The sequence below is a fragment of the Luteimonas sp. Soil_C_16 genome, assembly GCF_057657295.1.
On record NZ_JBDGIS010000002.1, the window covers coordinates 1 to 54676 of the forward strand.

Below are 54676 nucleotides of genomic sequence, written 5' to 3' on the forward strand. Positions count from 1 at the left end.
TCTTCCGGCGCCGCGTCGATCGCGTCGTAGGCCTTGAATTCGCCGCCGAAACGCTCCGCACCGATCTTCGTCAGCGCCGCCGTCAGCGTCGTCTTGCCGTGGTCAACGTGACCAATCGTGCCCACGTTCACGTGGGGCTTGGTGCGCTCGAACTTACCCTTTGCCATGGCTGCCTAATCTCGAATCTGGTGAGGTGGTGACTGCGTGCCGCGTCGGATCCGCACTGGAAGCGGAGCCGCGGAGGATGGTGCTCACGAAAGGAATCGAACCTTCGACCTCCTCCTTACCAAGGAGGTGCTCTACCGACTGAGCTACGTGAGCAACGATGTGGAACTGAGGGTACCGCCTGAAACGTTCAATGGAGCGGGAGAAGGGAATCGAACCCTCGTAATCAGTTTGGAAAACTGAGGTTCTACCATTGAACTACTCCCGCACCGGGACCCGCATACCGCATTACAACCTGTCGCACTGCACTTGTTTCCACCGCACTCGAAAGATGGTGGAGGGAGGTGGATTCGAACCACCGAAGGCGTAAGCCAGCAGATTTACAGTCTGCCCCCGTTGGCCGCTTGGGTATCCCTCCGGCGCTTTCGTGTTGCCGGTGAAAACAGCCCGCGATTTTGGGGCCAGTTCCCGGTTCTGTCAACGCTGGAAGGCGCTGGATTTCACCGGACCCGTCGCCTGGCCGATGACCTTGCAGACGGGCGCGCATCTTAACCGTCCCGGCGCCGCGGCGCCATGGCCGCGTGCGAATTTCCGTGCATCCATCGCGCCCCGACGCACGAAAGGCGCCCGCAGGCGCCTTTCGCGAAGCCCGACGACAGGGGCCGGTCAGACGTTGAAGCGGAAATGCATCACGTCGCCATCCTTGACGATGTATTCCTTGCCTTCCAGACGCCACTTGCCCGCGTCCTTCGCGGCGGACTCGCCGTTGTAGCGGATGAAGTCGTCGTAGCCGACCACTTCGGCGCGGATGAAGCCCTTCTCGAAATCGGTGTGGATGACCGCAGCCGCCTGCGGCGCGGTCGCGCCGATCTTGACCGTCCACGCGCGCACTTCCTTGACGCCCGCGGTGAAGTAGGTCTGCAGGGTCAGCAGGCCGTAGGCGGCGCGGATCACGCGGTTCAGGCCGGGCTCGTCGAGACCCAGATCAGCCAGGAATGCGTCGCGGTCGGCATCGTCGAGCTGCGAGAGTTCTTCCTCGATCGCGGCCGACACCGGCACCACCTCGGCGCCCTCGCCCGCTGCGCGTGCACGCACGGCGTCGAGATGCGGATTGTTCTCGAAACCGTCCTCGAGCACGTTGGCGATGTACAGCACGGGCTTGGCGGTCAGCAGGAACAGGTCGCGGATCGCCGCGTTGTCGTCGTCGGAGAGCTTCAGCGCGCGCACCGGCTGACCGTCGGCCAGGCCCTTGTGCACGCGACCCAGCACCTCGGCGCGGATCTTCGCGTCCTTGTCGCCGGTCTTGGCCGACCGCTCGGCGCGCTGCAGCGCGCGCTCGACGGAATCCAGATCGGCCAGCGCGAGCTCGGTATCGATGGTCTCGATATCGGCAATCGGGTCGACCTTGTTGTTGACGTGGATGACGTCGGGGTTCTCGAAGCAGCGCACGACGTGGGTGATCGCGTCGACCTCGCGGATGTGCGACAGGAACTTGTTGCCCAGGCCCTCACCACTGGCCGCGCCGGCGACGAGGCCGGCGATGTCGACGAATTCCACCGCCGTCGGCAGTACCTTCTGCGGCTTGACGATCGCCGCCAGCGCATTGAGGCGCAGGTCCGGCACCGGCACGATGCCGACGTTCGGCTCGATGGTGCAGAACGGGAAATTTGCCGCGGCGATGCCCGCCTTGGTCAGCGCATTGAAGAGGGTCGACTTGCCGACGTTCGGCAGGCCGACGATGCCGCATTTGATGCCCATGTGGAGTCCGTCAGATGGCGGCTGCGCCGCTGGTGAGGGGAGTCAGTCGGCGGCTGCGCCGCCTGCGTCAGTGGAAGCTGCGGAGCAGCCGAACAGAGAACACTGCGAATAGACGCCCGGAAGAGGCAGGAATTCTATCGCCAGGCGGACCATGGCGCCGAAGTTACTGACCGACCGACCGCACCGAAGGTGCGCTGACAGCGCGCCACGCGCGCCCTGACGGCTTCACCGCTGCGTGTGCAGCCGCGTCATCGCATCCATGAAATTGCCGTCCATCGCCAGCGGCAGCACGTCGATCGCATCGTCGATCGCGCGTCCGATCAGGATGTCGTCGTCGGCGTTCGCACGCCCGAGCACCCACGGCGTGACCTTGTCCTTGCTGCCCGGATGGCCGATGCCGATGCGCAGCCGATGGAAACGACCGTGACCGAGCAGTTGCATCGTGTCGCGCAGCCCGTTCTGGCCGCCATGGCCGCCGTCGAACTTCAACCGCGCGGTCCCCGGCGGCAGATCCAGTTCGTCGTGCGCCAGCAGCGCCTGTTCGGGTTCGAATTTCCAGAACCGCAGCGCGGCGGTGACCGACTTGCCGCTGAGATTCATGAAGGTGGCCGGCTTCAGCAGCCAGACCGGCTGGCCGGCGATGTCGACCTTCGCGGTCTCGCCGAACAGCTTGCTGTCGAGCCGGAACGACGCGCCCGCCCTGGCGGCGAGTTCGTCGACAAAACGGAACCCGGCGTTGTGCCGGGTCCGTGCATGCTCGGGTCCGGGATTGCCCAGCCCGACGATCAGTCGCAGTCCTGCCATCGTGACGGCAACGCGGGCGCGCCCGAAGGCGCACCCGCGCGACGATTACTCGTCGTCCTTCGCGGCCTTGGTGGCCGGCACGTCCGCCGACGCGTCGTCGGCCTCGTCTTCCGGCTCCGCTTCCACGCGGCCGTGCTTGGCGACGACGACGGCGACGTCGTGGTCCGCGCCCAGCGCCAGCTCGGGGATCTCGACGCCCTTCGGCAGCTTGACCTGCGAGAGGTGGACGATGTCGCCGACGACCATCGCACCGAGATCGATCTCGATGAACTCCGGCAGATCGCCCGGCAGGCAGGTCACGGTGACTTCGTTGAGCTCGTGCGTGATCACGACGTCGGCCGCCTTGCCGGCCGGCGAGGTGTCTTCGTTGAGGAAGTGCAGCGGCACGGCGGTGCGGATCGTCTCGTTCGCGTTCACGCGCTGGAAGTCCAGGTGCATGATCTGCTGCTTGAAGGGATGACGCTGCATGTCACGCAGCAGCACTTTCTGGACGTCGCCGTTGAGGCTCAGGTCGAGGATCGACGCGTAGAACCACTCGTGCTGGCTGGCGAGCCAGACATCGTTGTGGCTCAGCTCGATGCTGACGGGCTTGAGGTCGCCGCCGTAGACGACGGCAGGCACGTTGCCGGCAAGACGGAGGCGGCGGCTCGCACCCTTCCCCTCGTCTTCGCGGCGCTGCACCTTGATTTCATGCGTGGTAGCCATGTTCTGTATTCACTTTTCAGGATTGAAACCGCCTCGCGGCGGTGAAGCATCTCGTCCGCGACCAGACGAGACGTTGCAGCAGGTCAGTCGACGTAGAGCGAACTGACCGATTCTCCGAACGCGATCCGGCGGATCGTCTCGGCCAGCAGCTCGGCGACGCTGAGCTGGCGGATGCGCGTGCAGTTGCGCGCGGCCTCCGACAGCGGAATGGTGTCGGTGACGACCATTTCGTCGAGCTGCGATTTGTTGAGGTTGTCGATCGCCGCGCCCGAGAGCACCGCGTGGGTGCAGTAGGCGACGACCTTGGTGGCGCCCTGCGCTTTGAGCGCGGCGGCCGCGGCGCACAGCGTGCCGGCGGTGTCGACGATGTCGTCGACCAGCACGCAGGTCTTGCCGTTCACGTCGCCGATGATGTTCATCACGGTGGCGACGTTGGCGCGCGGACGGCGCTTGTCGATGATCGCCAGATCCGCGTCGTCGAGACGCTTGGCGATCGCACGGGCGCGGACCACGCCACCGACGTCGGGCGAGACCACGACCATGTTGTCGGTACCGTGCGCGCGCCAGATGTCGGCCAGCAGCAGCGGCGAGGCGTAGACGTTGTCGACCGGAATGTCGAAGAAGCCCTGGATCTGGTCGGCGTGCAGGTCGATCGTCAGCACGCGGTCGGCGCCGGCGGCGGTGACCATCTTCGCCACGACCTTCGCGGTGATCGGCACGCGTGTCGAACGCAGGCGGCGATCCTGGCGCGAATAGCCGAAGTACGGGATCACCGCGGTCACGCTGGCCACCGAGGCGCGCTTGAGCGCATCGATGAGCACCAGCAGTTCCATCAGGTTCTCGGCCGACGGCGCGCTGGTCGGTTGGATCACGAACACGTCCTGGCGGCGGACGTTCTCTTCGATCTCGACCTGGACTTCGCCGTCGGAGAACGTCGAGACCAGCGCCTTGCCCTGGCGCACGCCGAGTTCGCGGCACACGGCCTTGGCCAGCGGACGGTTCGAGTTGCCCGAGAAGATCAGGAGATTGCGCTCTTCTTTCATGTCTGCGGTTCCGCGTCGCTCTGACCGAGCGGATGGAGGAGTGGCCATGCCGGCACGTGGCGATCACCACGCAGGATCCGGCACGGGTATCAGGGGCGGCAGGATTCGAACCTGCGAATGCCGGGATCAAAACCCGGTGCCTTAACCACTTGGCGACGCCCCTAGAAAGCGGTGATTCGTGGATGTCGACTCGGCGCATGCACCGCGAATCGACACCCACCAGCCACCGCCCTCAACCTCCCGCTTCGAGCGCATCCAGCAACGGCGATCGCGCCGCGCCGCCGACCACACGGGACGACACCCGTGATGCGACCTGCGCCTGCGCGGCTTCGGCGGATTCGCGCGTGGCGAATTCGACGAAGCAGCCGCTGCCCGTCCCGGTCAAGCGTGGCGTTCCGACCTCTGCCAACACCTCGAACACCGCCTCGACGGCGGGTTCTCGGCGACGCAGGACCGGCTCGAACGCATTGCCGAGCGATGCACCTGAAACGAAGTCCGCCATTGTCGCGGGTGCAGCATTTCGCGTCAATTCAGGGGCCTGGAACAGACCCGCGGTATTCACGTGCACGCCCGGATCGGCGAGGACGTACCAGGCCGACGGCAGGTCGATCGGCAGCAGCGACTCCCCGACCCCTTCGGCCCAGGCATTGCGGCCGCGGACGAAAACCGGCACGTCGGCGCCCAGCGTGAGGCCCATCGCGGCGAGGCGGTCCTCGCCGAGATCGAGCTGCCAGAGGCGATCGAGCGCCCGCAGGACGGTGGCCGCGTCGGACGATCCACCGCCGAGACCCGCGCCCGACGGAATCCGTTTTTCGACGGCGATGTCGACACCTGACGACACGTTTGCTTCTTTTTGCAGCAGCCCCGCGGCCCGGATGACGAGATCGTCGGCCTCGGCGAGGCCCGGCACGGAGTCGCCGATCCGGCGGAGCCGGCCATCGGCGCGCGGCCGCAGGCGGATCGTGTCGCCCCAGTCGAGCATCCGGAACACGGTCTGCAACGCGTGGTAGCCGTCCTCGCGACGACCGGTGATGCGCAGGAACAGGTTCAGCTTGGCCGGCGCCGGCCAGATCGACCAGCCGCCGGCGGGATCCGCATCGCTCATGGTGTCGCGCGCGGAGCCGTGGTGTCGGCGGGCGTCCAGCTGTCGACGATCAGGCGGACCCGCGCATCGCCGCGCTGGGCGTTGATGCGGGTCGGCAGGGCCGGCGCAGCGCCCGCGGCCGGCTCGGGCTGCCATTCGAGGTAATCAATGGTCCAGCCGTCCTGCTGCACGCGCGCCAGCCGGCCGCCGGCGTCGAACGCGACCTCGGCGGGGCCCGACACCGCGACATCGGCGCGCGCGCCTGCGGCCCAGGCCGCCATCGCGGCGACGGGAATCTCGAAACCGGTGGCCTCGCGCAGCAGCAGACCGACATCGGCACCTTCGCGCGGACCGCCGTCGAGGCCGTCGATGCGCGCCCCCTGCGGACCGCCCTGCAGCTGCCAGCTCTGCCGGGTGACCGGCGCGCTCAGGGTCACCCGGTAATCGCCGCCGGTCTGCAGCCATTCGATGCGGCCACTGCCGCCGTCGCGCCCATTGGACATCGCGACGCGACCGTTGAACGCGAGCTGCGGCAGCGCACGCACCGCGGCTTCGCGCGCTTCGAGCCGCGCCTGCGCATCGGCGAGCGCGGCGGGCGCGAGATCGACGGTCTGCAGCGGCGGCCGTACCGGCACGCTGGTACAGGCGGCCAATCCGAACGCCATCAACGCGGTACATGCGATCCGGATGTTCATGCGCCGGTCTTCTCCAGCGCGCGGATCAGCGAGCGGTTCTCCGGATCGATCGCGCGGGCTTCGTCGAAATACTTGCGCGCTTCGTCGTGGCGACCGAGCACCCACAGCACCTCGCCGATATGCGCGGCGACTTCGGCGTCTTTCATCATCGAGAACGCGCGACGCAGCTCGACGAGGGCGTCCTCGTTGCGGCCCAGGCGATAGAGCACCCAGCCGTAGCTGTCGATGATCGCGGCGTTGTCGGGCTCGGCCACGCGCGCGCGGTCGATCAGTTCCAGTGCTTCGGTGTAGCGCGTGGTGCGATCGGCCAGGGTGTAGCCCAGCGCGTTGAGCGCGGCGACGTTCTCGGGATCGGCCACCAGCACGCGGCGCAGGTCGGCTTCCGCACGCGGGATGTCGTCGCGGCGCTCCCACATCAGCGCCCGCGAATAGAGCACCGCCGGATCGTCCGGCATCGCGGCCAGGCCGCGGTTGTAGACGTCGAGTTCGGCCGGGTCGTCGCCCTGTTGCCGGAGTTCCGCTTCGAGCAGGTAGGCGTTGCGGCGCATGTCCTCGTCGGACGTGCCATCGGACTGCAGCTCGCGCAGTCGTGCCCAGGCATCATCCCGGCGACCGAGCTCGTGCAGCACGCGGGCGCCACGCAGACGGGCCTGCGCGCGCTCCGGGCCGCCGGGCACGGTCTGGTACCAGTCCAGCGCCTCGTCGTACTGCTCCAGATATTCGGCCATCTGGCCGAGCAGCAGACGCTGCGCCGGGTTCGGCGTCAGCGCGACGGCCTTGACCTCTTCATAGAGCGCGGCGAGCGCGACCTTGTTCTCGGCGCGCGCCATCAACGACGCACGCAGGACGTAAGTGCGGCCGTCCTGCGGCCCCATCGCGAGGGTGCGCTCGGCATCGGCCAGATCGCCCAGCGCTTCGTACTCGCCGGCGATGCCCATGCGCAGATCCGGGCCGGTCAAGGCGGCATCGCCGAGCGCGGCGAGCGCTTGGCGCGCCTCGTCGGGGCGACCGGATTCGCGCAACTGGCTCGCGCGCAGCAGCGCGACACGGGGCTCGCCGGGGAAACGCGCGACGATGTTCTCGAGGATGCGTTCGGTCAGATCGGTGCGGTCCAGCCGCTGGGCGAGGCCGCCGAACGCCATCCAGGCCTGCAACGTATCGGGAATGGCACCGCTGTCGACGAGCTGGCCGAGCAGGCGCGCGGCCTGGGCCTGGTCGCGGGCGCCGCCACCGAGCACGGTGAAGGCATGGCGCCAGCCGGCCGGATCGCCGCTGCGCAGCAGGGCTTCGAGCTGACGGCGGGCGACGCGGTCGCGACCCGCGCGCAGGGACAACGTAGCCTCGGCGGCGCGCATCGGCAGCGAATCGGGCGCATGGCGGCGCCACAGGTCCAGCGCCTGCGCGGCGCGGCGGTCGTCGCCGGCCAGCAGGGCGATGCGGGTGGCGCGCTCGGCCAGTCCGGGATCACCGTCGGACTGGCGGGCGGCGTCGAGATACCAGTTGGCGGCCTCGTCGAGACGACCGGCCTGCACCGCGAACTCGCCGGCGAGCGTCGCGCCCAGCAGATCCTGGTGCAGGCTGTCGGTGCGGTCGAGATCGCCGCGTTGGGCATGGGCCACGCAGGCCAGTCCGAGCAGGGGCACCAGCAGGGCGGCGCGCAGCCGCGCGGTCCGGGGCGGAGAGAAAACGGGCATCTGGGGCAACCGGGCCGTAAAATGGGCGCCTTCGTCCGCAGCTTATCGCAAGCGCCTGAACGGAATCGCGTCTCCGACAGGCACGCCCGCCCATGAGCCTTTACGCACTCGGCATCAACCACCAGACCGCGCCGGTCGCCCTGCGTGAACGGGTGGCGTTCGCCGGCGACGCGCTCGATGCGGCGCTGGCGCAGCTGCGTGCGTTGCCTCCGGTGCGCGAGGTGGCGCTGCTGTCGACCTGCAACCGCACCGAGCTCTACGCCGTGTGCGACGACGATGGCAGCGCGCTGGCGCACTGGCTGGCGACGCATCCGGGCGACGACGCGGCGCTGGCCGGCGGTTCGCTGCAGGCCTATCTGTACCGGCATCGCGACGCCGACGCGGTGCGCCATCTGTTCCGCGTCGCGACCGGGCTCGATTCGCTTGTGCTCGGCGAGCCGCAGATCCTCGGCCAGGTGAAGCAGGCCTGGGCCAGCGCGCGCGCGGCCGGCACGCTCGGCAGCGAACTGGACCGCGTGTTCCAGCATGCGTTCGTCACCGCCAAGCGCGCGCGCAGCGAGACGCGCATCGGCAACAGCCCGGTGTCGGTCGCATCGCTCGCGGTGCGTCTGGCGCAGGAATCGTTCGCGCGGCCGGCCGACTCGGCGGTGCTGCTGATCGGCGCCGGCGAGACCATCGAACTGGCCGCGCGCCATCTCGCGCAGGCCAACGTCAAGCGCTTGCTGATCGCCAACCGCACCTACGCGCACGCGCAGGAGCTGGCCGCGCGCCACGGCGGCATCGCGCTGCCGCTCGACGAACTGGACCGGCATCTGTTCCTCGCCGACATCGTGCTGTCGGCCACCGCCAGCCGCACACCGATCATCGGCCGCGCGCAGGTCGCCGCTGCGCTCACCGCGCGCAAGCACCGGCCGATGCTGCTGATGGATCTGGCGGTGCCGCGCGACATCGCGCCCGACGTGGCCGAACTGCGCGACGTGTTCCTCTACACCGTCGACGATCTCGAACGCACGCTCGACGACAACCGTCGCGGCCGCCGCGAGGCCGCCGCCGATGCCGACGCGATCATCGATCTGCAGGTCACCCGCTTCGGCGAGTCGAACGCCGCGCGCGGCCGTCTGGCGCCGGTCAAGCGCCTGCGCGCGCATGGCGAAGCGGTGCGTGGCGAAGCGCTCGCCCGCGCGCGCCAGCAACTCGCCGCCGGGCAGTCGCCCGATGCGGTGCTGGAACTGCTGGCGCACACGCTGACCAACCGGCTGCTGCATCTGCCGACCACCGCGCTGCGCGACGCCGCGCTGCGCGGCGACGACACCCTGGCCGACAGCCTCGATGCGCTGCTGCCGCCCGACCCCGAGCCCCGGACACCCGATGCTGCCGACCCTGCGCCGTAAGCTCGAAGCGCTGGCCGAACGCCGCGAAGAACTCGAACGCCTGCTGTCCGACCCCTCGACCGTCGCGGACCAGTCGCGGTTCCGCGCGCTGTCGCGCGAGTTCGCCCAGCTCGAACCGGTATCGAACGCGCTGGCCGACGAGCGCCGCGCGCTGGACGACCGCGAGGCCGCGCGCGCGCTGCTCGACGATGCCGACATGCGCGAGATGGCAGAGGAAGAAATCGCCGCCGCCGATGCGCGTCTGGAAACGCTGGAAGCCGATCTGCTGGCGCTGCTGGTGCCGCGCGATGCGCGCGACGACGGCGGCTTCTATCTCGAGATCCGCGCCGGCACCGGCGGCGACGAGGCCGCGATCTTCGCCGGCGACCTGTTCCGCATGTACCAGCGCTACGCCGAGCGGCAGGGCTGGCGCGTCGAGGTGGAATCGGCGAGCACCGGCGAACACGGCGGCTTCCGCGAAGTGATCGCCGCGGTCGACGGCAGCGGCGCCTATGCACGGCTCAAGTTCGAGTCCGGCACGCATCGCGTGCAGCGCGTGCCCGAGACCGAATCGCAGGGCCGCATCCACACCTCGGCCGCGACCGTGGCGATCATTCCGATCGAGGACGCGGGCGAGCCGATCGAACTCAACCCGGCCGACCTCAAGGTCGACACCTTCCGCTCGTCCGGCGCCGGTGGCCAGCACGTCAACAAGACCGACTCGGCGATCCGCATCACCCACGTGCCGACCGGCGTCGTCGTCGAATCGCAGACCGAGCGCAGCCAGCACGCGAACCGCGACAAGGCGATGAAGCGCCTGCGCGCGATGCTGGCCGACGCCGAAACCGAACGCCGCGCCGCCGCGACCGCCGAGGTGCGCAAGCTGCAGGTCGGCAGCGGCGACCGCAGCCAGCGCATCCGCACCTACAACTATCCGCAGGGCCGGATCACCGATCACCGGATCGAGGGCCTCACCCTGTACGACCTGCCGAACGTGCTCGAAGGCCATCTCGATGGCCTGATCGCGCGGCTGTCGCAGGAACATCAGGCCGACGAACTCGCGCGCATGACCGCGCAGTGAGTCGCAACGCGGCCTGAAGTGAGCCATGTGGATGCACGACCGCGACCGCGCATCCCGATGCGGCCGTCGACACGGGTGGAGTACCCTCGCCGGATGAGCAGCCAGACCGATTTCATCCCTTTGCAGATCTGCGTGCTGACGGTGTCCGACAGTCGCACCCTCGACACCGACAGTTCGGGCGACTACCTCGTCGCGTCCCTGACCGGCGCGGGCCACGGGATCGCCGAACGCGCCCTGTTGCCCGACGACCGCTACGCGATGCGCGCGCTGGTGTCGAAGTGGATCGCCGACCCCACGGTCGACGGCATCCTCGTCACCGGCGGCACCGGTTTCACCGGCCGCGACTCCACGCCCGAAGCGCTGCTGCCGTTGCTGGACAAGGAAATGCCGGGCTTCGGCGAACTGTTCCGCGCGGTGTCGGTCGAGGAGATCGGCACGTCCTCGCTGCAGTCGCGCGCGTTCGCCGGCCTCGCCAATGCGACCTTCGTGTTCGCCCTGCCCGGCTCGACCTCGGCCTGCCGCACGGCGTGGGAGAAGATCGTCCGCCACCAGCTCGACGCGCGCACGAAACCCTGCAACCTGGCGACGATCCGTCCCCGCCTGAAAGAAGCCTGATGGCCCTCGACCAGACGCTGCGTCTGCTCGCCAAGGCCCGCGGCCTGACCGCCGCGGAGATCGCCGCCGCGATTCCGCGCGTCGGTGCCGCCACGGTGTCGGCCTGGATGCGTGGCGAGAAGACCCCCGGCAGCGCGCAGCTCGATGCACTGGCCCGCGCGTTCGGCGTTCCGGCCGGCGCGTTGCTGGCGACCCTCGCCGCCACGCTCGACCCGGCACGCACCAAGGGCGAGCATGAGTTGCTCGCCGCGTACCGCACGCTCAACACGCGCCAGCAGGGCGCGCTGCTCGAAGTCGCCCGCACGATGGCGCAGGCGCCGCCGCGCAAGTCACGCGACTAGCGTTCCACCGCACAGGAGCCCGCGATGAAACCGCTCAAGCGCAAGCCCTACGAGGCCGCTCTGGAACCGATGCAGATCGAACTCGCCGCGGTCGCCCGCTGGCTGCAGCACAGCGGCCGCCGCCTGCTGGTGCTGTTCGAAGGCCGCGACACCGCCGGCAAGGGCGGCGCGATCGAGTCGATCTCCGAGCATCTCAATCCGCGCCAGTGTCGCGTCGTCGCGTTGCCCAAGCCCAGCGATCGCGAGGCGGGCCAGTGGTATTTCCAGCGCTACGTGACGCATCTGCCGTCGGCCGGCGAGATCGCCCTGTTCGACCGCAGCTGGTACAACCGCGCCGGCGTGGAATCGGTGATGGGCTATGCGACGCCGTCGCAGGTCGACACCTTCCTCGCCCAGGCGCCCGCGTTCGAACAGCAACTCGTCGACGACGGCATTCTGCTGTTCAAGTACTGGCTGGGCTGCGACCAGGCGCAGCAGGAAGCGCGCTTCGCCGAGCGCCTGCACGATCCGCTCAAGCGCTGGAAGCTGTCGCCGGTCGATGTCGCCGCGCGCACGCGTTACGACGATTACACCCGCGCCCGCGACATCATGCTGCGTGCGACGCACACCCCGCACGCGCCGTGGACGCTTGTCGATTTCAACGACCAGCGCCGCGGCCGGCTGACGCTGCTGCGCGACCTGCTCGACCGGCTGCCGGACAGCCACGTCGACGCGCCGTCACTGCGCTTCCCCAAGCTCAAGCGCACGCCGCGGCCGGAGCGCTACGACGTGCTGCCGCCGCTCGCGCCGTTCGAAGACTGAGCGCGCCTCAGGCTTCGACAGCAGGCCCGCCCGCGCCGGCGATCAATGTTTCCAGCCGCTCGGCCGTGACCGGGCCGAGGATCTTCTCGACCACCTGGCCCGCGGGGCCGATCAGATACGTCATCGGCAGGCCGGGCGGCGTGTCGAAATCGGCCGGCGGGTCGAAGGTGTCGACGATCGCGATCGGATAGACCACCGGGTGCTTCTGCAGGAACGCGCGCATGTCGTCGGCTTCGATCTCCTCGTAGGCGAGGCCGATCACCTGCACGTGCTCGCGCATCGCGTCGAGCGCCGAGAGTTCCGGCATCTCCTTGAGACAAGGCGCGCACCAGGTCGCCCAGAAGTTCACGACCACCCACTGGCCACGATGCGCGGCGAGATCGAAGCTGCCGCCGTCGATCGTCTCGACCTTCAGCGCGGGATGTGTCTTCGCTTCGGGCCGTGGCGCGGCTTCGGCCTGCGCGCGCGCCGGCGTTGCGGCAGGCGGCGTGGTGCCATCGGCAGGCGCCTGGCCATCGGGCTTGCAGGCGGCGAGCAACAGGACGAGTGCGATGCAGGAGGCGAGGCGGTTCATGCGGAAATCTCCGGGGAGTCGTAGAGGCTGCCGACCCGCCGTTTGAGCAGGTCGCGCAGCGGAATGCGCAGTTCGTCGAGGGCGGCCGAAGCAGAGACGCCGAGCGCATCGTCGCGGCACGGCAGATGTGCTTCCACGACGGGGATGCGCAGGTCACAGGCTTCGTAGAGTTCGCCGACGGTCAGGCCGTCGAGATCGCGCGCGAGGATCCATTCACCGGATTCGGCGCGACGCAGCAGCGCGATTTCCTCCAGCTGCGCGAGCATCTGCTGCACCAGCGTGTCGGTGAGCATCGGCTCCAGCGCCTGGATCTCGTCGCTGTGCAGCCCGCGGCCCTGCACGCGCGCGGCCGAGAACCGGCCCAGCATGCGCAACAGGCCGTAGAGTTCGAAACCGCGCGGCAGGCGCATGTGCGCGGGCTGGTAGCGGAACGCTGAAATCGACGAGGCGAACGACGCGCCGAGCAGGATCGCCACCCAGCTCAGATACACCCACAGCAGGAAGATCGGCAGGAACGCGATCTGCCCGTAGATCTTCTCGTAGGCATCGAAGCTGCCGAGGTACAGGCCGATCGCCCATTTCACGACTTCCGACAGCATCACCGCCAGCGTCGCGCCGGCCAGCGCGTGTCGCCACTGCACGGTGCGGTGCGGCACCACGCGGAAGATCGTCGTGAACGCGGCGAGTTCGATCAGCATCGGCGCCGCCCACAGCATCAGCCCGCGCAGCAGACGGCCCGAATCGGTGCTGAAGATTTCCAGCGCGAAGAACCGCGCCGATACCGCCAGACTCGCCGTCGCCACCAGCGCACCCAGGGTGAGCACGGTCCAGTAGACGAGGAAGCGCCCGAACGTGGGCCGCGCCGACTTCACCCGCCAGATGCGGTTGAACGTGGTCTCCACGCTGAGCAGCGTGACCAGCACCGAGATCACCAGTGCGATCACGCCGATCGTCGTCAGCTGGCCGGTATTGGTCGACAGCTGCAGCAGCACCTGCTCCACCGCGCGCGCCGAGTCGGGCACGAAGTTGGAGAAGATGTAGTCGCTGAGCTGGTCGCGCCACTGGCCGAACGCCGGAAACACCGACAGCACGCCGAACACCACCATCGACAGCGGCACCAGCGCGAACACGGTGGTAAAGGCGAGCGCGCCCGCGGCTTCGAACAGGCGGTCGTCGATGAAGCGACGCCACAGGAAGCGGGAAAAGCTCAGCGCGCGTGCGCGGTCCGCCATCCGGTCGGTCCAGCGGTTGAAAGTGGCGAGTGGCTCCATCGGCGAAGCGTAGCAAAGCGGTCTCGGTGGAGATGCATGAAGGTTTGGTGCCGACGCGGTCTTTCCGTCAGACCGCAGCCGTCATCTGACGGAAGCCGGGTTTTCACAACCTGCATGACGGGTCGTCCAGCGCTCGCTCTATGCACAGTGCGGGCGCCCGACTGGAAGGCGCTGGATTCCGGCATTCGCCGCAATGACGGTATCCAGGGGCGTGCCGGGCGCGATCGACTCCCCACGCATCGCCCACTGCGCGAGAATGCAGAGTGCGCGACGCTTGCGAGCGTCTGCCGCTGCACACGCGAAACGCTTCAGATCCTGCACGTTCCTTTCCCGCAAACAGGCGTCCCCATGCCCGACATCCTCGTCCTCTACTACAGCCGCAACGGGTCGGTCGCCCGCCTCGCCCGGCAGATCGCACGCGGGATCGGCGAGGTCGACGGCATGCAGGCGCGGCTGCGCACGGTGCCGCCGGTGGCGGCGGTCACGCAGCAGGCGGCGCCGCCGGTGCCCGAGGACGGCGCGCCGTACGTGGACCGCGCGGATCTCGCCGAATGCGCCGGCCTGCTGCTCGGCAGCCCGACGCGCTTCGGCAACATGGCCGCGCCGCTGAAGCATTTTCTCGATGGACTGGGCGCCGAATGGGCCAGCGGCACGCTGGTCGGTAAACCCGCCGGGGTGTTCACCTCGACCGCCACCCAGCATGGCGGCCAGGAAGCGACGCTGCTGACGATGCTGGTGCCACTGCTGCACCACGGCTGCGTGATCGCAGGCATTCCGTATACCGAGCCGGCACTGACCACCACGCGCGGCGGCGGTACGCCGTACGGCGCCAGCCACGTCGCCGGACAGCAGGACGATCCCCAGCCGAGCGAGGAGGAAGCCGTGCTCGCGCGCGCGCTCGGACGCCGCATCGCCACGCTCGCCGCGAAGCTCGGCGCATGAGCGGAATGCGTCCGCCCGCCACGCGCGTGCTGGCGACGTCGCTGGTGCTGATCGCCGTGCTCTACGCCGCCTGGTATCGCAACGACGCGCATTTCGGCGCGGCCCTGCTGGTGTTCGTGCTGCCGCCGCTGGTGCTGCTCGCCGGGGTGCTGCTGCGCCGTCCGAGCGCGCCGCTGTGGTCGGGCATCGCCGCGCTGTTCTGGTTCTCGCACGGCGTGATGTACGCGTGGTCGCATCCCGAGCTGGGCCTGTGGCCGTGGGCCGGGATCGCGCTGTCGCTGGCCGTGGTGTTCTCGGCCAGCCTGCCCGGCATGCGGGCGCGTTTTTCGAAGGGGCGTCCGCCCAGGGGCTGAACGCGCTGGCGGCGGATGTCGCCCGCGCCGGTATCATGGGCGGCCCGATTCGCTGCCCTGCAGGACCGCATCACGATGGACGAACTGCTGATCGTCACCACCGGTGGCACGATCGACAAGATCTACTTCGACGACAAGTCGGATTTCCAGGTCGGCGATCCGCAGATCGGACGCATGCTCGAGGAACTCGGCGTCGCGTTCCGGTTCCGGGTGATTCCGATCATCCGCAAGGATTCGCTGCACATCACCGACGACGACCGCGAACTGATCCGCGCGACGATCGCCGCGCAGCCGGCGAAGCACGTGCTGCTGACCCACGGCACCGACTCGATGGTCGAGACCGCCAAGGTGCTGTCCTCGATCAGCGACAAGACCATCATCCTGACCGGCGCGCTGAGCCCGGCGCGGTTCCGCGGCTCGGATGCGGAGTTCAACATCGGCACCGCCGTCGGCGCCGTGCAGTCCAAGCCGCCGGGCGTCTACGTGGCGATGAACGGCCGCATCTGGGACCCGCTCAAGGTCCGCAAGAACGTCGAAGCCAACCGCTTCGAACCGCTGGGCTGACGGCTCAGTCGACCGCGGGTCCGCGCATCCGCATCTCCGGCCCCGGACCGATGGTCATGCGACCGTCGGGTTCGGCGTACTCGACATCGGCCTCGGCATTGAGCGCCTCGAGCAGCCGCTGCGTCTGCGCCGCATCGAGCTCGGGATCGATCGAGACGACATCGGCGCCGACCGCGAGCCGGCGCAGCCAGGTCACCTTGCCCGGCATCCCCTTCGCGTCGATCAGACCCGCGCCGCGGGCGCTTTCGGCGATGCGGTCGGCGACCAGCGCCGGATCGCGTTCGGGCGCACTGCCCGGCACGTAGCGGACGATGAAACGCTGTTGCATGGCGCTGACCTCACTGGAGGGGGTGGCGGGCGGATCGCCGCCCATCGCGCATCCCGACAGCAGCAGGGCCGGAACGAAGAACGCGGCGCCGAAGCGCCGCGCGAAGTGGGGATGAGGACGGTGCATGGCGGTCTCCGCGGGGGCACGCGTCTGCGTGCGACCCCGCGATGATGCCGCCACCCCGGGCGTGCCCGGGGTGAACGTCCGGACGATTACCAGGTCGCGACCAGCGATGCCCCGCTGAAGGTCGCGTAGGCGTTGACCAGCACGTGGTACGTGCCCGCCGGCGGGTTGCTGATGGTGCAGGTCTCGTTGTTACCGACCACCCAGGAGCGGCAGTCGTACGCCGTCGTGGTCGGCTGCGAGCCGGCGCGCACGTAGAGATCCGCATCGCCCGTACCGCCGCTCAGTGCGACGCGCAGGCTGCTGGTGCCCGCCGGCACCTGGATCGTCCAGAACTGCTGGCTGCCCGCCGCGCCGCTCAGACCGGTCACCGGCACGCCGTTGCGCAGCCCGCCGTCTCCGCCCTCGCTCGGCGGGTTGTGACGCGCCTGCACGCTGACGTTGGCGAACGCGGTCACGCCGACCACCTTCACGTAGTACGTGCCGGCTTCGACGTTGGCGATGCGCACCACTTCGTTGTTGCCCGGACGCTGCGAGATGAAGTCGTAGGCATCCGCCTGCGGCTCTTCATCCTGGCTGACGTACAGCGTGACGTTGCCGCTGCCGCCCGAGGTCGTGATCGACAGCGGACCGCTGACGCCCTCCGGCACGGTGATGCTGTAGAGCAGCTCGGCACCGGCCGCGCCCGACAGGCCCGATACGGGCGTGCGGTTGGTCAGTGCGGTCGCATCCGGCGTGAGGTCGCCCACTTCCACCTGCTGGGTGCGGGTGCGGGTGTTGCCCTCGTCGTCGGTGACCGTCAACGCGACCGAGTACACGCCGGCTGCGTCGTAGGTCTTGACCGGGTTGGTGTCGGTCGAGGTGGTGCCGTCGCCGAATGCCCAGGCGCGGCTGACGATTTCGCCGTCGTCGCTCGAGGTATCGGTGAAGGTGACGGTCAGCGTGTCGTTGTCGACGGTGAAATCGAAGCCGGCCACCGGCACGCCCGGGGTGCCGCCGCCATCGGCGCCGATCGTGTCGACGAACTCCTCGCCCGTGCCCGCGGCATCGAGCCAGTCGCTCAGACGCGTCGCCGCGGTGCCGCCGCCGGTCCACGAGGTGAACAGACGGCCGTACCAGTCGACGTGGTCCGCGCCGGTCGTGGTGCACGAGGCGTAGCCGCCGTGCAGCTGGCCGATCACGCGACCCTCGGGGCTGTAGATCGGCGAACCCGACGAACCGCCTTCGGTGGTGCCGCGCTGGTTCCACTGCACCCACAGGTGGGTATTGCCGCTGGCGCCCAGATAGCCTTCCACGCGCAGCGGGTTGTCGGAGTGCGTGATGCGCTTTTCGGCGACGCGCGGGTGATGGATGCCGGTCGCGCCTGCCGGTGCGAGATCGCGACGATCCCAGCCCGACCAGCTCAGGTTGAAGGCCGGATCGGCGGCGTCGTCGAATTCGAGCAGGGTGAAGTCGGACGCGGCATTGGTCGCGCGGACGACGGCGCCGGTCTGGTTCTGCGCGAGGCTGCCGTCGCCGTTGGCGCCGCTCTCGGCGCTGCCCGGGGTGCGGCAGGTGGAGTTCTGGTAGTTCCAGTAGACGACGATGCTGGCCGCCGCATCCGCGGTACCCATGCCGCAGTGGTTCGCGGTCAGGAAGTACATCTTCTGGTCGTTGGACGTGTTGTTGACCAGCGAGCCGCTGCAGTAGAACGTGCCGAAGCGCGAGTACGCACCGACCGACGGGATCTCGTCGCGGAAGTCGTCGCCGTCCGGGCACACCGTGTCGACATTACAGCTGCCGGACACGCCCTTGGTCTGGGCCAGCGCGCCTTCGCGTGCGAGGCGGCCGAAGCCGACGTAGTCGTGGTTGATGCTGGTCAGGCGCAGCTTGAGCTCACCCATGCGCGCCTTCGGCACCACCACTTCGATGATCGCGTTGTCGCCCGGGACGATCGGCGTCCACAGACTGCCGCTGGCCTTGTTGTGCGCGGAGGTGAAGGTCTGGATCGCTTCGGGATCGGCGTTCTTGGACAGGCCTTCGGGATAGACCAGCAGGCGCGCGCCTTCGGGCAAATGGAACTCGGAGAAGCCGAAATTCAGTGAAAGCGCGTCCTTCGATTCCACGCGCAGGCGCCAGACCAGATTCCCGCCGGCGATCTCGTCCCAGTCACCGGCGTTGTTCGGCGTCAGGTCGACGGCGTGCGGTGTCGCGAAGCGGATCGGGCGCTGGCCCATGGCGCGATCCTGTCGCGCATCCTCGGCGCGCAGGCGCGCGGCGTCGACCGCCGGCATGCGCTTGAGTTCGACCGTCTGTTCGGCCGGCAGCCGGTTGTCGAACGCGGCCGGTCGCGCGTCGCGCGTCGCCGCCGCGGCAGCACCGACCGACAGCGTGCCGGCGGTGATGCATGCGATAAGAGTCTTCATCCTGTTCTCTACCCCTCAGTGGTGACAGATAAAAACGGAGCACACCGCGTGCGGCATGCTCCGCCGGCGGCGGACATCACGATCACGATGTCCGCTGCCTGCCCTTCCTCCCCCGGAACTCCCCGAACCCGCCTTCAGTTGTGGCTGGCGCGCAGCGTGACTCCGGAGAACGATGTGTAGCCGCGGACCAGCACGTGATACGTGCCCGCCTGCGGCGTCGCGAACGCGCAGCTCTCGGCATTGCCGGTGCGGTACGGACGGCAGTCGTAGGTCGACGTCGTGGGCGCACTGCCCCGGCGCACGTACAGGTCGGCATCGCCGCTGCCGCCCGAGATCGCGATGACCAGGTTGCGGGCGCCAGACGGCACGGTGAACGTCCACGTCTGCGCGCTGTTGGCCGCACCCGACACGCCGGTGACCGGCACGCCGTTCTGCAGACCGCCGGTGCCCGGATCGGGATTCGGCACGGTGCCGCCGGTCGCCGCTGCAACGGCCGCTGCGGCATCGACGATGCCCGCGCCGATCGGCTGGGACGGCGTCGACGGGAACGCCCGCGCGGTGCTGGTCAGCAGGGCCTTGATCTGCGCCGGTGTCTTGGCGGGATTGGAGACCGACTGGATCAGCGCGACGACGCCGGCGACGTGCGGCGCCGCCATCGAGGTGCCGTCGTAGGTCGCGTAGCTCTCGCTGCCCGGCGTGGTCTGACCGCTGTTGAGCGTGGAGACGATGCCCGAACCGGGCGCTGAGATCGTGATGCCGCTGCCGTAGTTGGAGAAGCTCGAACGCGCGCCGGTACTGGTGTTCGACGCCACCGAGATGACGTTGCTGCAGTTGGCCGGCGAGAAGCCCGAGACGTTGGCGTTGCTGTTGCCTGCGGCGATGACGAGCGTGGTGCCGCGGTTGACCGCGCCGTTGATCGCGCTCTGCATCGCGCTGCCGCAGGTACCGGCGCCGCCGAGGCTGAGGTTGATGACCTCGGCCGGATTCGCGTTCGCGGGCACACCGCTGACGGTGCCGCCCGACGCCCAGATCACCGCATCGGCGATGTCGGAGTCGTAACCGCCGCCGCGGCCGAGCACGCGCACCGGCACGACCTTCGACTCGGGCGCGGTGCCCGCGACGCCGACGCCGTTGTTGGTGACCGCCGCGACCGTGCCGGCCACGTGGGTGCCGTGCCAGCTCGACGCGCGACCGTTGTAGAAATCGCCGGGATCGCTGGGATCCGCGTCGCGCCCGCCGCCGTCGCCCGACACCGCGGCGTCGATGATGAAGTCGTAGCCGGGCAGGATGTTCGCGTTGAGATCGCTGTGGTTGGTGATGCCGGTATCGAGCACGGCGACGACCGCGCCCGCGCCTTTGGTGGTGTCCCAGGCGGTCGTCGCGCGGATGCCGCCTGCGCCGGTGCCGAAGCCGTACTGGCTGCTGAAGCGCGGATCGTTCGGCGTCCAGAACACCTGGTTGAGCTTGTCGACTTCGACGAATTCCACGTTCGGATCGGCGGCGATCTGGCGCATCAGCGATTCGGCATCCGCGCGGTCGAGCTTGCGGCTGGTGCGCACCACATCGGCGCCCAGCGCCATGCGCCGGACGTGTTCGAGACGCAGTTGCTTGCCGCCGCCGCTGACGGCGATCCGGCTGGCGGAGGCGCGCAGCGCGGTGTCGATCGCGGCCGGGTCGGCCTGGAGCGCGGAGCCGTCGCGGTATTTGACGATGAAGCGGTCGTGGGTATCGGACGACTGCAGGCCGCCGAGGTTGAGCCGGTCCGTGGCGTTGAGCGACAGCGGCGCCAGGGCCGCGAGCGCGAGGGACGTGGCAGCGACGAGCAGACGACGGCGCGGCGCGTGATGCGGGTGATTCGACATCCGATAACCCCCAAACCTGTGGGTGAGCCGCGCTGGGGCGGCAGATCGGGAGCCGTCGTCGCCGCCTGAACTCCGGGCAACGCCGACTCCGCAACGAATGCGGACGTGACAAAACTGACCGCAAACTGACGCTACGCGACAGTGCGGCCGGTTCGCAACGCAGAAACGCGTTAAATTTCCATGAAAAATGGCGTAGCCCGTCACATATCGACGATGTGGGTCACGATTCCGGGACCGAACGCACGCTGAATGGACCGGGACGCTGGCGGCCGGAATGGCCTGCCTGTCGTTCGCACGTCTGCGTTGACACCGCACGACAGACGCGCCGACGCACCCGCGAACGCAGCGGCTCGCAGGGTCTGATTTCGGTTGTCAGGGAACGGCCTCAGGCGGCCGGGGTAGTGACGCGGGGCACCGTGCTCAAGACGGCTGACGCGACCAACGGTCCGTCGAGCGGATCAGAGCATGCCGGTTTCGAGGCGCGCGGCTTCCGACATCATCGATCGGTTCCACGGCGGGTCGAACACGAGTTCCACGTCGGCCTCGACGACCGTGGGAATCAGTTCCAGCTTGCTGCGCACGTCGTCGACCAGGATGTCGCCCATGCCACAGCCGGGCGCGGTGAGCGTCATCTTGACCTCGAGGCGGCGCTGGCCATCGTCGGTCGGCTGTACGTCGGCTTCATAGATCAGCCCCAGATCAACGACGTTGATCGGGATTTCAGGATCGAAACAGGTGCGCAGCTGGTTCCACACCATGCGCTCCACGGCTGCATCGTCGGCGCCGTCGGGCAGTTCCAGCGGGACCGGCGGCTCCTTGCCGATCGCGTCGGCATCGCGGCCGGAGATCCGGAACAGGTTGCCCTCCACGAACAGCGTGTAGCTGCCGCCCAGCGCCTGGGTGATGTAGCCGGCGCTGCCCGCGGGCAGGGTCACGTGTTCGCCGGCCGGCACGAGGACGGCGGCGCAATCGCGCTCGAAACGGACGGGTTCGCTGCTGCGGGAGTACATAGGACCATCAGATGGTGGCCAAGGGCGGCCACGACAAGGCCTGTCATTGTATCGCCGCGCGCCGGTATGCTGGCCGGCCGTTTCCGCGATGCAGCCTTCCATGCCGCCAAGGCACCACCCCGCGGGCGCCCGGCGCTGGCCGATGGCGACCGCCCTGTTGTTGCTCGGCAGCTTCGGCATCGCTGCCGCGTGGATTTTGCTTGCCGACGCGCGTGGCGCCCAGACGAGCTGGATGGCCGTCATCGCCGCCTTCGATGCAGCCTGGCTGCTGCGCCTCGCCCGTGCCCGCCCCGGCCTGGTCCGGGCACTGGCCGGGACTGCGGCGACGGCGCTGGCGATCGTGATCGCGAACTTCGGCATCGTCGCTGCGCAGCTCGCCCGGCCGATGGGCATGCTGCCGTGGGAATCGCTGCTCAAACTCGGCCCGCACCACGCCTACACGCTGGCGACGCTGGCCAATTCCACGGTCGATCTGGCTTGGCTCGGTGCCGCGATCGTGATCGCGGCGGTGGCGTCGCGCTGATCCGCGCGACGGCTCAGTGGCCGCCGTCGAGTGCCTTGAGTTCGGCGACCAGCGCACCCGCAGCTTCGGCGCCATCGCCATAGAGCATGCGGGTGTTGTCGGCGTAGAACAGCGCGTTCTCGATGCCGGCAAAGCCCGTCCCCTTGCCGCGTTTGATCACCACGACGTTCTTCGCCAGCACCACGTCGAGGATCGGCATGCCGTAGATCGGGCTCTGCGGGTCGGTCTTGGCGACCGGATTGACCACGTCGTTGGCGCCGATCACCAGCACCACGTCGGTGTTCGGAAATTCCGGATTGACGTCGTCCATGTCGACGATCAGGTCGTAGGGCACGCCGGCCTCGGCCAGCAGCACGTTCATGTGCCCGGGCATGCGTCCGGCGACCGGATGGATCGCGAAGCGGACCTTGACCCCGCGCTCGATCAGCCGCTGGCTCAGCTCCCAGATCTTGTGTTGCGCCTGGGCCACGGCCATGCCGTAACCGGGCACGATCACCACGCGCGCCGCATACGCCATCAGCGCAGCGACATCGGCGGCCTCGATCGGCTTCTGGCTGCCCTCGATCGCCGCCGCGGTGCCGCCGGCGCTGAAGCTCGAGAACAGCACGCTGGCGATCGAGCGGTTCATCGCCTTGGCCATCAACCGCGTCAGCAGCATGCCGGCCGCGCCGACCATGGTGCCGGCGATGATCAGCGCCTCGTTACCCAGCACGTAGCCCTCGAACGCGACCGCCAGACCGGTCAGCGCGTTGTAGAGCGAGATCACCACCGGCATGTCGGCGCCGCCGATCGGCAGCGTCATCAGCACGCCCAGCGCAAGCGCCAGCACGAAGAACACCACGATCGCCGGCACGCCCAGCGCATGCACGATCAGTCCGCCGGCGATCAGCGCGCCGACGAACACCGCCAGATTGAAGAGCTGCTGGCCCGGGAACACGTAGCGCTTGTCCATGCGCCCGTCGAGCTTGGCCCACGCGATGACCGAGCCCGACAGCGCGATCGCGCCGATCAGCGCGCCCAGCACCGCGAGCACCAGCGACAGCCGCGGCGGCGCGGCGCCCGAACCCGACCAGCGCAGCAGTTCGACCGCACCGATCGCCGCCGCCGACCCGCCGCCCAGGCCGTTGTAGAGCGCGACCATCTGCGGCATGTCGGTGATCGCGACCTTCTTGCCCGACACCCACGCGAGCCCGGTACCCAGCGCGATCGCGACCAGCATCAGGCCGATGTTCGCGAGCCCCGGCACGAAGAACGTCGCCACCGTCGCCAGCACCATGCCGACGCCGGCCCACTGGATGCCCGAGCGCGCGGTCCGCGGCGAGGCCATGCGCTGCAGGCCGAGCAGGAACAGCGTGGCGGCGACGAAATAACTGCCGGCGACGAGCCACTGCAGGCCGCTCATGCGATGCGTCCTGCGTGCGATGCCATCGCAATGGCGGCCCTCACTCCGGCGTCCCCGGACGACCCGACGGCTTGAACATCTCGAGCATCCGCTCGGTCACGACGTAACCGCCGGCGGCGTTGCCCGCCCCCATCAGCACGGCGATGAAGCCGATCGCCTTCTCCAGCGTCGTGTCGGCATGGCCGAGCACCAGCATCGCGCCGATCAGCACGATGCCGTGGATGAAGTTAGAACCCGACATCAGCGGGGTGTGCAGGATCACCGGCACCCGCGAGATGATCACGTGGCCGGCGATTGCCGCCAGCATGAAGATGTACAGCGCCACGACACCATCGATCATTGCGATTCCCCGGGCCCGTCGTCCGCATCATAACCGCCGTTGAACGGCGCGCCAGCCGGCCGGCGCCGTCCACGTCAACCGCCGCGCCGGACACGCGTTGACCTGTGCAGACCCCGCCAATGGCGACGACCCGACGATGGATGGCAGCCACTTTCCCGACCCGCATGCGCACATTGCGCACGGTAGGCTTGGCGACGTGACCGAATCCACCGTCGCGGCCGACGCCGCCACTCCCGCATTGCCGACGACGCTGGAAGGGTTTCTCGCCAGCGTCGAACGCCGCGCGTTCCGCTTCGCCGAACTCGGCCTGCGCCACCGCGACGACGCGCTGGACGCGGTGCAGGACGCGATGATCAAGATGCTCGGCTATCGCGAGCGTCCGCCGTCGGAATGGACGCCGCTGTTCTGGACCGTGCTGCGCAGCCGGATCATCGACGTGCAGCGCCGGCGCACGTTCCGGCTGAGCTGGCTCAGCGATGCGCGCGCGCCGGACGGCGAGGAGATCGACTGGGCCGACGCCGGCCCCGACCCGGCCCGCCACCACGACGGACGCGAGGCCTGGGGACGGTTGGCCGAGGCCCTGCGGCAATTGCCGCGGCGCCAGCGCGAAGCGTTCTCGCTGCGCGTGCTCGAAGAATTCGATGTCGAGACCACCGCCCGCATCATGGGATGCGGCGAGGGCTCGGTGAAGACCCATCTGTTCCGCGCCCGCGAGGCGCTGCAGACGCACCTGGAGGAATTCCGATGAACCGGTCGCACGACCCGCAGGACGACGCCGCACTGCGCGCGCTCTACGCCCAGGCGCAGGACACGATCACGCCTGCGACCACCACGCGCCTGCATCGCGCACGTCATGTCGCCTCGCAAGCCACCACGCCGGCACGGCGCGGCTGGGGCATCCCGCTGGCGACCGGATTCGCTGCGGTGTGCGCGCTCGCCATCGGCGCGCGCATGCTGATGCCGGCCACGGACGCGCCGACGGCGACGCCCGTACTCGCGGCGGCCGAATCGGCCGCGCACATCGACGAAGGCGTCGACGAAGCGCTGGCCGGCTACGACGAATCCCCCGATTTCTATCGCTGGCTCGCCGCCAACGAGTCCACCCTGCTCGCCGCGGAATGACCATGTCCCTGCCCCTGACCCGAACCGTCCTCCTCGCCGCCGCGCTGCCGTGGCTGCTGCTGTGCGGCAATGCCGCACTCGCCCAGTCCGCGCCGCCACCGGCGTGGGACCAGCTCACGCCCGCACAGCGCGAACAGCTGATCGGGCCGGTGCGCGAACGCTGGAACAGCGCCGATGCGCAGGAGCGCGAGCGCATGCTCGAACACGCGCGGCGCTGGCAGTCGATGACGCCGGCCGAGCGCGCCGAGGCGCGTCACGGCATGCACAGCTGGAAGCACCTGCCGCCCGAACAGCGCGAAGAAGCCCGCGCGCTCTACAGCAAGTTGCGCACGCTACCCGATGCCGAGCGCGACGCCCTGCGCGAACGCTGGAAGCAGATGACGCCCGAACAGCGCCGTCGCTGGGCCGCGGAGAATCCCGCCCCGCCGCGTCGCGGCTCGCGAGGCCCCTGATCGAAAAAGGCCGCGAATTCAGCGGCCACCGGCGCAGCGCGATGTTCTTCGCACGAGTGGCGGCGCGGGCGGCGCGCAACGAAACCGTTCGCGTACCGACGTCATGCGTCGGGACGGCGTCGCCTTCAGGCCGCAGCGTCTTCCACTGCAGCGCGCGCCGGCCACACCGTCTTCGCCAGCAGTTCGTCGCTCCAGTCCGGCGCCAGCCCGCCATCGACCAGCAACAGCTGGACGAAATTGAACACATTGCGCGCGAACATCTCGCTCGCGTGCGTGGCGCCCAGCGAGGCGAGATCCAGTGGCCCGGCGACGATGACGCCGCCGACATCCACCGTCTCGCCCGGCCGCGTCGCCTCGCAGTTGCCGCCGCTCTCCGCCGCCAGATCGACGATTACGCTGCCCGGCCGCATGCCGGCGACCATCGCCGCGGTGACGATCTTCGGTGCGGGCCGTCCCGGCACCGCCGCGGTGCAGACGACGACGTCGATGCCCTTGAGGTGATCACCGAGACGGCGCTGCTGTTCGGCGCGCTCCGCGTCGGTCAGCGCGCGCGCATACCCGCCCTCGCCCGCGGCGCTGACGCCCAGATCGAGGAAGCGTCCGCCCAGCGATTCGATCTGCTCGCGCGTTTCCGGTCGCACGTCGAAGCCCTCGACCTGCGCGCCGAGGCGCTTCGCGGTCGCGACCGCCTGCAGACCCGCGACACCCGCGCCGATCACCAGCACCTTCGATGGCCGGATCGTGCCCGCGGCGGTGGTCAGCATCGGAAAGAACCTCGGCGCCAGCTGCGCGCCGATCAGCACCGCCTTGTAGCCGGCCATGCCGGCCTGCGAACTGAGCACGTCCATCGACTGTGCGCGCGTCGTGCGCGGCAGGCGTTCGAGTGGAAACGCGACCAGCCCGCGCGACACGATCGTGTCGCCGCGTGCGGCCTCGGCGTCGGGCTGCAACACACCGACCAGCGCGGTGCCGGCGTCGAGCAGGTGCAGGCGGTCGATCTCCGGCGGTCGCACGCACAGCGCGACCCCCGCACCCGACAGCGCGGCCCGTGCATCGTCGACCAGGGTCGCGCCGGCATCGGCATACGCGGCATCGGAAAAATGGGCGGCGCTGCCGAGTCCACGCTCGACGCGCACCTGCGCGCCGGCCGCCACGAGTTTCTTGCAGGTCTCCGGCGTCAGCGCCACGCGCCGTTCGCCCACCGCGGTTTCACGCGCCACGCCGATCGTCACCGCCATCGACATCGTCCTCGCCCTGGAGTCGACGTCATCCTAGGCCATGTCGCCGGTCGCAGCATGCCGCGCGCCGGCGGCGGATCGATCAGGCCGCGCTGGCCTGCGCCGCGAGCGTCGCCAACGCCTGCGACACGGCGCCGCCACCCGGGCGCGCCTGCAACTGGCCGGCCTCGATCATCGCGTGCAGTTCGGCCGGCATCAGCAGGAATTCGCGCGCGCCGGTCGCATTGACCAGCAGGCAGGCGCCGCTGAGCGAGCTGCGCCACGCGATTCGCAAGGTCCGCCCCGCGCCCGCGCCGTCGGGCTGCACGAAGCGCTGCCCCTCGGCGAACGTGGTGTCGGCGAGACCGGCCTGCGGATCGGCGTCATCCGGCAACAGCGGCACGTCGTCGTCGCTCGGCGGTGTCGGCAGGTGGACCTGACGCGGCGTCGGGCTGGCGTGCTCGGCCACCAGGCCGGCCAGCCGCGCCTCGGTGGCGTTCGCATCGTTGCCGCATTGCGCGCAGCAGTCGCGCAGCGCGGGCAGGATGCCGAGCAGGCGATCGGCGACCGCACTGCCGCCATCGTTCGCCGCCAGCCCATCGGATTCGACCAGCGCATCGCCGAGCGACAGCACTTCGCGATAGCGGTCCGAATCGTCGCCATCGCGCAGCCAGGACTGCGCCAGCGCCTGGCGCCATTCGACATCCAGGAAACCGGCGACCGAGGGCAGCAGCGGACGGCCGTCGAGCCGGCGCGCGAGTTCGATCCGCGCCTGGCGGCGGGCGGCATCGAGCCGCTCGCGACCGCGCAGAGCCTGCCAGGTGCGACGCTCCACCGCCTCCGCGCGCCGACGGTTCGCAGCGAGCGCGCCATCGATCTGCGCCAGCTGCGCGGGGAATATCCGGCCATCGCCCTGCGCGCCGTCGAGCACTGCATCGGCGACGCGGTCGGCCAGTGCCTGCTGCTCGACCGACTGCGGGTCGTCGGGATCGACGCCGTCCCACAACTCGACCAGCGCCGACAGCAGCTGCATCGCCGGCGGCGACGACGGCTCGAACAGGTGCGCATCCTCGAGCGCGAGATGCAGCCAGGCCACCGACAGCAGCGCGAGACGCTCGCGGGTGGCGGGGGTCAGCTGATGGCGCGCGGCGATCAGGTCGAACAGCGCGCCGATCAGGATCAGCGCTTCGTCCTGCTCGCCGTCGAAGGCGACCGTGTGGCGATCGATGCCCAGGCCGCCGGCCACCGCATACAGGCCCTCGCGCAGGCGGATCGCGTGTGTGTCGCCGGGCGGCAGGCTGCGTTCGGACTGCAGCAGCGCGAGCGTGGACAGGAATTCGTCACGCCGGAAGCTGCGTTCGGCGGCGTCGAGCTCCGCGCGCCGCGCGTCGCGCTGGCGCCGAGCATGCCGGCGCAGCAGATTGCCGCGCGGCGCATCACCGCGTGCGGCGGGCGATGCCCCAGCACCCGCCTGCGCGACGGCGTTGCCCTGCTCCCAGATCCGGGTCTTGTTGGCCGGCAAGGTGTCCGTCGAGCCGCCGAGTCCCGCGATCAGCGATGCATGGTCGCTGTCGCCGGCCAGGGCGCAGCCGACTTCGGCCAGACGCGTATTGCACCAGGCGTAGACCCCGCCCAGTTCGGCATCGAGCAGCGCTTCGTGTCGCCGCAGCAGCGACGCACGCAGACGACGGCCGCAATCGCCGGCCTCGAAGGCGCGCAGGAAACTCTCGACGAGGAAACGCGCGGCCAACGGATTCGACGGCCGGCCGCGATACTGCAGGCGACCGGCCAGCGTGTGCAGCCGGCGATCGATGATGTCGCGCACGCTCTCGAAACGCCGGTCGAGTGCCTCGGCAACCGGCTGCCCGATCAGCTGCGCCTGCAGTTCGTCGTCCGACAACAACGAGAACGCACTGCGCGCGTGCGACGCGGGTGGTTCGGGCCACGCGGCGAACACTTCGCCCAGCGCCTTCTGCCAGCGGTGTTCGTGCTGGATGAGTTCGGCGGCGAGCACGGTCAGGCTGGTCAGGTCCTCGGCATCGGCGTCGCGCGCCGGGCTGTCCTGGGTCGCGTCGTCGCAGGCGCGCTGCAGACGCGCACGTTCGCTGCGCAGGGTTTCGCCCAGCAGCGGCAGCAGCCGCGCGGTGGCCTCGCGACGGATTCCTTCCATCAGTTGCGCGGGCGTTTCCGTCCGCAGGGCATCGCCCGGTCCTTGCGTCGACACGGGCATCGCGCCCACTCCGTCCCCCATAAGATCGCCGGACAATAACGCAAGGTCCGTCAGCGCGTCTTAACGGTAGCGCACACAGATCAGGCGGTCGCAGCGTCGCCGGCAGGATCATTCGCCGCGTTGAGCTGTTGCCACAGCTGCTTCATGGCCTCGTCGAACGGCGCATCGACCGCGCGCACGACGGCACGGCCCGCGCCGACCAGCGCGGCCAGTTCCTCGGGCGACACGACCATGCGGCGGATGCCGCGCCGGTTCACGATCAGCAGGCGCTGGGTCAGCGGACTGATCCACGCGACACGCGCCGCCGATTCGCGGCCGTTGTCGTCGACCAGACGCAGCCACTGGCCGACGCGCAGCTGGCGCATGCGTGCGGCGATCGTCGGGTCGAAATCCAAAGCATCGTGCCCGCCTGCGAGGCGCACGGCCGGATCGGGCGCCTCGTCCTCGACCTCGGACGACTGCGGCGCGTGCACGCTGCGCGGCGTGTCGGGCAGCGCCAGCGCCGCGATGATCCGCGCCACCGCATCGCGCGCGGCGTTCGCATCGAGGCCGCAACTGGAATAGCACTCGGCCAGCGGCACCTGCAGCGCCAGCAGCTCGTCGGCGACCGCGGTGCCGAGTGCGTGCGCGGCGTCGAAGTCGACCTGGACCATGGCATCGCCAATGCCGATCGCGGCCAGGTGCCGCGCCGAGTCCGGCCCGTCGCGCAGCCAGGTCTGGGTGAGATGGTGGCGCCAGTGGCGATCGAGGAAGAATGCGACGGCGGCCGTCAGGCGGCGCTCGGACAGGCGCGAGGCGACCATGTCGTCGACGCTGCGGCGCGCCTGCTGCAGGCGTTCGCGACCATGGATGGCTTCGGCCGCACGGCGCTCGGCGACATCCGCGCGCCGCCGCTGCTGGTCGAGCCGCTCGCGCAGTTCGCCCGCGGCGAGTTCGAATACCGCCTGGTCGCTCTCGTATTCGTCGACGACGCGGTCGACCACGCGGCCGGCCTGGTCGAGCAGATCCCGATCCTGCGGCGTGTCACCGACGTTGCCGTCACAGGCCTCGGTCACCGCATCGAGCAGCCGGCGGGCGGGATGCGCGCGCTGATTGAACATCGAGTCATCGGTAAGTGCGACCTTGAGATAGGGCATCACCAGCCGGCCGTAGATGTCGCGGGCCTGCTGGAGCAGATCGTTGGCGTCGAACAGCGCCTGGAACAGGATGCCGACCAGATCGATCGCGTCCTCGTCTTCGCGGCTGAGCGGCGTCTGCTCGGTATCGACGCCCAGCTCGCGCAGGCCGCGCAGCAGTTCGTCGCGGATCACATCACCGAGACGGCGGCGGTCGTCGCCGACCAGCGCGCGTGCGAACGGCGCGGGATCGTCGCCCTGCAGCATCCGCGCGACGCTCAGCAGCTGCGACATGCCCAGCACCGGACCGCCCGCGCCATCGGCGCCCGCGTCCGGTGTCATGTCGTGCGCGCGACGCTCGCGCCACTGGTGCAATTGCTCGCGGACCAGATCCCGGTAACCACGCGGCGCAGCCGCACCGGCAGGTGCATGGCCGTGGGCAGCCAGCACGTCCATCAGACCGGCCGACAGCGGCCCGTATGCAGGTGCGTCGGCACCGCCGGTCGCTGCGTGCGTGTCGGGCGCCGCGTGCGCGACCACGCCGCCGTCGGGCACCCAGCTCTCGCCGGCAGCATCGTGGCGCGTGGATCGCGCAGGCGCGGCGGTATGCACGACCGGCCGGGCCTGGGCCTGCGGCGGCTGCGACACGGCGCCCGGACCGATGCCCGCGGCATCGAGCGATGCGTTGGCCCGAGCATAGACCTCGGCGAGGATGCCGGGCAGGCGCTTGTCGAACTGGTTGAACACCATCGCGCGCAGGCCGGCCGGCAGCTCGTCGGCCTTGAACAGACGCATGAAGGCGAGGACCGGCACTTCCGGTCGCAATGGATTGGCGTGCACACCCTCGATACCGAGGCGCGCGGCCAATGCGTCCAGACGATCGTTCAACGCGGCCAGCGGGTGCAGGAACTGGTGGTCCATCAGCTCGACGATCTGCTGCGCAGCCAGATGCACTTCGAGCTCGCCCTCGGACATCAGCGACAGCCCGTCGGCCACCGGCGGCGCCGGGCGGTCGGCCAGCCACTGGTCGAATTCGGTTTCGATCGCCTTGCGGAAGCGCGTGGCCAGTTCCAGCGCGCGCTGGTTGAGCTCCAGCACGGCCATGCGCTCTTCCTGCGCCACCATGTAGTCGTGGCGCGCGAGCGCGGCCAGGCGCACCTGCTCTTCGATCGCACTCCAGAACCCGGACAGCACACCACCCAACGCAGTCACGGCGTCGTGGCGCAGCGTCTCGAGGACGCGCGCAGCGTCGCGGGCAGGACCCGCGCGCGAGCCGGAACCGGCGCCGATGTCGTGGTGATGCGTCATTTGGAGGAGAATCGGGGGAAGGGGCGTAATGCCCCTCGCATAAGATTCCCGAACCCCCACGGCAGGTCTGTGACCATCTCCGCAAATACTGAACACGAGGCGCTCGCGGCGCTCGATGCACGCCGATCCGTCCCCGCCAAGCAGCTCGACGCCCCCGGCCCGGACGACGCCACCCTGTTGCGCATGCTGCGTTCGGCCTCGCGCGTGCCCGATCACGGCAAGCGCGTGCCGTTCCGTTTCCTGCGCATCGCAGGCGCCGATCGCGACGCACTCGGCGAACGGCTCGCAGCGCGCTCGCTCGAGCGCGATCCCGATATTGGCGACGGCGCCCTGGACAAGGATCGCCGTCGGTTCTCGCATGCGCCGCTGGTGATCGTCGTGGTCGCGGTGCTCGATCCGCAGGACACCAAGATCCCGGAGGTCGAGCGCCTGCTGACCGCCGGCAGCGTCTGCTTCGCGCTGCTGCAGGCCGCGCAGGCGCTGGGCTTCGGTGGCTCGTGGCTGTCGGGCTGGCCGGCCTACGATCCCGACGTGCTGGCGCTGCTCGGTCTCGGCGCGAACGAGCGCGTCGCCGGCTTCATCCACATCGGCACGCCGCGCATCGAAGCGCCCGAACGCGAGCGTCCGGACCCGGCCACGCTGCTGACCGACTGGCAAGCCCCGTGACCCTGCCGCCACAGGCGCTGCAGGCCACGCCTGCGCCGCCCACCGCCCCGCTGTATCTGGTCGACGCCAGCCTCTACGTGTTCCGCGCCTGGCACTCGATGCCCGACGAGTTCCGCGATGGCGAAGGCTGGCCGACCAATGCCGTGCACGGCTTCGCGCGCTTTCTCGCCGAGCTGGTGGAGCGGGCGAATCCGCAGTACATCGCGATCGCGTTCGACGAAGCGCTCGACAGCTGCTTCCGCAACCGCCTCTACTCGGCCTACAAGGCCAACCGCCCGCCTGCGCCCGACGAACTGCGGCGCCAGTTCGCGCAGTGCAAGGCGCTGTGCCGCGCGCTCGGATTCGTGGTGCTGGCTGACACCGAATACGAGGCCGACGATCTGATCGGCAGCGCACTGGTCGCCGGTCGTGCGCGCGCGCATCACGGTGTCATCGTCTCGGCCGACAAGGACCTGTCGCAGCTGCTGGAAGGCGCGGACGAACAGTGGGACTACGCGCGCGGCGTGCGCTGGACGGCGGCCGGTGTGCGCGATCGCCACGGCGTCGAGGCGCACCAGATCGCCGACTATCTCGCGCTGTGCGGCGATGCGGTCGACAACATTCCCGGCGTGCCCGGCATCGGCAGCAAGACCGCGGCGAGTCTGCTGCATCACTTCCGTACGCTCGACGCGCTGCTGGAACGCAGCGACGAGATCCAGTTCCTGCGCTTCCGCGGCGCCGGACAGGTCGGGCCGAAACTGCGGCAGCACGCCGACGCGGCGCGCCTGTACCGCCAGCTGACGACGATCGCCTGCGATGCGCCGCTGGGCGAAGGCACGACTGGATTCTCACGCCGCACCGGCGATGCCGCAGCGCTCCACGCACTGTGCGAAGCCCTGCGCTTCGGACCGCTGACGCGGCGTCGGCTGCACAGCGTCGCCGGACTGGATTACGCGCCGCCCGCGATGGCCTGAGTGCGCTGTCGGTCGTCACGGACCCGCGTTAGCATCGGCGCATGACGAATCCATCGATGCGCGAACACACCGAAGTCCTCTATCAGGGCGACTGGCTGCGGCTGGTCCGCCACGGCAAATGGGAAGCCTGCGAACGCACGCATGGCGGCAACGGCATGGCGGTGCTGGTGATCGCGGTGACGCCCGACGACGAGGTGCTGTTCGTCGAGCAGTACCGCGTGCCACTGGGCGCCCGCACGATCGAAATGCCGGCCGGCCTGGTCGGCGACGGCGGCTCCACCGATTCGCTGGAAGACGCCGCGCGGCGTGAACTGATCGAGGAAACCGGCTGGTCCGCCGGCCGCGTCGACGTGCTGCTGACCGGCCCGACCACCGCCGGCATGAGCAACGAACGCGTCGCCTTCGTGCGTGCGCGCGAGCTGACGCAGGTCGGCGACGGTGGCGGCGTGGATGACGAAGCGATCATCGTCCACACCGTGCCCCGCGCGACCGCGCCGGCCTGGCTCATGCAGAAACATGCGGAAGGCTACGAGCTCGATCTCAAGCTCTGGGCCGGCCTGTGGATGGTGGACTTCAATCCGGACGGCTCGCCCGCGGATTGAGATTTGAGGGCTGTCCCGACTTGACGGCGCGTGAGACACGATCCACCGTGTCGAGACACGATGGAGGAACGTCTCTATGCACACACGGAAGTTCGTAATCGCGGCGCTGTTGGCGACGGGCACGCTTTTGTCGGAAGCCGGTATCGCTTCGGACACCAGCTTGATCGAAGTGAGTCGTGATCAGCTGCATGCGTACTGGACGCCGAGGAGCACAACAGCGACCAGGATGCTAGACAGGGGGCCGCTCAAGACTGCGCGCGAACGCCCGATGGCGGATTCGGTGGAACTCGAGTACACGATCGACAAGCGGGGGCGAGTGCGCGACGTCGTGGTCGTCTCGAAGACGCCCGAACGTGCGGATGCTACGTGGGCCGAGACCGGAACTCGCGCTTTCCGCTACCGGGCCGGGCCCGGAAATCCGGACATGCATCCCGTCCGCGTGGTTGGCGCGGTGATGCACAACGTCTCCACGGATTAGGTCAGCTTCGTGACACCTCGAGGTCAAGCCTTCTTGACGAACTCCGTCCGCAGCACCAGGCCCTTCACCTTCTCGACATTGCATTCGATGAGATCGGGGTCGTCGGTCAGACGGATGTGCTTGGCCAGCGTGCCGCGCTTGAGCGTGACGCTGGTGCCTTTGACCTTGAGGTCCTTGATCACGGTGACCGCGTCACCGTCGGCAAGGCGGGCGCCGTTGCAGTCCCTGACGATGAGCTCTTCTTCAGACATCGGAGTTTCCTGTGCGCGACGGACCTGCCGTCGCGCATCGATAGGTTGGATGACGTCGCCGCGGATCGACCGCGACGCGCGCGTCAGGCGAAGCGGTCGGTCGCGCGCACCAGCGCGTCGACGTTCTCGGCCTCGAACGCGGAGTGGCCCGATGTCGGGGTGACGACGAGTTCGGCTTTCGGCCACACCTGGTGCAGGTCGAACGCGCTCTGCACCGGGCAGACCACGTCGTAACGGCCGTGGACGATGACGCCGGGAATGTCGACGATGCGATAGGCATCGCGCAGCAACTGGTCGTCGACCTCGAAAAAGCCGGCATTGGTGAAGTAGTGGTTCTCGATGCGCGCGAACGCGAGTGCGAACTGCGCGTCGGCATGGCTGTCGGCGAAATCGGCATCGATGTGCAGGAAGCTGGTCGCGCCTTCCCACACACTCCACGCGCGCGCGGCTGCCAGACGCGTGGCCTCGTCGTCGCTGGTCAGGCGCTTGTGGAATGCCGCGATCAGATCGCCACGCTCGTCTTCCGGAATCGCCGCGATGTACTGCTGCCAGGCTTCCGGAAACAGGCGCGACGCGCCTTCCTGGTAGAACCACTCCAGCTCCCAGCGCCGCAGCATGAAGATGCCGCGCAGGATCAGTTCGGTGACCTGGCGCGGATGGGTCTGCGCATAGGCCAGCGCCAGCGTCGAACCCCAGGAACCGCCGAACACCTGCCAGCGGTCGATGCCCAGATGCGTGCGCAGCTTCTCGATGTCGGCGACCAGATCCCAGGTGCTGTTGTCGACGAGATCGGCATGCGGCGTCGAGCGCCCGGCGCCGCGCTGGTCGAACAGCACGATCCGGTACTTGGCCGGGTCGTGGAAGCTGCGCATCTTCGGGCTGCAGCCGCCGCCCGGACCGCCGTGCAGCAGCACCACCGGCTTGCCCTTTGGATTGCCGCACTGCTCGTAATAGAGCGTGTGGCGGTCGTCGACGGCGAGCGTGCCGGTGTCGAAGGGTTCGATGGCGGGATAGAGCTGGCGCATGCGCGTGGATCCGGGAAAAACCGGCCGCCAGTCTATCAGCCGGCCTCCGGAGCCCCGGGCGCGCGGCCCAGCGTCACGCGGTCACGCGCCTCCAGATCGCGCTCGGTCGCGACCTCGACGAGGCCCGCCTGTTCGAACAGCGCGCGTACCGCCGCGCCCTGTGCAAGACCGTGTTCGATCAACAGCCAGCCGCCCGGCGCGAGGTGCGCGGGCGCACCCGCGGCGAGCACACGGATCGCGTCCAGACCATCGGCACCGGACGACAGCGCCGAGGCCGGTTCGAAGCGCAGATCGCCCTGCGACAGGTGCGGGTCCTTGTCTTCGATGTAGGGCGGATTGCTGGCGATCATGTCGAAGCGCGCGCCGTCCAGCGGCGCGTACCAGTCGCCGTGGGCGAAGCGCACATTCGGCACGTCCAGCGCCTGCGCATTCGCACGGGCAACCGCGAGTGCGTCGACGCTGGCATCGGTCGCCAGCACCGCGGCGTCGGATCGTTTGCGTGCGATCGCCAGAGCGATCGCGCCGCTTCCGGTGCCGAGATCCACGACGCGCGCGTGTTCGGCAGGCAGCCGCGCCAGCGCCAATTCGACCAGCAGCTCGGTCTCCGGCCGCGGGATCAGCGTCGCCGGCGTCACCGCCAGATCCAGCCCGAAAAAGCCGCGTACACCAGTGAGATAGGCGACGGGCTCACCCGCGGCACGGCGCGCGACCAGCGATTCGAAACGCGCGGCCACGCTGTCGGGCGCGGGGTCGCGGGCATGCGCGAACAGCCAGGTCTGCGATCGGCCGGCAGCGTGCGCGAGCAGCCAGCGCGCGTCGGTCGCGTCGATGCGGGCGGCGGCGTCGCGCAGCAATGCATCCAGCGCGGGACTTCGATTCGTAATCATGACTTCACATCGTAGCCGGCCCCCGGGCGGGCATGGTGTCGCACCTCGAGGAGATCACCGATGCGCCGTTCAATCCACGCCTGTGTCGCCGCCACGCTCGCCCTGCTGGTCTCGGGCTGTCAGAGCGCGTTCTTCGGCTTCGTCAATCGCGACAGCACGCAGCCGGATGCCACCGCGGTCTACGACACCACACGCGGGCTCGCGCTCGACATCTATCGCCCGCAGAACGCCGCGCCCGATACGCCGGTCGTGCTGTTCTTCTATGGCGGCTCCTGGCAGTACGGCACGCGCGCGCAGTACCGGTTCGTCGGCAGCCGCCTGGCGCAGAACGGCGTCGTCGCGGTGGTCGCGGACTACCGCACATGGCCGGCGGCCGGCTTCCCTGCCTTCATGGGCGATGCCGCGCACGCGGTGCGCTGGACCGTCGATCACGCGGCCGAATACGGCGGCGACCCGAAGCGCGTGTTCATCGCGGGTCACTCGGCCGGTGCGCAGATCGCCGCGCTGCTGGGCACGGATGCGCGACACCTGGCCGCGGTCGATCTGAAGCCGAAGGATCTGGCGGGCGTGATCGGCCTGTCGGGCCCCTACGACTTCGTCATCAGCGGCAAGCTCGAGGAGATCTTCGGCCCGCGAAGCCAGTGGCCCGAGGCGATGGCCGTGCGCTTCGTGGATGGCGACGAACCGCCGTTCCTGCTGGTCCACGGCGACGGCGACCGCACGGTAGACGTGGGCAACAGCCGCAAGCTGGACTTCGCGCTGCGCCGCAAGGGCGTGGCTTCGACGCTGGAGATCATCTCGGGCGGGAACCACTTCGTCACCGCCGCGGCGTTCTACGACCCGGAACGCGCCCCCGAGGTGCTGCCGGCGATCCGGACATTCATCGGTCTGGATCCGACCGAAGCGGAATAACAGACAAAATGAAGGCGGCCGAGGCCGCCTTCAAAAATTCCGTGGACGTGTGGGAGGGAGGTACGGACACGGAATCCGGTACGCAGCCTTGGAGGGCTGCTGGCGCCGCGTAAAACCGCTGCGCGACGCCTGTTGACCCGATATTGCTGCAGCGCAACAGCGATTGCAAGCCCCTGTGGAACCGTTTCCTACGGTCTATTCCTGAACCGAAATCGATAGTCAAAGACTATCGATTGAATTCCTATAATCGATTTCCCATATCGATAGACGTTGCCTACTCTATGCGCAGCCGGATTCGCCGGCCGCGATTTTCGAGTCGCCCGCCTTCCCCCGTCCAGGAGCTTGCATGTCCCTCATCAACACCGAAGTCCAGCCGTTCAAGACCACCGCGTTCCAGAACGGCGAGTTCATCGAAGTCAGCAACGAGAGCCTCAAGGGCAAGTGGTCGGTCCTGATCTTCATGCCGGCCGCCTTCACCTTCAATTGCCCGACCGAAGTCGAAGACGCCGCCGACAACTACGCCGAGTTCCAGAAGCTGGGCGCCGAGGTCTACATCGTCACCACCGACACGCATTTCTCGCACAAGGTCTGGCACGAAACCTCGCCGGCCGTCGGCAAGGCGCAGTTCCCGCTGGTCGGCGATCCGACCCATCAGCTGACCCGCGCGTTCGGCGTGCATATCGAAGAAGCCGGCCTCGCCCTGCGCGGCACCTTCGTGATCAACCCGGACGGCGTGATCAAGACCCTCGAGATCCACGACAACGCGATCGCCCGTGACGTCAGCGAGACCCTGCGCAAGCTCAAGGCTGCCCAGTACGTCGCCGCCAACCCGAACGAGGTCTGCCCGGCCAAGTGGAAGGACGGCGAGAAGACCATCGCCCCGTCGCTCGACCTCGTCGGCAAGATCTGATCGTTCCGATCTGATCGTGTGACACGACGGCGCGGTCCATCGCGCCGTCTCCACCCCCATCCCGCCCAGCGCGGATGGGGGTGGACCGCAGCCGGTCTCCTCCCCCGCCGGCTGCGGTCCACCCCTCTCCCCCGGTTCCGATGCCCGCTTCGCCGGTGCGTCGCGGACGCCCCCACCCGTCGTCAGGAGCGTTGCCATGTTGGAAGCCGATCTCAAGGCGCAGTTGAAGGCCTATCTGGAGCGCGCGGTGCGCCCGATCCACATCGTCGCCTCGGTCGACGACGGCGCGAAGTCGCGCGAGCTGCTGTCGCTGCTCGAAGACCTCAAAGATGCCAGCGCGAAGATCACCGTCGATACCGCCGGCACCGATGCACGCACGCCCTCGTTCGCACTGACGTCCCCGGGCACCGACATCGACGTGCGCTTCGCCGGCCTGCCGATGGGGCACGAGTTCACCTCGCTGGTGCTGGCGCTGCTGCAGGTCGGCGGCCATCCGTCGAAGGCGGCCCAGGACACGATCGAGCAGGTCGCGGCGCTCGATGGCGACTACCTGTTCGAGACCTATTACTCGCTGTCGTGCCAGAACTGCCCGGACGTGGTGCAGGCGTTGAATCTCGCCGCCGTGCTCAACCCGCGCATCCGCCACGTGGCGATCGACGGCGCGCTGTTCCAGGCGGAAGTCGAGGCGCGCGAGATCATGTCGGTGCCGACGGTGTTTCTCAACGGCCAGAAGTTCGACCAGGGCCGCATGACGCTGGAGCAGATCGTCGCCAAGCTCGACACCGGCGCGGCCAAGCGCGAAGCGGCCAAGATCGCGGCGAAGAAGCCGTTCGACGTGCTCGTCGTCGGCGGTGGCCCGGCTGGCGCCGCGGCGGCGATCTACGCCGCGCGCAAGGGCATCCGCACCGGCGTGGCGTCGGAGCGGTTCGGCGGCCAGGTGCTGGACACGATGGCGATCGAGAACTTCATCTCGGTCACGGAGACCGAAGGGCCGAAGATGGCCACCGCGCTCGAGCAGCACGTGCGCGAGTACGACGTCGACGTCATGGATCTGCAGCGCGCGACGCAGCTGCTGCCGGCCGATGATGACGGACTGGTCGAGATCAAGCTCGAGAACGGCGCGTCGCTGAAGTCGCGCACCGTGGTGCTGTCGACCGGCGCGCGCTGGCGGCAGATGGGCGTGCCCGGCGAGGACCAGTACCGCAACAAGGGCGTGGCCTATTGCCCGCATTGCGACGGCCCGCTGTTCAAGGGCAAGCGCGTGGCGGTGATCGGTGGCGGGAATTCAGGTGTCGAAGCGGCGATCGATCTGGCTGGCATCCTCGCCCACGTCACCCTGATCGAATACGACGCGCAGCTGCGCGCCGACGAAGTGCTGCAGCGCAAGGTGCGCAGCCTGCCGAACGTGCGCATCGTGACCAGCGCGCAGACGACCGAAGTGCTCGGCGACGGCGCGAAGGTCAATGCGCTGGTCTACCGCGACCGCGTCGGCGGCGACAGCCACCGTGTCGAACTGGAGGGTGTGTTCGTGCAGATCGGCCTGCTGCCCAATACCGAGTGGCTCAAGGGTGTGGTCGCGCTGTCGCCGCGTGGCGAGATCATCGTCGACGACCGTGGCCAGACCTCGGTGCCCGGCGTGTTCGCCGCGGGCGACGCGACGACGGTGCCCTACAAGCAGATCGTCATCGCGATGGGCCAGGGCGCGACCGCTGCGCTCAGCGCGTTCGATCACCTGATCCGCGTGCCGGTCGTCGAGACGGCCGAGGCCGAGGCGGCGTGATCCCGCGCGCGGCCCGCGCCCCGCACGTCCCGGCATCGCCTGCGCGATCCGGGACGTGTGCGGAGCACGCGCCGTGAACCTGCGCGACCTGCGCTATCTGGTCGCGCTCGCCGACGAGCGGCATTTCGGCCGCGCCGCGGCCGCGTGTTTCGTCAGCCAGCCGACACTGTCGACGCAGATCCGCAAGCTCGAAGAAGAGCTCGGCGTCGCGCTCGTCGAACGCGCGCCGCGCAAGGTCATGCTGACGCCGATCGGCGTGCAGGTCGCCGACCGCGCGCGCCGCATCGTCGGTGATGTCGAACAGATGAAGGCACTGGCCAGACGCAGCATGGATCCCGAAGCCGGCTCGATCCGGCTCGGCCTGTTCCCGACGCTGGGGCCCTATCTGCTGCCGCACGCGGTGCCGCCGCTGCGCGCACGGTTTCCGCAGCTGGAACTGCTGCTGGTCGAAGAAAAGAGCGACGTGCTGCTGACACGGCTGCGCGACGGGCGCCTGGATGCGGCGATCCTCGCGTTGCCGGTCGACGAGGACGCGCTGCATGCCGAGTTCCTGTTCGAGGAACCGTTCCTGCTCGCGGTATCCGATCAGCACCCGCTGGCCGCACGCGAACGCCTGAGCCTGCAGGAGTTGTCGTCGCAGAAGCTGCTGCTGCTCGAAGACGGCCACTGCATGCGCGAACAGGCGCTCGATGTCTGTCGCCTGTCGGGCGCCGGCGAACACGCCGAATTCCGCGCCACCAGTCTGGAAACGCTGCGGCAGATGGTCGCCGCGAATGTCGGCGTGACCCTGCTGCCGGTGCTGGCGACCAAGCCGCCGGTCGCGCCGTCGCCGCATCTGCGCCTGCTCGATTTCAGCGACACCCGCCCGACCCGGCGCATCGCCCTGGTCTGGCGCCGCAGCTCGGCCATGCACGCGTTCCTGCTGGAACTGGCGGGCGTGCTGCGCGATCTGCCGCCCGCGTTGTTCGAGCACGCGGCGGCCTGAATCGCGCCGCGCACGCGGGACACGGCACAATGGACCCCGGGCGGCGCACTGCGTCGCCTTTCTCATGGGCGTCGTTCGAGCGCCCTTCCAACCCGAGGAACTCTGATGTCATCGCACTCCACCAGCGGCCTGCCGCCCTCCGACGCCCCGTCGATCCGTTTGACCCGTCACGACCTCGCGCGCCTCGACGCGCTGCTCGCTTCACCGATCCACCGGCAACACCCCGGCGCAGCGGCGCTGCAGCGCGAACTCGATCGCGCCGACCTGCTGCCGGACGATGCGCCCGCCGACGCGACCGTCGGCATGCATGCACGCGTGACCTGCATCGACGACGCCACCGGCGCCCGACACACCCTCACCCTCGTCTATCCGCACGAAGCGGACGTGGACGCCGGCCACGTGTCGGTCCTCGCGCCCGTGGGCACGGCCCTGCTGGGATTGACGATCGACCAGCGCATCGACTGGCGGGTCAGTGGCGGACGCACCCTGCGCCTGCGCGTACTGGAAGTTGCGCCCGCCGATCATTGATCGCCCTGCGTGCGGCGCCAACCTGGGCGCCGCACGATTCACCACGTCAGGTCAGAGCGGCACGCCGACCTGGCAGGCCACGCCGGTACCGCCGATGCCGCAATACCCGCCGGGATTCTTGTGCAGGTACTGCTGGTGCTCGTTCTCGGCGTAATAGAACGGCGGCGCTTCGTCGAGGATCTCGGTGGTGATGTCCGGATAGTCCGCCGCCTGCAGCTTCGCCGCGTGGGCGTCGCGGCTGCGGTGCGCCAGCGCGGCCTGTGCGGGCGTCGTACAGTAGATCGCCGAGCGGTACTGGGTGCCGGTGTCGTTGCCCTGACGCATGCCCTGGGTCGGGTCGTGGCTTTCCCAGAACGTCTGCAGCAGCGTTTCGAACGCGATCTGCGCCGGGTCGTAGACGACGAGCACCACTTCGGTGTGCCCGGTCTGACCGGAACACACTTCGCGGTACGTCGCGTTCGGCGTCACCCCGCCGGCGTAACCGACCGCGGTCGTGACCACACCCGGCAGCGACCAGAACTTGCGTTCCGCGCCCCAAAAGCAGCCCATGCCGAACTGCACCTGCTCCAGACCTTCGAAGGCGTCCTGCAGCGGGCGGCCGTGCACCGCGTGCGCGTTGTGCAGCGTCACCGGCGTGTCGCGACCGGGCAGCGCATCTTGGGGCCGCGGCAGACGCTGTTTCCAGGCTCCGATTCCGAGCATCGCGATATCTCCGGGGGCGCGGCAGATTGCCGTGCGTTCTGGATGCGGGCGCGCGGGCCCGCTTCCAAGGGCTTCAGACTTGCTGCTGCGGCATACGCGTGCGCCTCTTCAGGCTCGCGAGGAAGATACCGGCCAGCGTGAAAGCCAGACCCAGCCATTCGCGCGGCAGGGTCTCGCGTTGCAGCACGAGGATGTCGAGCAGGAACGCGCAGACCGGCTGCACGAGCAGCAGCAGGCCGACGAGTGCGACCGAGAGGTGCTGCATCGCACGCGAGATCAGGATCCAGCTCAGGCAATGGCCGAGCGCGGCGAGCAGCAGCAACCAGCCCAGCGCCTGCCAGGTCGGAATCGCGAACGACACGCCTTCGGCGACGCCGGCCAGCCCCAGCAGTCCCGCGCACAGCAGCGATACCATCGCCAGCACCTGGGCCACCGGTGCGGAAACGGCTGCGCTCGACGCGCCGATGTTGCCGGCGCGCTGCACGTGACGCAGACCGATGTTGTAGACCGCGTAGCACAGCCCGGTCGCAAGCCCGAGCCACACGCCCCAGCGGTAGTCGGCCGGCAGCGTCGCCCAGTCCGCGCCGAGCATCAGCCACAGGCCGAAGAACGCCAGCGCGATGCCGGCCACGAACCGCAGGCCGACGCGCTCGCCGAACAGCAGCACGCCGGCCAGCGCCATGAAGAACACCTGCGCATTCGCGAGCAGCGTCGCCAGGCCGGGGCCGATCAGCAGGATGCTCCGGTGCCACAGCCACAGGTCGGCGGCGAACGCGGTGGCCGGCAGCAGTGCCAGCCACCACATGCGTCGCGGCAGCGGGCGCCAGTCGCGGCGCAGATGCACGAACAGCGCCAGCAGCACGCCGGCGAACAGCATCCGGTAGAAGGCCGAGACCGTCGGCGGCGTGCCCGCCAGACGCACCATCAGGCCATTGGTGCCGATCAATGCGGCGCCGGTCAGCATCCACGCAAGGGCGGCGCGACCGGCCGGGGTGTCGTGCATCGCAGGACCTCGCGTGGGGGACGCGCAGCGTAGCAGCGGCGCGCGGCGGTCTTCAGCTGCGGCAGCCCTCAACTGAAGACGGCGGGCGCCACCTGCACGCAGTTGCGGCCCTGGCGCTTGGCCGCGTACAGCGCCTTGTCGGCGCGGGCGATCGCCGCCGCCGGCTCGTCTTCGCCGCGCTGCCGCGTGGCGATGCCGATGCTCACCGTCAGCCGCACGCGCTGGCCTTCATGGCGGACTTCGCAGTTCTCGACCGCGGTGCGCATGCGCTCGCCGAGCGCGCGTGCCTCGGCGCCGTCGCGGCCCGGCAGCACCGCGATGAATTCCTCGCCACCGTAGCGCCCGAACATGTCGGCCTCCGACAGCACGCTGCGCAGCGCGGTCGACACTTCGCGCAGGCATTCGTCGCCGCAGGCATGCCCGAAGCGGTCGTTGACCGACTTGAAGTGGTCGAGATCGATGAACAGGACAGAGACCGGCCGGCCGCTGCGCTCGGCTTCGGCGAAGGTGCGTTCGATCCAGACGTCGATCGTGCGGCGGTTCATCGTGCCGGTCAGCGCGTCGATCTCCGCCGAACGGCGCAGCTTGACCGCGGCCGCGGCCTGGTCGACGTGCAGTTGCACCACGCGCGCGAGTTCGCCGATCACCGACATCTCGTCGGTCGTGAAGCCTTCGCCGCCGGCGCGGCGCAGCAGCAGCACGCCCCAGCCCGGTGCGCGCACTTGGAACGGAATCAGCGCTTCCATGGCCACGACCGGTCCGCCCGCGGACGGACGCACCGGCTGCTGCAGGGCCAGACCGGCGGTCGCCTGCCGGCGCAGGATCAGCCCGCGCCGGTTGACCTCGTGTTCGACCGACGGCAATGCATCCGACGGCTCGACCAGCAGATGGTCGCGGCCCTGGTAGCCGCGCAACACCGCGATGCAGGACTGGGTGGGCACGAGCGGCAGCAGGTGGTCCATCAGCAGGCGGAAGCCCTGCCACGGAATCTCGCCCGGATCGAGCCCGTTGAGCTGGGTCTGCAGCGCGGTCGACAGATCCGCGCGCGCGGCCTCGCGACGCATCTTGCGCTCGGTGTCCTGGCGGGCGAGCCGGTCCTGGTCGCGCTGGTCGCGGTAGTCGCCGATGCGATGGGTCAGCGCGAGTGCGAGCAGCAGCGCGAAGGCCACCGCGGCGCCCTGGTAGCCGTAATGCAGCAGCGGGCCCTCGGGCGCCAGACCGTGCCGCGCCAGCGCGACCCACACGCCGGTCAGCACCATCAATGCGGTCGCCACCGTCAGCCCCCAGGCCATGGAGACCCCGCGCCGCGCCGCGTCGGCCAGCATGCCGAAGACGGCGATGCCGGCGAGCGTCCAGCCGACGGCGCTCAGCGCCTGGGAGACCTGCGCCAGCCACGGCAGATTGAGCAGGAACAGCGCTGCCAGCGCGATCAGCCCGATACCGACGCCGCGCACCAGGCGCGCATGGCGATAGCGGCGCCCGCGCATCGTGTAGGCCTCGATCAGCCACAGCGCGGCGGCCGCGTGCACCAGCGTCAGCGCTGACAGGCCCTGCAGCTGCCAGAGGCCGAAGAACCGCACGCCCGGCAGCCCGTACAGATGACCGTTCATCGCCTGCAGCAGCAGCACAAGCGCGACGGTGAAACCGAACAGACCGATGAACAGCCGGTCACGCGAGGCATAGGCCAGAGCGAGCGCAAGCGCGGCCAGGGTCAGCAGACCGCCATAGACGGCGCCTGCCAGCGCGACGCCCGAGCGTTCGACCCGGCGGATGTCGGTCGCCTGTGCCAGCACCGGACGCAGGCTCCCGTGCAGGCCGCCATCGATCTCGGCCTCGATCACCATCGGACCCTGCGCGTTGCGCGGCAGCAGGAACGCGTAGCCGGCCGGCAGGATGCCCTCGTCGGCGCCCACGCTGAAGAAGTCGAGCGCCTCGCTGCGCCAGCCATCGGCGGCGACCAGTTGCAGCCGGTTCACCGGCTCGCGCGGGAACCACAGCGCCCAGCGCGTCGTCGCCTCGGCCGGCAGTTCGAAGCGCAGCTCGACCACGCCATCGGAGGGCGTCCCGACCTCGATCGGGCGGGTCTCGCCCGGTCGCAGCTGGGTGGCGGACACCAGCGCCGCGAACAGGCCCATCAGGAGCAGCAGGCATGCCGTCAGCACCCAGCCGTGGCCGGGCATCGCACGCGACGCGGTTACCTCCATCGGTAAGCCCGCCCGTCGACCGCACGCAGTCGTGTCTGGATGTCTCCGATGCCCCGATGCGCCGGATCGCGCATGCGCCGCCCCCTTGGTGTCCCCTGCTCCATCGCAACTCGCGTGCCACGGTTTCCGTACCGTCGTCACGGAATTATGGCAGGAGCCCATCACAGAAATCGCGACCACGCCGTCACGCCCGGCGCTGGCGCGTCGCATGTGGACCGTCCGCTACACTGCACGGCTCTCCCGCAGCCGCCGTCCGAGCCTCCATGTCTTCCGCCGAATCCGCCGCTCCCCCGACCGATCCCGCCGTCCCGGCACGCCAGGACTTCATCCGGCAGATCGTCCGCGAGGATCTGGCCAGCGGCAAGCACGCCACGGTGCGCACGCGCTTCCCGCCCGAGCCCAACGGCTACCTGCACATCGGTCACGCCAAGGCGATCTGCCTCGACTTCGGCATCGCCGCCGAGTTCGACGGCCGCTGCAACCTGCGCTTCGACGACACGAACCCGGAGAAGGAAGATCTCGAGTTCGTCCGCGCGATCGAGGACGACGTGCGCTGGCTGGGCTTCGAGTGGGCCGAGCTGCGCCACGCCTCGGACTACTTCGAGGTCTATTACCGCGCCGCCCGGAAGCTGATCGAACAGGGCGACGCCTTCGTCTGCGATCTCACCGCCGAGCAGATCCGCGAGTACCGCGGAACCCTGATCGAGCCCGGCCGCAACTCGCCGTTCCGCGATCGCAGCGTCGACGAGAACCTCGACCTGTTCGCGCGGATGCGTGCGGGCGAATTCGCCGATGGCACGCGCACGCTGCGCGCGAAGATCGACATGAGCAGCGGCAACATGAACCTGCGCGACCCGGCGCTGTACCGGATCAAGCAGGTCGCCCACCAGAACACCGGCGGTGCCTGGCCAATCTATCCGATGTACGACTTCGCCCACGCGCTGGGCGATTCGATCGAGGGCATCACCCATTCGCTGTGCACGCTGGAGTTCGAGGATCACCGCCCGCTGTACGACTGGGTGGTGGACCGCGTCGACCTGGCCGGCAATCCGGAGCTGCTGGCCTCGTTGAGCGAGCGCGGGCTGCCGGTCGTGGCCGCGAAGCCGCGCCAGATCGAGTTCTCGCGCCTCAACATCAACTACACGGTGATGAGCAAGCGCAAGCTGACCCAACTGGTCGGCGAAGGCCTGGTCGACGGCTGGGACGATCCGCGCATGTACACGCTGCAGGGCCTGCGCCGCCGCGGCTACACGCCCGCGAGCCTGCGTCTGCTGGTCGACCGCGTCGGTATCAGCAAGCAGAACTCGGTCATCGATTTCTCGGTGCTCGAAGGCGCGCTGCGCGACGATCTCGACGCCCGCGCGCCGCGCCGCATGGCGGTGATCAATCCGCTCAAGCTGGTGCTGACCAACCTGCCCGAAGGCCACGCCGAAACCCTGAGCTTCCCGAACCACCCGAAGGACGAGGCGCAGGGCGTGCGCGAGGTGCCGTTCTCGCGCCAGCTGTGGATCGAGCACGACGATTTCGCCGAAGTGCCGCCCAAGGGCTGGAAGCGATTGATCCCGGGCGGCGAAGTGCGCCTGCGCGGCGCCGGCATCGTGCGCTGCGACGAGGTGATCAAGAATGACAGCGGCGCGATCGTCGAACTGCGCGGCACGCTCGATCCCGAGTCGCGTCCCGGCATGGAAGGCGCCAACCGCAAGATCAAGGGCACGATCCACTGGGTCAGTGCGGCGCATGCGGTCGAAGCCGAAGTCCGTCTTTACGACCGGCTGTTCGTGGTCGAAAAGCCGGACGACGAGTCGACCGGCAAGACCTACCGCGACCATCTGAACCCCGAGTCCAAGCGCAGCGTGACCGGCTACGTCGAGCCGGCCGCAGCATCCGCCGCGCCCGAGCAGTCGTTCCAGTTCGAGCGTCTGGGCTACTTCGTCGCCGACCGCGTCGACCACACGGCCGCCAGGCCGGTGTTCAACCGCAGCGTGACCCTGCGCGATACCTGGGCGGCGGACAAGGCCGGCGGTTGAGGCCACTGGAACACCCTGCATCCCGTGCGGGCTGATCAACAGGTCGCCCGGGTGCATTGCGGATCGCAGGTCACGCTCCGCGCGCTCGCGCAACGCAGAACCGCACCGACGGACAGGACGCCTCGCCGATGACGTTGATCTCGATGCTGCTGTATCTGCTGAACCAGCATCCGTTCTGGATGATTCCGGTGTATCTGGCGTTTGGCATCGGCATGACGATCTGGCGTCGCAACGCAGGCTGGGGCATCGCCACCTTCCTCGCGTGGATGTTCGCGATGTTCTGCATGCAGTTCATCAATGCCGTCTTTCTCAACGCGGTCGGTACGCGCGGCACCGCCGTACTGATCGACGCGCGCCAGACCAGCTCCAAGCTCAACGACACCTACGTCTGGACGTACGAGGGCGTGCTGTGCACTGCAGACGGACGCGACGTGGCATTCGGATTCGACACCATGTCGGCGACGCTGTATCCGCTGCGCAACGCGATCCAGATTCCGGCGCTGGGCCAGCGCTTCGAGGTCAAGTACGTGCCCGGCTTCGCGCGCAATGTGGTGATCCTGACCGACGCGTCCGAACACGGACGAGACCTGCAACGCCGCGAGGACGTGCAGGCGGTAATGCGCGCACGGCGCCAGTACGACGCCAGCCCGACCAATCCGGCCTTCATCGCCGAATATCGGATGGCGCTGCGGACGTACCTGTCGCAGCACCCCGACGCCGATGCGCCCGACCACGTCCGGTTCCGGCGGGCGCTCGACACGCTGGATGCGCTGGAGCGGTAACATCCCCGGCATGACCCGCCTGCGCGCCCTGTCGTTCCGCCTGTTGCCCGCCCTGCTGTTGCTGGTGCTGGCGGCATGTGCGGCGCCTGCACCGCCGGTCGCCGAGGCCGCGCCGCCCGCAGGTGCGCCGGTCATCGATCGGCCCGTCGCGCCGTCGGGCGTGCCGGATCTCGACACCAGCTGCCGCGTCGACAGCGATTGCGCGGTGAAGAACGTCGGCAGCTGCTGCGGCTACCAGCCGGCCTGCGTCAATGCGAACGCGCAGGTCGATCCGCAGGCGGTGCAGGCCGACTGCGCACGCCGGGGTATCGCCGGGGTCTGCGGCTTCGTCGAGATCCAGTCCTGCGCCTGCGTCAACTCGCGCTGCGAGGCGCCCGCGCCGGGCAGCCTGCTGCGCTGATCCCCCGCTTCTTTTCCGGAATGTCCAATGCTGTATGCCCAGGTCCACCTGACCCTGCCCGCGTGGGTGCACGAACACGTCGACGTGTCGCGCGCCTACGTCGGCGATGACGCCAAGGTCGCGCTCGCGATCGATCTCTCGCGGATGAACATCGAGGCGCAGAGCGGTGGCCCGTTCGGCGCCGCCGTGTTCGGCAGCGACGACCGCATCATCGCCGTCGGCGTGAACCGGGTGATGCCGCATAGCTGCTCGGTCGCGCACGCCGAAACGATGGCCTACATGCTCGCGCAGCAGCGCCTGCAGACGCCGCGCCTCAACGAGCGCGGCGGCCCGGTCACGCTGGCGACGTCGTCGCAGCCCTGCTGCATGTGCTACGGCGCGACCGTCTGGGCCGGCATCGACCGGCTCCTGATCGGCGCACGCTCGCAGGACGTCGAGGCGCTGACGCCGTTCGACGAAGGCCCGCTGCCCGAAGACTGGATCGGCGCGCTGAACCAGCGCGGCATCGAAGTCGTGCGCGATCTGCTGCGTGACGATGCGCGCGCCGTGCTGCGTACCTACGGCGAAACCGACGGGGCGAAGTACTGACATGAGCGACATCGACACCGATCACGCCGACGCCATTGCCGAACCGGCCGACGGCATGACCTCGCCCCTGCATGCGATCAGCGGCCTGCTCTGCTACTGCCGCCCTGGATTCGAACCCGATCTCGCCGCCGAGCTCACCGAGCGCGCGGCCGGCGTGCACGTCGCGGGCTATGCGCAGACCAAGCGCGGCGACGGCTACGTGCTGTTCCATTCCGACAACGGCCCGTCGCTGACCAGCGAACTGCCGTTCCGCGAACTGATCTTCGCGCGCCAGAAGCTGATGCTGCTGGCCGAACTGCGCGATCTCGACCCGACCGACCGCATCACGCCGATCTTCGACGTCCTGGCCGGCCGTGGCCGCCACGGCGAACTGATGGTCGAGCATCCCGAATCCGACGAGGGCAAGCAGCTCGCCGGCCTCGCGCGCAGCTTCGGCAATGCGCTGCGTCCGGCGCTGCGCAAGCGCGGCTTCCTGAGCCAGAAGGACGAGACGCGCTTCCCGCGACTGCACGTGTTCTTCGTCTCGGGCACGCACGCCTACATCGCGCAGTCCGTGGTGGGCGACAGTGCGCCGTGGGCGATGGGCATTCCGCGCCTGCGCACGCACGCCGATGCGCCGTCGCGTTCGGCGCTGAAGCTCGAGGAAGCGTTCATGGCGCTGCTGACCGAACGCGAGCGCAATGCACGCATCAAACCCGGCATGCGTGCGGTGGACCTGGGCGCCGCGCCCGGCGGCTGGACCTGGGTGCTCACGCGCGAACACATGCGCGTGGTCGCGGTCGACAACGGACCGATGCAGGCCGATCTGATGGACACCGGCCTGGTCGACCATCACCGCGTCGATGGCTTCCGCTACCAGCCCGTCGGCGCCGTCGACTGGATGGTCTGCGACATGGTCGAACAGCCGCGCAAGGTCGCCGAGCGCATGGCGACCTGGTTCCGCGAAGGCTGGTGCCGCAATGCGGTGTTCAACCTCAAGCTGCCGATGAAGAAGCGCTGGCAGGAAACGCTGCTGGCGCTGGACCTGTTCGCCAACAACGCCGGCGAGCACGACAACCTGGTCATCCGCGCGCGTCAGCTCTACCACGACCGCGAAGAGATCACGGTCTACGCCAGCGTCGACTGATTCGAACCCCGGAGCGCGTCATGGCAGCAGGCTGGATCACCGTCGTCGCCCCGTACCTGCCGGAAATCGTCCGGCTGGCGCGGCCGATCTTCACCCGCACGCCGCCGCCTCTGGTCGATCTGGGGCAGCAGCGCCGCAACGACGTGATCGACGCGCAGATCACCGAGCTGCAGGACGCCGCGAGCCAGAACGCCGACTCGATCGGCAAGCTCGCCGCGGACATGCAGAAGACCATCGAGGTGCTGCAGCTGGGCGCGGCGCGTGTCGAACAGCGCCTGCTGCGCGCGCAGGTCCTTGCGGTGGTTGCCTGCACCGTCGCGGTGCTGGCTTTCGGCCTCGCGGCCTGGGCGCTCGCGCGCTGACGCAACCGCCACATCCGGGCTGCATACTGCGCGCGCCCTCCCACCGGATCGACCCGCATGGCGTCCAGCCTGCTCACCCTGCTCGACGATATCGCCACCGTGCTCGACGACGTGGCCCTGATGACCAAGGTGGCCGCGCGCAAGTCCGCCGGCGTGCTCGGCGACGACCTCGCCCTCAATGCGCAGCAGGTCACCGGCGTCACGGCCGATCGTGAACTGCCGGTGGTCTGGGCGGTCGCGAAAGGGTCGGCGCGCAACAAGCTGATCCTCGTGCCGGCGGCGCTGGCGATCAGCGCATGGCTGCCGTGGCTGGTCACGCCGCTGCTGATGGCCGGCGGCCTGTTCCTCTGCTACGAAGGCTTCGAGAAAGTGCTGCACAAGCTGCTGCACAAGGCCGAGGACGACGCCGCCAAGCCGGGCCGCACCGCGGCACTCGCGGGCGCGGACGTCGATCCGGTGGCATTCGAACGGGACAAGATCCGCGGCGCCGTGCGCACCGATCTGATCCTGTCGGCCGAGATCATCGCGATCACGCTGGGCACCGTCGCCGGCGCCGCATTCGCGACCCAGGTCGGCGTGCTGGTCGGTATCTCTGCGCTGATGACGGTCGGCGTGTACGGCCTCGTCGCGGGCATCGTCAAACTCGACGACGCCGGCCTGTACCTGAGCAAGCGCGCGTCCGGCGCGGCGCAGGCGATCGGTCGCGGCATCCTGCGCGTCGCGCCCTGGCTGATGAAGACGCTGGCGATCGTCGGCACCGCGGCGATGTTCCTCGTCGGCGGCGGCATCCTGACGCACGGCGTGCACGACGTGCAGACCTGGATCGACGACGCGGCGACCGGCCTCGGCGCGTTGCCCGAAGTCGGCATGGTGCTCGGCGCGATGTTGCCGACGGTGATCAATGCGGTGGTCGGCATCGTTGCCGGCGGCATCGTGGTGGGCATCGTCGCGCTGATCCGGCGCATGCGCGGCAAGCCCGCGCTCGCGCACTGACGGCGCGCGCTCAGCAGGGCAGGACGAAGGCGCCGAGCCAGATCATCAGGCCGGCGAGCCACAGTCCCAGCATCACCACGCAGGCGCCGAGCAGCCACAGCGCGCGCACGCCCGGTCGCAATGCACGGATGTGCCGCCAAGTGAACACCGGCGCGGCAAGTCCGATACATGCGGCGAGCGCGAGCACGCCGTAACCAAGCGCGACGAACCAGCCCGGCTTGACCGATTCGACCGGGCACTGGGTCATCGCGAACGTCGGTGCAGCGGCGCACGCCAGCAGCGCGGCGACCAGCAATCGGAACGCCGGACTCAAAGTCCCGCCGCCCGCTTCCACAACAGGTTGCGCAGCGGCGGCACAGCCTGCGCAATGCCGAGCGCGTGGCTGCGCAACAGCACCGGCAACAGCGATTCGTTCGAGTACGCGCGGTTGATCGATTCGAAGGCGTGCGCGGCGACCGCGCTTTCGCTGCGTCGCGTGCGTGCCCAGCGCGCGAGCCGCTGCGGCGCATCCCAGCGCGCGCCGCGACGACGCGCGTCGGCGACGCTATCGGCCAGCCCGATCACGTCGCGCAGGCCGAGATTCACGCCCTGCCCGGCCAGCGGATGCACGACATGCGCCGCATCTCCGATCACCAGCACGCGGCCTTGCAGCTGCGCATCGGCCAGCAGGCGCCGCAGCGGAAACGCGGCGCGCGGCGAGAGCGGCGTCAGCGTGCCGAGCCGGCCGCCGGACGCACGCGTCACCGCATCCGAGAACGCCGCGTCATCAAGTTCGCGCATGCGCGTGGCTTCATCGGCGGGCAGCGTCCAGACGATGGAACTGCGGCCCTGCTCGACCGGCAGCAACGCCAGTGGACCGGTCGGCAGGAAACGCTGCCACGCGGTATCGCGATGCGGCCCGGTGCTGTCGACATAGCCGACCACGCCGGCCTGCGCGTAGTCGTGCGCGCGGGTGCCGATGCCGGCGAGCGTGCGCAGCGTCGACGCGGCGCCGTCGGCGGCGATCGCCAGACGCGCCTCGATCCGGCTGCCGGCGTCGAGGCGCAGGGTCACGCCGTCGCGGTCCTGCTCCAGCGCCTCGACCTGCGCCGGCGCCCGTACGTCGACGCCGGCCGCGGCCAGCCGGGCCCACAGCCGGTCGACCAGCAGGCCGTGCTCGACGATCCAGCCGAGCTCGCGCATGCCGAGCTGGTCGGCGTCGAACACCAGTTCGCTGCCGCCGCCCGCATCCCAGACCTGCATGCGCCGGTAGGGAGGCGCGCGCGCGGCGCGGATGTCGTCCCAGGCGCCGACCGAACGCAGCAGGCCGGCGCTGTCGTGCGCGAAGGCATAGACGCGCAGATCGGGACTCGCCGCCGACCACGCGGCGGGCGCGCGCGCCTCCACCAGCACCACGTCGAGATCCTGCGCGGCCAGCGCCAGCGCGCACGCGGTGCCAACCACGCCGCCACCGACGATCACGACATCGCGTCGCTCGCGGCGGCTCATGCGGCGACTCCCCGGCACAGCGCCGGCACATCGCCGCGATAGCCCATCGCCCCGCCGGCGAGCATGGCCTGCAGTGCGGAATCGCGATCGATCGCCAGCAGGCCGAGACTGCGCAACGGCCGCAGCAGGCGTGCGGAATTGGAGGTGATGCGTGCGAGGCCATCGGAGAACGCGAGCGTGCGCGTGCGATCGTCCAGACGACGCGCGACGTGACGTTCGAGAAGCGCCGGCGCGCCGGGATCCGCGGCGCCGGCGATGACTTCGGCCAGGGTGAGCGCATCGCGCAGACCGAGATTGAAGCCCTGGGCACCGATCGGATGCAGGCTCTGCGCCGCGTTGCCGACCAGCACGGCGCGCGTGTCGATGCAACGCGACGCGACCACGCGCCGCGCCGGGTGGCGACTGCGCGGACCGACCGAGAGGAACCGCCCTGCGCGCCAGCCGAACGCGGCCTGCACGCGCGCAAGAAATGCCGCGTCGTCGAGTGCGGCGACCGCATCGGCTTCGTCGCTGGAAACGCCATGGACCAGACCGTAGTGCCGGTCGCCACGCGGCAGCAGCGCGGTCGGGCCGGTGTCGGTCAGGCGTTCGAACGCGCGACCATCCGGCGCACGCGCCGCGCGCAGGCGCGCGATGAACAAGGTCTGCGCGTAGTCGTGGGTCTCGGCGTCGATACCGAGCGCCTGGCGCACCGCGCTGTCGGCCCCGTCGGCGCCGACGACCAGTTGCGCCCGCACGCGGATGTCGCCGTCCGGACCGCTGAGACGCACCACACGAAGACCGTCCTCGATGCCGTCGAATCCCGCGAAGCGCGCCGGCCGATACCGCACCAGCCGCGGCAGTTCCGCCAACCGCGCTTCCAGCGCTTCGCCGAAATCGCGTGCGACGACGACCTGTCCGAACGCCTCGCGCCCGTAATCGGCCGCGGCCAGCTTCACCCGGCCGAAATCGCCGGCGCGGCTGACGTGGATCTCGCGGATCGGCCCGCCCGGCGCGCGGAGCTTCTGCAGCACGCCGAGCGCGGTCAATGCATTGACCGTGGCCTCGGCGAAGCTGAGGTTGCGCTCGTCGAACACGGCCGGCATCGACGCCGGCGGCGTGGCCTCGACCAGCGTGGCAGCGACGCCGGCGCGGTCGAGCGCGATCGCGAGACTGGCGCCGACCAGACCGCCGCCGATGATGAGGACCGGATGCACCGGTGCTGGATGAGTTTCGACCATGGCCGCGATGATACGCGCCGCCCTCTGCGCCCCGCGCCGCGGCTCCGCTAGAATGCGGCTTCGACCCGACGTTGCACCGGAGCTGTCCGATGACCCTCACCGCCCGCCGCGCCACGATCTTCGCCCTGCTGGCCGCGCTGATGGCCGCGACCCGGCTGCACCATTTCGCCGCGATCCCCGATGCCTCGTGGGCGGTGTTCTTCATCGGCGGCTTCTATCTGGCCAACTGGCAGCGCTGGGCGTTTCCGGCGCTGATGGTGCTGGCGGTCGCGGTGGACTGGTTCGTCATCAGCAGCCAGGGCCTGTCGTTCTGGCAGCACTACTGCGTGTCGCCGGCCTACTGGTGCCTGGTGCCGGCGTATTTCGCGCTGTGGGCCGGCGGTGGCCTGCTGCGTCGCCATCTGTCGGCATCCGCGCCGGTCGCGATCGGCCAGCTGGTCGTCGCGCTCGTGGTGTCGGTCGCGGTCTGCCATCTGCTGGCGCAAGGCAGCTTCTACTGGATCAGCG

At 69.4% G+C, this 54676-nt stretch carries 56 protein-coding genes, 4 tRNA genes and 1 pseudogene (1 of these 61 cut by a window edge); 29 read left to right on the top strand and 32 right to left on the bottom strand.

All coding sequences use genetic code 11. The features are described 5' to 3' along the window. The 12 genes from AC3A5T_RS03775 to AC3A5T_RS03830 all read right to left on the bottom strand — a co-directional run. Positions 1–167, bottom strand: a 167-nt coding sequence (locus tag AC3A5T_RS03775) for a GTP-binding protein (protein ID WP_487627850.1), incomplete at its 3' end; no start/stop codon positions are given. A 78-nt stretch (positions 168–245) separates the two neighbouring features. Next, positions 246–321 (bottom strand) — tRNA-Thr (locus tag AC3A5T_RS03780). 38 nt (positions 322–359) lie between these two features. Beyond that, positions 360–433 (bottom strand) — tRNA-Gly (locus AC3A5T_RS03785). 64 nt (positions 434–497) lie between these two features. Then, a tRNA-Tyr gene (locus tag AC3A5T_RS03790) sits at positions 498–583 on the bottom strand. A 248-nt stretch (positions 584–831) separates the two neighbouring features. Then, a complete protein-coding gene (gene ychF, locus AC3A5T_RS03795) occupies positions 832–1923 on the bottom strand; it encodes a redox-regulated ATPase YchF (protein ID WP_487627443.1) in 1092 nt (363 codons plus the stop codon). 225 nt (positions 1924–2148) lie between these two features. Then, positions 2149–2727, bottom strand: coding sequence for an aminoacyl-tRNA hydrolase (gene pth, locus AC3A5T_RS03800; RefSeq protein ID WP_487627444.1), 579 nt, complete (start codon positions 2725–2727; stop codon positions 2149–2151). Between the two features lie 45 nt (positions 2728–2772). Then, on the bottom strand, positions 2773–3432 hold the full coding sequence (locus AC3A5T_RS03805) for a 50S ribosomal protein L25/general stress protein Ctc (protein ID WP_332079670.1): 660 nt from the start codon (positions 3430–3432) through the stop codon (positions 2773–2775). An 83-nt stretch (positions 3433–3515) separates the two neighbouring features. After that, positions 3516–4475, bottom strand: coding sequence for a ribose-phosphate diphosphokinase (locus AC3A5T_RS03810; RefSeq protein ID WP_487627445.1), 960 nt, complete (start codon positions 4473–4475; stop codon positions 3516–3518). Between the two features lie 90 nt (positions 4476–4565). After that, positions 4566–4638 (bottom strand) — tRNA-Gln (locus AC3A5T_RS03815). 69 nt (positions 4639–4707) lie between these two features. Then, a complete protein-coding gene (gene ispE / locus AC3A5T_RS03820; protein WP_487627446.1) occupies positions 4708–5580 on the bottom strand; it encodes a 4-(cytidine 5'-diphospho)-2-C-methyl-D-erythritol kinase in 873 nt (290 codons plus the stop codon). After that, positions 5577–6254, bottom strand: a complete 678-nt coding sequence (lolB, locus tag AC3A5T_RS03825; RefSeq protein ID WP_487627447.1) for a lipoprotein insertase outer membrane protein LolB — start codon at positions 6252–6254, stop codon at positions 5577–5579. Before lolB ends, ispE begins: the two co-directional genes overlap by 4 nt. After that, entirely contained in the window at positions 6251–7948 is a 1698-nt protein-coding gene (locus AC3A5T_RS03830; protein ID WP_487627448.1) for a tetratricopeptide repeat protein, read from the bottom strand. Before AC3A5T_RS03830 ends, lolB begins: the two co-directional genes overlap by 4 nt. Positions 7949–8040: 92 nt before the next feature. On the opposite strand from AC3A5T_RS03830, the gene hemA reads away from it, so the two are divergent. The 5 genes from hemA to ppk2 all read left to right on the top strand — a co-directional run bounded on the left by hemA (position 8041) and on the right by ppk2 (position 12156). After that, positions 8041–9339, top strand: a complete 1299-nt coding sequence (hemA, locus tag AC3A5T_RS03835) for a glutamyl-tRNA reductase (protein ID WP_487627449.1) — start codon at positions 8041–8043, stop codon at positions 9337–9339. Continuing rightward, positions 9317–10399 carry a peptide chain release factor 1 gene (gene prfA, locus AC3A5T_RS03840; protein ID WP_487627450.1) on the top strand — a complete coding sequence of 361 codons (1083 nt, stop codon included), beginning with the start codon at positions 9317–9319 and terminating at the stop codon, positions 10397–10399. The genes hemA and prfA overlap by 23 nt, the downstream gene beginning before the upstream one ends. A gap of 93 nt (positions 10400–10492) precedes the next feature. Then, positions 10493–11014: a molybdenum cofactor biosynthesis protein B gene (moaB, locus tag AC3A5T_RS03845; protein ID WP_487627451.1), complete on the top strand. Its 522-nt coding sequence runs from the start codon at positions 10493–10495 to the stop codon at positions 11012–11014. Next, a complete protein-coding gene (locus AC3A5T_RS03850; protein ID WP_232134440.1) occupies positions 11014–11355 on the top strand; it encodes a helix-turn-helix domain-containing protein in 342 nt (113 codons plus the stop codon). The genes moaB and AC3A5T_RS03850 overlap by 1 nt, the downstream gene beginning before the upstream one ends. A gap of 24 nt (positions 11356–11379) precedes the next feature. Further along, a complete protein-coding gene (gene ppk2 / locus AC3A5T_RS03855) occupies positions 11380–12156 on the top strand; it encodes a polyphosphate kinase 2 (RefSeq protein ID WP_487627452.1) in 777 nt (258 codons plus the stop codon). A 7-nt stretch (positions 12157–12163) separates the two neighbouring features. Here ppk2 and AC3A5T_RS03860 read toward each other — a convergent pair whose 3' ends face one another. Together AC3A5T_RS03860 and AC3A5T_RS03865 are read right to left on the bottom strand one after the other, a co-directional pair. Then, a complete protein-coding gene (locus AC3A5T_RS03860; RefSeq protein ID WP_487627453.1) occupies positions 12164–12730 on the bottom strand; it encodes a TlpA family protein disulfide reductase in 567 nt (188 codons plus the stop codon). Then, positions 12727–14001, bottom strand: a complete 1275-nt coding sequence (locus AC3A5T_RS03865; protein ID WP_487627454.1) for a YihY family inner membrane protein — start codon at positions 13999–14001, stop codon at positions 12727–12729. The genes AC3A5T_RS03860 and AC3A5T_RS03865 overlap by 4 nt, the downstream gene beginning before the upstream one ends. Positions 14002–14349: 348 nt before the next feature. On the opposite strand from AC3A5T_RS03865, the gene wrbA reads away from it, so the two are divergent. From wrbA to AC3A5T_RS03880, 3 genes are all read left to right on the top strand, one after another. Next, positions 14350–14943 carry an NAD(P)H:quinone oxidoreductase gene (gene wrbA / locus AC3A5T_RS03870; RefSeq protein WP_487627455.1) on the top strand — a complete coding sequence of 198 codons (594 nt, stop codon included), beginning with the start codon at positions 14350–14352 and terminating at the stop codon, positions 14941–14943. Between the two features lie 5 nt (positions 14944–14948). Beyond that, positions 14949–15296 (top strand): DUF2069 domain-containing protein, encoded by a 348-nt coding sequence (locus tag AC3A5T_RS03875; protein WP_487627851.1) that lies wholly within the window; start codon positions 14949–14951, stop codon positions 15294–15296. A gap of 75 nt (positions 15297–15371) precedes the next feature. After that, the gene (locus AC3A5T_RS03880; RefSeq protein WP_332079655.1) at positions 15372–15860 is read left to right on the top strand and encodes an asparaginase domain-containing protein; all 489 of its coding nucleotides are present in this window, start codon (positions 15372–15374) and stop codon (positions 15858–15860) included. A 4-nt stretch (positions 15861–15864) separates the two neighbouring features. Here AC3A5T_RS03880 and AC3A5T_RS03885 read toward each other — a convergent pair whose 3' ends face one another. The 4 genes from AC3A5T_RS03885 to sufT all read right to left on the bottom strand — a co-directional run bounded on the left by AC3A5T_RS03885 (position 15865) and on the right by sufT (position 21588). Further along, positions 15865–16314: a hypothetical protein gene (locus AC3A5T_RS03885; protein ID WP_487627456.1), complete on the bottom strand. Its 450-nt coding sequence runs from the start codon at positions 16312–16314 to the stop codon at positions 15865–15867. Between the two features lie 86 nt (positions 16315–16400). Continuing rightward, the gene (locus AC3A5T_RS03890; RefSeq protein ID WP_487627457.1) at positions 16401–18716 is read right to left on the bottom strand and encodes a pre-peptidase C-terminal domain-containing protein; all 2316 of its coding nucleotides are present in this window, start codon (positions 18714–18716) and stop codon (positions 16401–16403) included. A 134-nt stretch (positions 18717–18850) separates the two neighbouring features. Next, on the bottom strand, positions 18851–20578 hold the full coding sequence (locus AC3A5T_RS03895) for a S8 family peptidase (RefSeq protein WP_487627458.1): 1728 nt from the start codon (positions 20576–20578) through the stop codon (positions 18851–18853). 458 nt (positions 20579–21036) lie between these two features. After that, positions 21037–21588 carry a putative Fe-S cluster assembly protein SufT gene (gene sufT / locus AC3A5T_RS03900; protein ID WP_487627459.1) on the bottom strand — a complete coding sequence of 184 codons (552 nt, stop codon included), beginning with the start codon at positions 21586–21588 and terminating at the stop codon, positions 21037–21039. Between the two features lie 142 nt (positions 21589–21730). On the opposite strand from sufT, the gene AC3A5T_RS03905 reads away from it, so the two are divergent. Then, positions 21731–22111: a hypothetical protein gene (locus tag AC3A5T_RS03905; RefSeq protein WP_487627460.1), complete on the top strand. Its 381-nt coding sequence runs from the start codon at positions 21731–21733 to the stop codon at positions 22109–22111. Between the two features lie 13 nt (positions 22112–22124). Here the strand turns inward: AC3A5T_RS03905 and AC3A5T_RS03910 are convergent, their stop codons facing one another. After that, complete coding sequence (locus AC3A5T_RS03910) at positions 22125–23513, bottom strand: NAD(P)(+) transhydrogenase (Re/Si-specific) subunit beta (protein WP_487627461.1); 1389 nt, start codon at positions 23511–23513, stop codon at positions 22125–22127. Between the two features lie 40 nt (positions 23514–23553). Beyond that, the gene (locus AC3A5T_RS03915) at positions 23554–23853 is read right to left on the bottom strand and encodes an NAD(P) transhydrogenase subunit alpha part 2 (protein WP_332079648.1); all 300 of its coding nucleotides are present in this window, start codon (positions 23851–23853) and stop codon (positions 23554–23556) included. Between the two features lie 136 nt (positions 23854–23989). Between AC3A5T_RS03915 and AC3A5T_RS03920 the strand changes: the two genes are divergently transcribed. The 3 genes from AC3A5T_RS03920 to AC3A5T_RS03930 are packed head-to-tail and all read left to right on the top strand — an operon-like array spanning position 23990 to position 25427. Continuing rightward, positions 23990–24601, top strand: coding sequence for an RNA polymerase sigma factor (locus AC3A5T_RS03920; protein WP_487627852.1), 612 nt, complete (start codon positions 23990–23992; stop codon positions 24599–24601). Then, entirely contained in the window at positions 24598–24975 is a 378-nt protein-coding gene (locus tag AC3A5T_RS03925) for a hypothetical protein (RefSeq protein WP_487627462.1), read from the top strand. Before AC3A5T_RS03920 ends, AC3A5T_RS03925 begins: the two co-directional genes overlap by 4 nt. 2 nt (positions 24976–24977) lie before the next feature. Further along, the gene (locus tag AC3A5T_RS03930; RefSeq protein ID WP_487627463.1) at positions 24978–25427 is read left to right on the top strand and encodes a DUF3106 domain-containing protein; all 450 of its coding nucleotides are present in this window, start codon (positions 24978–24980) and stop codon (positions 25425–25427) included. Positions 25428–25552: 125 nt separating this feature from the next. On the opposite strand, the gene AC3A5T_RS03935 is transcribed toward AC3A5T_RS03930, so the two are convergent. From AC3A5T_RS03935 to AC3A5T_RS03945, 3 genes are all read right to left on the bottom strand, one after another. Then, on the bottom strand, positions 25553–26665 hold the full coding sequence (locus tag AC3A5T_RS03935; RefSeq protein ID WP_487627464.1) for an NAD(P) transhydrogenase subunit alpha: 1113 nt from the start codon (positions 26663–26665) through the stop codon (positions 25553–25555). An 82-nt stretch (positions 26666–26747) separates the two neighbouring features. Further along, entirely contained in the window at positions 26748–28814 is a 2067-nt protein-coding gene (locus AC3A5T_RS03940) for a DUF1631 family protein (protein ID WP_487627465.1), read from the bottom strand. Between the two features lie 140 nt (positions 28815–28954). After that, entirely contained in the window at positions 28955–31297 is a 2343-nt protein-coding gene (locus AC3A5T_RS03945; RefSeq protein ID WP_487627466.1) for a DUF1631 family protein, read from the bottom strand. 75 nt (positions 31298–31372) lie between these two features. On the opposite strand from AC3A5T_RS03945, the gene AC3A5T_RS03950 reads away from it, so the two are divergent. The 4 genes from AC3A5T_RS03950 to AC3A5T_RS03965 all read left to right on the top strand — a co-directional run bounded on the left by AC3A5T_RS03950 (position 31373) and on the right by AC3A5T_RS03965 (position 33996). Continuing rightward, positions 31373–31963: a nitroreductase family protein gene (locus AC3A5T_RS03950; protein ID WP_487627853.1), complete on the top strand. Its 591-nt coding sequence runs from the start codon at positions 31373–31375 to the stop codon at positions 31961–31963. Further along, a complete protein-coding gene (locus AC3A5T_RS03955) occupies positions 31960–32916 on the top strand; it encodes a 5'-3' exonuclease (protein WP_487627467.1) in 957 nt (318 codons plus the stop codon). The genes AC3A5T_RS03950 and AC3A5T_RS03955 overlap by 4 nt, the downstream gene beginning before the upstream one ends. Before the next feature lie 41 nt (positions 32917–32957). Further along, positions 32958–33518, top strand: coding sequence for an NUDIX hydrolase (locus AC3A5T_RS03960; protein WP_487627468.1), 561 nt, complete (start codon positions 32958–32960; stop codon positions 33516–33518). 76 nt (positions 33519–33594) lie between these two features. After that, the gene (locus tag AC3A5T_RS03965; RefSeq protein WP_487627469.1) at positions 33595–33996 is read left to right on the top strand and encodes a hypothetical protein; all 402 of its coding nucleotides are present in this window, start codon (positions 33595–33597) and stop codon (positions 33994–33996) included. A gap of 23 nt (positions 33997–34019) precedes the next feature. Here AC3A5T_RS03965 and AC3A5T_RS03970 read toward each other — a convergent pair. The 3 genes and pseudogenes from AC3A5T_RS03970 to prmC form a co-directional block, all read right to left on the bottom strand. Further along, a pseudogene (locus AC3A5T_RS03970) lies at positions 34020–34229 on the bottom strand (alkylphosphonate utilization protein); the annotation flags it as partial. A 101-nt stretch (positions 34230–34330) separates the two neighbouring features. Further along, entirely contained in the window at positions 34331–35272 is a 942-nt protein-coding gene (pip, locus tag AC3A5T_RS03975) for a prolyl aminopeptidase (protein ID WP_487627470.1), read from the bottom strand. Positions 35273–35307: 35 nt separating this feature from the next. Next, positions 35308–36159, bottom strand: a complete 852-nt coding sequence (gene prmC / locus AC3A5T_RS03980; protein WP_487627471.1) for a peptide chain release factor N(5)-glutamine methyltransferase — start codon at positions 36157–36159, stop codon at positions 35308–35310. Positions 36160–36219: 60 nt separating this feature from the next. Here prmC and AC3A5T_RS03985 point away from each other — a divergent pair, with 60 nt between their 5' ends. The 5 genes from AC3A5T_RS03985 (at position 36220) to rnk (ending at position 41274) form a co-directional block, all read left to right on the top strand. Further along, positions 36220–37071 carry an alpha/beta hydrolase gene (locus AC3A5T_RS03985; RefSeq protein ID WP_487627472.1) on the top strand — a complete coding sequence of 284 codons (852 nt, stop codon included), beginning with the start codon at positions 36220–36222 and terminating at the stop codon, positions 37069–37071. 346 nt (positions 37072–37417) lie between these two features. Next, positions 37418–37981 (top strand): alkyl hydroperoxide reductase subunit C, encoded by a 564-nt coding sequence (gene ahpC, locus AC3A5T_RS03990; protein WP_232134417.1) that lies wholly within the window; start codon positions 37418–37420, stop codon positions 37979–37981. A 196-nt stretch (positions 37982–38177) separates the two neighbouring features. Further along, the gene (ahpF, locus tag AC3A5T_RS03995) at positions 38178–39761 is read left to right on the top strand and encodes an alkyl hydroperoxide reductase subunit F (RefSeq protein ID WP_487627473.1); all 1584 of its coding nucleotides are present in this window, start codon (positions 38178–38180) and stop codon (positions 39759–39761) included. Positions 39762–39834: 73 nt separating this feature from the next. Continuing rightward, entirely contained in the window at positions 39835–40746 is a 912-nt protein-coding gene (locus tag AC3A5T_RS04000) for a LysR substrate-binding domain-containing protein (protein ID WP_159679993.1), read from the top strand. Between the two features lie 105 nt (positions 40747–40851). After that, complete coding sequence (gene rnk, locus AC3A5T_RS04005; protein ID WP_487627474.1) at positions 40852–41274, top strand: nucleoside diphosphate kinase regulator; 423 nt, start codon at positions 40852–40854, stop codon at positions 41272–41274. Between the two features lie 51 nt (positions 41275–41325). Here rnk and msrA read toward each other — a convergent pair whose 3' ends face one another. The 3 genes from msrA to AC3A5T_RS04020 all read right to left on the bottom strand — a co-directional run bounded on the left by msrA (position 41326) and on the right by AC3A5T_RS04020 (position 45183). After that, entirely contained in the window at positions 41326–41976 is a 651-nt protein-coding gene (msrA, locus tag AC3A5T_RS04010) for a peptide-methionine (S)-S-oxide reductase MsrA (RefSeq protein ID WP_487627475.1), read from the bottom strand. 73 nt (positions 41977–42049) lie between these two features. After that, complete coding sequence (locus AC3A5T_RS04015; protein WP_487627476.1) at positions 42050–42979, bottom strand: DMT family transporter; 930 nt, start codon at positions 42977–42979, stop codon at positions 42050–42052. A gap of 68 nt (positions 42980–43047) precedes the next feature. Further along, the gene (locus tag AC3A5T_RS04020; RefSeq protein ID WP_487627477.1) at positions 43048–45183 is read right to left on the bottom strand and encodes a sensor domain-containing diguanylate cyclase; all 2136 of its coding nucleotides are present in this window, start codon (positions 45181–45183) and stop codon (positions 43048–43050) included. A gap of 263 nt (positions 45184–45446) precedes the next feature. Here AC3A5T_RS04020 and AC3A5T_RS04025 point away from each other — a divergent pair, with 263 nt between their 5' ends. The 7 genes from AC3A5T_RS04025 to AC3A5T_RS04055 all read left to right on the top strand — a co-directional run bounded on the left by AC3A5T_RS04025 (position 45447) and on the right by AC3A5T_RS04055 (position 51461). Next, the gene (locus AC3A5T_RS04025; protein WP_487627478.1) at positions 45447–47210 is read left to right on the top strand and encodes a glutamine--tRNA ligase/YqeY domain fusion protein; all 1764 of its coding nucleotides are present in this window, start codon (positions 45447–45449) and stop codon (positions 47208–47210) included. Between the two features lie 128 nt (positions 47211–47338). Further along, entirely contained in the window at positions 47339–47992 is a 654-nt protein-coding gene (locus AC3A5T_RS04030) for a hypothetical protein (protein WP_487627479.1), read from the top strand. 10 nt (positions 47993–48002) lie between these two features. Next, the gene (locus AC3A5T_RS04035) at positions 48003–48392 is read left to right on the top strand and encodes a hypothetical protein (RefSeq protein WP_487627480.1); all 390 of its coding nucleotides are present in this window, start codon (positions 48003–48005) and stop codon (positions 48390–48392) included. Positions 48393–48419: 27 nt separating this feature from the next. Next, positions 48420–48980 carry a nucleoside deaminase gene (locus AC3A5T_RS04040; RefSeq protein WP_487627481.1) on the top strand — a complete coding sequence of 187 codons (561 nt, stop codon included), beginning with the start codon at positions 48420–48422 and terminating at the stop codon, positions 48978–48980. A 76-nt stretch (positions 48981–49056) separates the two neighbouring features. Then, complete coding sequence (gene rlmM / locus AC3A5T_RS04045) at positions 49057–50106, top strand: 23S rRNA (cytidine(2498)-2'-O)-methyltransferase RlmM (RefSeq protein ID WP_487627854.1); 1050 nt, start codon at positions 49057–49059, stop codon at positions 50104–50106. Positions 50107–50126: 20 nt separating this feature from the next. Next, positions 50127–50468, top strand: a complete 342-nt coding sequence (locus tag AC3A5T_RS04050; RefSeq protein ID WP_487627482.1) for a hypothetical protein — start codon at positions 50127–50129, stop codon at positions 50466–50468. Positions 50469–50525: 57 nt separating this feature from the next. Beyond that, on the top strand, positions 50526–51461 hold the full coding sequence (locus AC3A5T_RS04055; RefSeq protein WP_487627483.1) for a DUF808 domain-containing protein: 936 nt from the start codon (positions 50526–50528) through the stop codon (positions 51459–51461). Between the two features lie 10 nt (positions 51462–51471). Here AC3A5T_RS04055 and AC3A5T_RS04060 read toward each other — a convergent pair whose 3' ends face one another. From AC3A5T_RS04060 to ubiH, 3 genes are read right to left on the bottom strand one after another with little or no spacing between them, the layout of a single operon-like run. Next, entirely contained in the window at positions 51472–51774 is a 303-nt protein-coding gene (locus tag AC3A5T_RS04060) for a hypothetical protein (protein ID WP_487627484.1), read from the bottom strand. Next, the gene (locus AC3A5T_RS04065) at positions 51771–52949 is read right to left on the bottom strand and encodes an FAD-dependent oxidoreductase (RefSeq protein ID WP_487627485.1); all 1179 of its coding nucleotides are present in this window, start codon (positions 52947–52949) and stop codon (positions 51771–51773) included. The genes AC3A5T_RS04060 and AC3A5T_RS04065 overlap by 4 nt, the downstream gene beginning before the upstream one ends. After that, positions 52946–54169 carry a 2-octaprenyl-6-methoxyphenyl hydroxylase gene (gene ubiH, locus AC3A5T_RS04070; RefSeq protein WP_487627486.1) on the bottom strand — a complete coding sequence of 408 codons (1224 nt, stop codon included), beginning with the start codon at positions 54167–54169 and terminating at the stop codon, positions 52946–52948. The genes AC3A5T_RS04065 and ubiH overlap by 4 nt, the downstream gene beginning before the upstream one ends. Positions 54170–54258: 89 nt before the next feature. On the opposite strand from ubiH, the gene AC3A5T_RS04075 reads away from it, so the two are divergent. Continuing rightward, positions 54259–54676: the 5' portion of a hypothetical protein gene (locus tag AC3A5T_RS04075; protein WP_487627487.1), read on the top strand. The gene runs 173 nt beyond the window's last position; 418 of the gene's 591 nt are visible here — the first part of the coding sequence; the start codon lies at positions 54259–54261; its stop codon lies beyond the right edge, outside the window.

Excerpts from the sequence above, each read along its gene's own strand:
- ychF (WP_487627443.1), bottom strand. The coding sequence starts at position 1,923 with ATGGGCATCAAATGCGGCATCGTCGGCCTGCCGAACGTCGGCAAGTCG.
- pth (WP_487627444.1), bottom strand. The coding sequence starts at position 2,727 with ATGGCAGGACTGCGACTGATCGTCGGGCTGGGCAATCCCGGACCCGAG.
- AC3A5T_RS03805 (WP_332079670.1), bottom strand. The coding sequence starts at position 3,432 with ATGGCTACCACGCATGAAATCAAGGTGCAGCGCCGCGAAGACGAGGGG.
- AC3A5T_RS03810 (WP_487627445.1), bottom strand. The coding sequence starts at position 4,475 with ATGAAAGAAGAGCGCAATCTCCTGATCTTCTCGGGCAACTCGAACCGT.
- ispE (WP_487627446.1), bottom strand. The coding sequence starts at position 5,580 with ATGAGCGATGCGGATCCCGCCGGCGGCTGGTCGATCTGGCCGGCGCCG.
- lolB (WP_487627447.1), bottom strand. The coding sequence starts at position 6,254 with ATGAACATCCGGATCGCATGTACCGCGTTGATGGCGTTCGGATTGGCC.
- AC3A5T_RS03830 (WP_487627448.1), bottom strand. The coding sequence starts at position 7,948 with ATGCCCGTTTTCTCTCCGCCCCGGACCGCGCGGCTGCGCGCCGCCCTG.
- hemA (WP_487627449.1), top strand. The coding sequence starts at position 8,041 with ATGAGCCTTTACGCACTCGGCATCAACCACCAGACCGCGCCGGTCGCC.
- prfA (WP_487627450.1), top strand. The coding sequence starts at position 9,317 with ATGCTGCCGACCCTGCGCCGTAAGCTCGAAGCGCTGGCCGAACGCCGC.
- moaB (WP_487627451.1), top strand. The coding sequence starts at position 10,493 with ATGAGCAGCCAGACCGATTTCATCCCTTTGCAGATCTGCGTGCTGACG.
- AC3A5T_RS03850 (WP_232134440.1), top strand. The coding sequence starts at position 11,014 with ATGGCCCTCGACCAGACGCTGCGTCTGCTCGCCAAGGCCCGCGGCCTG.
- ppk2 (WP_487627452.1), top strand. The coding sequence starts at position 11,380 with ATGAAACCGCTCAAGCGCAAGCCCTACGAGGCCGCTCTGGAACCGATG.
- AC3A5T_RS03860 (WP_487627453.1), bottom strand. The coding sequence starts at position 12,730 with ATGAACCGCCTCGCCTCCTGCATCGCACTCGTCCTGTTGCTCGCCGCC.
- AC3A5T_RS03865 (WP_487627454.1), bottom strand. The coding sequence starts at position 14,001 with ATGGAGCCACTCGCCACTTTCAACCGCTGGACCGACCGGATGGCGGAC.
- wrbA (WP_487627455.1), top strand. The coding sequence starts at position 14,350 with ATGCCCGACATCCTCGTCCTCTACTACAGCCGCAACGGGTCGGTCGCC.
- AC3A5T_RS03875 (WP_487627851.1), top strand. The coding sequence starts at position 14,949 with ATGCGTCCGCCCGCCACGCGCGTGCTGGCGACGTCGCTGGTGCTGATC.
- AC3A5T_RS03880 (WP_332079655.1), top strand. The coding sequence starts at position 15,372 with ATGGACGAACTGCTGATCGTCACCACCGGTGGCACGATCGACAAGATC.
- AC3A5T_RS03885 (WP_487627456.1), bottom strand. The coding sequence starts at position 16,314 with ATGCACCGTCCTCATCCCCACTTCGCGCGGCGCTTCGGCGCCGCGTTC.
- AC3A5T_RS03890 (WP_487627457.1), bottom strand. The coding sequence starts at position 18,716 with ATGAAGACTCTTATCGCATGCATCACCGCCGGCACGCTGTCGGTCGGT.
- AC3A5T_RS03895 (WP_487627458.1), bottom strand. The coding sequence starts at position 20,578 with ATGTCGAATCACCCGCATCACGCGCCGCGCCGTCGTCTGCTCGTCGCT.
- sufT (WP_487627459.1), bottom strand. The coding sequence starts at position 21,588 with ATGTACTCCCGCAGCAGCGAACCCGTCCGTTTCGAGCGCGATTGCGCC.
- AC3A5T_RS03905 (WP_487627460.1), top strand. The coding sequence starts at position 21,731 with ATGGCGACCGCCCTGTTGTTGCTCGGCAGCTTCGGCATCGCTGCCGCG.
- AC3A5T_RS03910 (WP_487627461.1), bottom strand. The coding sequence starts at position 23,513 with ATGAGCGGCCTGCAGTGGCTCGTCGCCGGCAGTTATTTCGTCGCCGCC.
- AC3A5T_RS03915 (WP_332079648.1), bottom strand. The coding sequence starts at position 23,853 with ATGATCGATGGTGTCGTGGCGCTGTACATCTTCATGCTGGCGGCAATC.
- AC3A5T_RS03920 (WP_487627852.1), top strand. The coding sequence starts at position 23,990 with ATGGATGGCAGCCACTTTCCCGACCCGCATGCGCACATTGCGCACGGT.
- AC3A5T_RS03925 (WP_487627462.1), top strand. The coding sequence starts at position 24,598 with ATGAACCGGTCGCACGACCCGCAGGACGACGCCGCACTGCGCGCGCTC.
- AC3A5T_RS03930 (WP_487627463.1), top strand. The coding sequence starts at position 24,978 with ATGTCCCTGCCCCTGACCCGAACCGTCCTCCTCGCCGCCGCGCTGCCG.
- AC3A5T_RS03935 (WP_487627464.1), bottom strand. The coding sequence starts at position 26,665 with ATGGCGGTGACGATCGGCGTGGCGCGTGAAACCGCGGTGGGCGAACGG.
- AC3A5T_RS03940 (WP_487627465.1), bottom strand. The coding sequence starts at position 28,814 with ATGGAAGGAATCCGTCGCGAGGCCACCGCGCGGCTGCTGCCGCTGCTG.
- AC3A5T_RS03945 (WP_487627466.1), bottom strand. The coding sequence starts at position 31,297 with ATGACGCATCACCACGACATCGGCGCCGGTTCCGGCTCGCGCGCGGGT.
- AC3A5T_RS03960 (WP_487627468.1), top strand. The coding sequence starts at position 32,958 with ATGACGAATCCATCGATGCGCGAACACACCGAAGTCCTCTATCAGGGC.
- AC3A5T_RS03965 (WP_487627469.1), top strand. The coding sequence starts at position 33,595 with ATGCACACACGGAAGTTCGTAATCGCGGCGCTGTTGGCGACGGGCACG.
- pip (WP_487627470.1), bottom strand. The coding sequence starts at position 35,272 with ATGCGCCAGCTCTATCCCGCCATCGAACCCTTCGACACCGGCACGCTC.
- prmC (WP_487627471.1), bottom strand. The coding sequence starts at position 36,159 with ATGATTACGAATCGAAGTCCCGCGCTGGATGCATTGCTGCGCGACGCC.
- AC3A5T_RS03985 (WP_487627472.1), top strand. The coding sequence starts at position 36,220 with ATGCGCCGTTCAATCCACGCCTGTGTCGCCGCCACGCTCGCCCTGCTG.
- ahpC (WP_232134417.1), top strand. The coding sequence starts at position 37,418 with ATGTCCCTCATCAACACCGAAGTCCAGCCGTTCAAGACCACCGCGTTC.
- ahpF (WP_487627473.1), top strand. The coding sequence starts at position 38,178 with ATGTTGGAAGCCGATCTCAAGGCGCAGTTGAAGGCCTATCTGGAGCGC.
- rnk (WP_487627474.1), top strand. The coding sequence starts at position 40,852 with ATGTCATCGCACTCCACCAGCGGCCTGCCGCCCTCCGACGCCCCGTCG.
- msrA (WP_487627475.1), bottom strand. The coding sequence starts at position 41,976 with ATGCTCGGAATCGGAGCCTGGAAACAGCGTCTGCCGCGGCCCCAAGAT.
- AC3A5T_RS04015 (WP_487627476.1), bottom strand. The coding sequence starts at position 42,979 with ATGCACGACACCCCGGCCGGTCGCGCCGCCCTTGCGTGGATGCTGACC.
- AC3A5T_RS04020 (WP_487627477.1), bottom strand. The coding sequence starts at position 45,183 with ATGGAGGTAACCGCGTCGCGTGCGATGCCCGGCCACGGCTGGGTGCTG.
- AC3A5T_RS04025 (WP_487627478.1), top strand. The coding sequence starts at position 45,447 with ATGTCTTCCGCCGAATCCGCCGCTCCCCCGACCGATCCCGCCGTCCCG.
- AC3A5T_RS04030 (WP_487627479.1), top strand. The coding sequence starts at position 47,339 with ATGACGTTGATCTCGATGCTGCTGTATCTGCTGAACCAGCATCCGTTC.
- AC3A5T_RS04035 (WP_487627480.1), top strand. The coding sequence starts at position 48,003 with ATGACCCGCCTGCGCGCCCTGTCGTTCCGCCTGTTGCCCGCCCTGCTG.
- AC3A5T_RS04040 (WP_487627481.1), top strand. The coding sequence starts at position 48,420 with ATGCTGTATGCCCAGGTCCACCTGACCCTGCCCGCGTGGGTGCACGAA.
- AC3A5T_RS04050 (WP_487627482.1), top strand. The coding sequence starts at position 50,127 with ATGGCAGCAGGCTGGATCACCGTCGTCGCCCCGTACCTGCCGGAAATC.
- AC3A5T_RS04055 (WP_487627483.1), top strand. The coding sequence starts at position 50,526 with ATGGCGTCCAGCCTGCTCACCCTGCTCGACGATATCGCCACCGTGCTC.
- AC3A5T_RS04065 (WP_487627485.1), bottom strand. The coding sequence starts at position 52,949 with ATGAGCCGCCGCGAGCGACGCGATGTCGTGATCGTCGGTGGCGGCGTG.
- ubiH (WP_487627486.1), bottom strand. The coding sequence starts at position 54,169 with ATGGTCGAAACTCATCCAGCACCGGTGCATCCGGTCCTCATCATCGGC.